The organism is Pseudoalteromonas luteoviolacea DSM 6061, assembly GCF_001625655.1.
Lineage (GTDB): Bacteria > Pseudomonadota > Gammaproteobacteria > Enterobacterales > Alteromonadaceae > Pseudoalteromonas > Pseudoalteromonas luteoviolacea.
In genome coordinates this window covers 115,343-166,906 of the sequence record NZ_AUYB01000104.1, presented here as the reverse complement: position 1 = coordinate 166,906, position 51,564 = coordinate 115,343, and the positions used below count along the sequence as shown (strand labels likewise).

The following is a 51,564-nucleotide window of genomic DNA, read 5'->3' as shown; positions in this document are numbered from 1 at the left end:
ACTAAATTGGGTGGAGTTACAAATACACCTCATGACGTTTGAGGTTTCTTACATCATCAACGAATCAGCAATTAACATACGCCAACGCCACATGTCACTTCGCGGCGAGTCAATATAACTATATTTGGTCTTACTTTTTAAGCCTAGCAGAACTGGTTGTTGAACACAGTTTGCAGCGCTTCTCATTTGGTATTGCTGATAAAAGACAATATGGTGTGTTGTTGAAATCTGAGTCTATCTCTGTTTATTGAGTCGTCTGCTGGTGTCATCGCACAAACTAATAAAAAAGGGAGTTGAGAACGTACTCTTTGGACTATGCACTATTCCAATTTGATAGTGTACTTTGAGGGTAGCGGCCTTTGGTCAAATTTAAAGACCGCAAATGCAGTTCAACACGGACTGTATTAAATGCTCCAGTTCTATGACGTTCTTAAGAAGCGATATACGACTCTTAAAAATCCTGCTGGCATCAGCCTTGAAATGCTGCGAGATAGGAAGTATGCAAATGTGAGAGGACTTTTACTGAGTCCAAGTTTGAATATGTGCTTCATGAGCTTTATTTCACTCTTGGCGTAAGTTGTTCCTCTCCTACGCTCCAGCATACCATTACCAGTCCTTGCCTTAACTAGTACCTTATCTAAATTGGCAATTTCCTCACCACTGGCAAGAACTCTTAACCAAAGATAGTAGTCTTCCATATACATAAGGTGCTTGTAGCCACCTGAAGCAATGATTTTATGCTTTCTGAAAACACTTGCCATATGATTGATAGGGTTGAGCCGCACACTATGTGCAAGAATATTTGCGGTTGGTACACGTCTCAACTTTCCACTTTCACTTGGCGTTTTGTCAAATTCCTCAATATATGAGCTAGAAACAGCAACGCCAGGATTATCGTTCATAAAAGTAATTTGATCATGAAACCTTGATTTAAGATTTATATCATCAGTATCCACTCTAACGACTAGATCGTAACTACAATGACTCAACCCTTTATTTAAGGCCTCACCTAGTCCAACATTCTGCTCTAGAACAACATCTTTAATTGGCAACAGCTTACGCCACTTTTCAAGAACTGCGTATAATGCATCAGTCAAAGGACCGTCGTGCACTACAACTATCTCTGAAGCTTGCAAACTTTGATCGAAAATACTCTTCAAACAATCATCTAGGAATTCTGGCTGCTCTTTAAAGTAAAGAGAGCATAATACGGAAAAGTCTATATGCTTCAAGACTAAACCCCTTTTCCGAACAATACTGTTTTCACAGTTAAAAGTAGTATTTTCAGATCCATAGCAAACTTTTGGTGCTTGATATAAAAAATATCGTATTTGTGCTTCCACACGGCATCTTGAACAGATGCACCATAAGGGTACTTAACCTGAGCTAATCCTGTGATACCAGGCTTAACTGCATGTCTAAAACGATAGTAAGGAATTTCTTTCTCAAGATCGGATATGAAATGCTCTCGCTCAGGACGAGGCCCAACCATTGACATCTCATTTTTCAAAACATTAAGCAGTTGAGGCAGTTCATCTATTCGAGTTTTACGAATTATTTTTCCAACTTTGGTCACTCGACTATCGTTAGAGCATGCCCATTGCGCACCATTTTTTTCTGCATCGTTCCTCATTGAACGGAACTTTATGACATTAAATTCTTTATTGTACAAGCCAGTTCGGCGTTGTTTGTAAAAGACAGGACCTGGCGATTCTAACTTGATAAGCACCGCTGTGATGATTCCTACAGGAATAGCAACCCAAGAAAGTAAGAATACAAACAGTAAATCGACCACACGCTTTATAAATGCATTTGTCTTGTTTGATAGGATAGAGAAAGCTTTTTGGTACAAGAAGTAACCGCTATGCAACAATTCAACCTCTGTATAACCAAGCTTTCTATCTAGAAAGCTTACTAAAGGTTCAACTCTGGCGCCTAGCTCGGTTGCAGTAATGAGAAATATTTTCTCTTCTTGAGACATATGTTCGCTCTTAAAGTGGCACAACTTTAAGTTTTTGAAGTTTCGAACTGAAAAATCATTTACATGCACTTCAATATTCTGGTGGCGGCTCATTACCTTTTCAATTACATCAACGTAATGTTCAGGGCAATAGATGTATAAAGTATCTAGTCCTTCTGCTCCAGATTCAGTTCTAGCATGACTTTTATCATATTGATTTGATGCATTTGCGTCTAACAGACTATCCCCAGTACCAGCCTGATTTCTATCGACAAGAATGATATCGGCTTCAGGAAGTCCCTTGCATTCAACTTTTTGATTAAAGCTCTGCGACATAATGTGTTTTACTTCTCTCTGATTGGACCTATTAAAAATTAGTCCGCAATAATACCTTAATTGAACTGTCATGAAAACATTAAAAATGTCAAAATACGTAGCCAATTGTTTAAACACGCTACAGTTTGTAATTCCCGCTGAATCTTTAATTAAAATATACATATTTTTCAAATAGATAGACACCTTGTACATAATTCAGACACATTATACTGCAATGTATTTGGAGAACTTATATAGGCGAAAAGTATTACTTTAAAATATTGAAAAATGTTTAAGTGGATGTAAATGAACTATCTAAAAACAACAAAGTGTGAAAATATAAAAAATATAATATAAGAACAAGCTGTAAACACACAAACCAATAAATTAACAAGCAATCAGTTATTAACAAAAAATCAAGGATTATTATAATACTTGTTTATCGGAAACCTCCTTTTCCTTAGCTTTCTTCATAGCCACCCTAAGAATATAAATAATCAGAAAAACCACCGTTAATATCAAGAATAAAGAGAAGTTTCTAAATAAAGAGCTTCTCCCCATATAAGCCACATTACTAATAATAATAATACTTATCATTAGTAAGTAACGATAATTACTGACATTTAATTGGAAAAATGACATTACCTTACCAATAAAAATGCACAGAATGATACTGACAATAACACCGGACTGAAATAATTCGGCAGCAAAGTTTCCACCTATTCCCATCCCTTGGCTAAAGTACTCATCACCCAATACATTGTAACTAATCACATCTCCAAGAAGCCCTAACTCATTCAGCCTTTCCATGTTTTGAGAGCGATACAGCAAAGACTCCGGCGAGAGAGGTGCAAAGACACTAAATTGGCTTGTAAACTTATCTAAATTCTCCATGGTAAATGGCAAAATATAGAAGCTATTGCTTTGGGAGATAAAGAAGTAAGAAAGCAAGTTATTATCGGAAAGCTCAAAGTGCCAGCCTTGACGATAAAACTGTACGAAAAGCAATAAGGAAATCATCAATACAAATGCAAAGAATAAGGTGGTTATCTTAGGGGCTTTATTTGAATAACAGTTATAATATATAAAGTATATAACTGAAGAATAAAGTACAAATGAGCTCCTAACCCCAAGTAACAAAAATGCAATTGCGAACAAAAAGAATAAAATGAAATATATTTTAACTCTAGGCCAAGCTGCATTTGCAGAAACCAAAATTGCGAAAGAGATCACAAAGAGATATCGAGATACATCCACCCAAAATGGTGCGCTAACGCCCTCTGAGTAGTAGGCATAGTAACCAAATTCGCTGATGAACTTGAACTCCATATAGAACTTGATCATTGTACCAGGAAGGAACAGCAAAAAGCACACCCTCCCCATATCAAATGAAAATTGATCAAAGCTTAAAGTGTCCTTTTTAACATCTTGCAGCCTTGAATAAAAAGCTTGGTAAGAGGCGTTAATTAAACTTAAAACAAAAGCATAAAACATAAAAGACTTACTAACTAAGTAGTCATCAATTATATAAACACCAGCAACAGTATGTGCGTAGTTAATATTGGAAAATCCAAAGTAACGACCGCCAAGAATAAAAATAAAGAAACATCCCAAGAAAATAAAGTATAAGCCAGCAGTGCCGCCCAATTTAAGCGCGGTGCAAACACTTCTAATGTACGTAACAGTAAGAACAAAGAAAGTGACTAGGATGTCGACTGAATAACCAATTGAGAATGCAAAGAACATCGCAATGGTTGAAAGCAAAATTACAGCATCTAAAAAAATACTTCTAATATGCAACATAACGAGCCTTGACAAGAATTTCAGAAAGCTTCGTAACAATAAAAGCCGAAATCAAATAGGATGATGTAGCTTCCACATTTAACAGATTTAGTGAGCCCAACATCAACACAAGCAGAACAATTGACACCTGTGCAGCTATACTGTTTTCCTTTGCCATACCTTTGGGTATCAGAATCAACTCACCAAATGTTAAAGAAACGGTTGTTAGTATCACAGCTATAGCAATTAAAAGCAGTTCACGCTCTATCTCAATTCCAAAATAATTACCAATATAAGTATTGAAAAGTGATATAAAGCTCGCCATCACTACTCCGGTGAAAATGGACAAGGCAATATAGAAATAACGCTCTTTATCAGCACAGCCATTTGAAATACGTGATAATAAAATACCTATTAATATCGTTGGAACCATAATTGCGAAGGCAAAGACTTTCAATGTGACATCGATTTGTGCAAAGTTCACTGGTGCAAGGAAGATTCCGCAAGCAACTAAAAACAGCTTATCACTCAACAATGAAGCCGCTTTACTGCCAAAATAATGCTTAGATTTCTCCGTAACACCAACGGCCTGCGTTAGATTAAAGCCAATAATAGGACCCACTTGCTTTTGCAAAATGCAGTATTGCAAAAAATTGCAGACAACAAACACAAGCACATAAATAACAACAAAAGTTGTTAACTCTATAGCTTCGATAAATAAAGTACACAACAGGGCCAGTGACACAAACCGAAAAGCACCTATCATCGTCAGGAAGTGCGACTTGCTCAGTACTATAAACGCATGAGATAAAGCACAGATTTCAAAAACAACGATGCCATAAAGTAAAAACAATACGGGAAGGTTTTCAGCTTCCCAAAAAGTTACTGCATACAAAACGAAAATGGGCGATACGACCATCACTAGGAGTAGCTTTCCACTAAATACATCTCGGCATCGTTGAGCTAACTCTTCCTTTTTAGATGTAAGAATATGCGTTTCAAAGCCAAATCTAACCAAAATAATAAAAAAGGCGACGACACTAAGACCTAGGGAGAATACACCATATGTTTCTATGCCAAATGTTGCTATAAAAGTAGGCACCAATATTAGGACCAGCAGCGAATCTAGCCCCCGATTTATTAGCAGCGACAAAAAATCTAGAACAAGCTTCAAATCTCTAACTCTTTTACTATATTTTCTAAATATTTAATGTCCAAGCAATTGGCAAAACAGTTTTTGGCATTTTGACTCATTGCTTGTTTGGCCGAGTTACTTGCTAACATAAATCGCTCTATAGTCGCTGCAACATTTTCTTTTAAAACTAAACCACAGTTAAACTTATCAACATAACTGCCCATATTGGTTTCTTTTGAAATAAGTACCGGTAGTCCCTCAGCTAAAGACTCGGAAATAACCAATGGCATCGCTTCTGAGCTAGAAAACAGAACCAAAGCATCGTAGTGACTCGCTAATGATCTTCGATTCACAGGATCAAGCAGACCTTTAAAAAACACTGATTTAGACAAGTTTAACTCATCAATACGAGCGAGTAGCTGTATGATAGAAGGGTCTTGTTCTACCATCTCTTCGAACGAGAGATCTTTATTCTCGCCATAACCATAAATATCTAGCTCAGCATGCAATCCACGAGCCTTCAACTCAGCAAGCCCCTCGAGCATTCTGTCAATGCCCTTATAATAAAAATCAACTTTACCAAGAAAGACCAACTTATTTCCGTTTGGCGAATAATCAACGTCTTGAGGTACAAAGTTTATAAGATTAGGGATGTACTTTACTTTGTCTGAACCTTTGATAATCGAATGACTAAACTCTGATTCGTTACTGAAAATAAACTTATCACTAATTTTGAGCATAGCGCTAATTAACGGTTTATAAATCAGTTTCTTCAATGAGGGCTTGTTGAAAGCATTTTCGGTTAAAGAGCCATGCGATTGAATAAATAACGTTGCACCACTTATTTTTACTAGCATAGCTATAAATGGGTACAGCGGGTGATAAATTGAGTGTATTATGACCACATCAAACTTGTTTTTTCTCAATAGCTTAAATAGTTCGATTAACCCTTTATATTGAGTTTGACTACTCTTCGACGCGGTACCTCTGAAGTACAATAATTGAGAGTCATAGTGTAAGCTTTCAAGCGCATCTACGAGCTGGTTGACCATTGAATTTAGGCCACCTACTTTGTAGTTGGGTTTTACATCCGCAATATTAAGTACTTTTCTCATTTCTTTGATGCTAAGTATTCGTATAATTTACTGCAGCCATTTATATTTCTGGCTTCGACAAAAGAAGTGCCAAACAAAGACTTCTCTAACTCTGAACTGTGGCGTGATTTAGAAAAAACAGATGTCAAATAGGCCTCAAACTCTTCATATGACGCGATCTCTGGACCAGTGACAACATCATCATAGTTGTAGTTAAAGCCACGGCTTTCTTGATACTCTTTTTTGTCATAAGGAAAGAAAACTGTTTCATCCCCTACCATGAGGTAGTCAAACATTATCGAAGAGTAGTCTGTTATCAATGCATCAAAATGCTTAAAATAGAAAGAGATCTCTTCTACCGTTGCACTATCGAGCAAGCTGATTGCATCACTTTCTAAAAACTGCTCATAGCCTTTATCTAAGTGGTGAGGGCGGATAAAAATCTTTGCGTTATGCGCCTTTAAAAAGTTGACTAGTTTGTCAAAATCGAAGTCGCTCAAAGGGAAATAGTCTGTTTTACCACCGTCTCTATACGTCGGCGCATATAGAATATTGAAGGTGCCATTTACTCTTTCTTCCACAAGCTGGTTTGTCTCTCTATCAATAGACTTGTCAAACATCTCATTGACTAAGCAGCCAGTATAAATATGCCGTGAGCTAGGCACATTGAAGCTACTTGAATACACTTCTGATAATTTTGGCACTTGTACTGCTAAGTATTTGTTAAAATGGCAGTAATAATATTTATAAATGGCTTTTTTAAATTTGCTTTGGAACTTGTCATTTATAGCGATACTTTTTAGTGGAACACCATGCCATAAATTAACTAGGTTTCGACCAAAAACAGAGAAAGGAATAAAACAAAAACTCTTTGTTGAAAACAACCAATGTTTTGCCGAGTAAATCAACTTAAGGTCTTGCCACTCACTAAAAGAGATAAAGTATTGCCCGTATTTTTCATTTAGCGTTTTTCTCTTATTTTCATCTGCAATAATAAAAAAAACTCTCTCGTTTTTTTTAGCTTGTATCAAGTACTCAAAGAAAATTCTTGAATTAAAGTTGTAGGAATTATTATTGTAAGAAGAGATGATAATCACGTTACCATCTTTTTTCTTAAATAAGTATAGAATGCTTAAAAGTAGGCGCTTTACAAACACTAATGTGAACATCTTCTAACTTCCGTAAAACTCTTCAAAACTAAGCTATTTTTTTGTTTCTTCTTGTGGCCGCAAACAACAGGGCCCCTAATGAAGATACAATAAAGCCAAAGAATGTCCCAAGAATAACAATAAGCGCTCTGCTTGGCTCTGCTTTTTCTTCAGGTAAATATGCTGGATCTACAACCTTAAAAATATACTCTTTACGGACATTTGCGAACATTTTAGTTTTCGTATGTTCTTGCACTAGACTGTGTAAAATTACTCGCATATCAGAAACTTCTGTTTCCTCTAGCTGCGCCATAAGGTAGCTGATACTGACTTCAGCTTCTTGCAAATCACGGTGCTTCATAATTGCATTGATCTCGTGCACAATTGCATCAGCCCACTTTTGAGCGATCAACGGAGAAGGATGCTTTACTGAGACTTTAATCAATGAAGAGTCTTTTTGTCGCGCAACATCAAATATTTTTAAGAATTCTTTATGCGCTTCGTTTAATGATGGCTTAGGACCATACGGAAATTTAGCCTCACGCACCCATTGGTTATTTTCGCTATCAAAGAGCTCAGGGTCATAATTAATTGTATTGTCAGATGGGTTCCAAGACTTAGCAGCAATCAAGTCAGGTAAAATTTCATACTTATCTATGAACTCTTTTAGGAAGGTACGAGACTTCATTACATCAATTGCCATGCTCACTTTATCTGCGGCATCATTATTGGGCATAGAAATACCAGCTAATGATGCAAGTCCGCCCAGTTGACCCGCCAATGCACCAATTCCATCAGCGCCTTTAGTTGCCGCAGGGGAAATCAAAGTTTCTGAGCGATAAATATTTGGTAAACTTAGAGCTATTAATACAGATGCAATTGCAAATAAAACCGTTCCTGCTAAGACGATGAGCTTCCTTTTCCATATTATTGCAAATAGATCTACAAGTCCTAGATCTGCATTTTGGTCGTTGTTCATATTTCTATTTTCACTATCTACACGCACTGTTCAAAGCTCTTATTAACTGATTTTGATTACTGAGAAGGAGATCAAGATTTACTGATAGTAATGATCAATGTTGTCCAGTATCTTCAGCTCGTTTTTTCTATAAAAAACGATACTGCCGACCGAAAACTCTTCATTGATACAATTTAAGATTGGCTCAATACCCTCTTCTATCGACATCACATTGTTATTAGCAATGTTAAGGCCATCCCTAATTTTAGTTTCAATAGCACCAGGACAAAGAGTATTTACCTTAAAGCCATCTTTCACTAGGCCTTCAGAGAGTCTGAGTACCCCAGCCTTACTCGCACAGTAGGAAGTCCAATCAGCATAACTATTAAAGCCAGCTGTCGAAGAAATATTAATAATGTGGGTAGACTTGTTAGTAAGAAGAGCGGCGCGAGAGACCAAGTACGTACCAATCAAGTTTACATTAATATCTCTAATCCATAGCTCAGGATCGCTATCTAATATTCTCGATGAGTACAAAGTACCGGCAAGGTTAATGACAATGTCGAATTGCTTATCTTCAAAGTATAGCTCTACACTTTGCTTTGAAGACACGTCTAACTCGTCTCTCAGAGGTAAATAGACTTCATAATTAGAACAAAGGCTATTATAAATAGCCTTTGCAAGATCACCATTACCACCCGTTAATAAAACTTTTTTTTTATTTTGGCTCTGGGATTGGATGGTCATCGCTCTTCCTTACAAGTTCAAGGTATTCTTCATAAATTTTCTTTTTCAAATTTGTAGAACTTACACCCTTCCCATACGGTAAATAATAAACCTCTACACCTAACTCTTTGAGATAATCGTATTTACCATACCAGTCATCACCAATAACAAACTTATCTATATTCAGCTTCTTAACGGTGTCTGTATGTTCTAACGTATGTTGTGGCACAACAAGGTCTGGATATTTTAGGCCTTCTACAATTGCAATGCGCTCTTCAAAAGGAACCGCAGGTGGCCTTTTGTATGTGCATACCAATTCATCAGTACTTACACCTACTATTAGCTTGTCTCCCAACCCACGACCATACTTAATCATTTTTAAATGATTACTGTGGAACAGGTCAAAAGTACCCGAAACATAAACAACACTCATTATACTACCTTTAAAATATCTGGTAATTACAACCCAAAGGTTATAAATAAATTCTACTTCTAAATTCTTGCAATCGCAGCAACACCAACACCTAACTGGTAGAATATTTGTGTGGCTGTGCTCCACAGTGTTAAGTTATCCGTATGAGACGCATCCATAGGCACGACAATGGTGTCCCCCGCCTCTAGCTCAATTCGGTTATTCATTGCAAACCAGCTTGTTTGGTTCGGTATGAATACGGCACCATTGGCTTTAATTACATATACTTTTTCTTCATCCGCGCGGTCTTTCATACCGCCGCTTAAAGTAATATATTCCTCAATTGACACTCCCTCTTTAAACAAGTGAGATGAGCTGTAGTTCACCTCTCCTATTATAGAGATAGAATCTTGTTTGCCAGGAACATATAAAACATCGCCGTCTTGGAGTCTCAACGCCTCCTGGCTTGTAATAATACTTGGTAAATCAATAACTAACCTTCCAAGAGCGGTGACACTCGCAAGATCTTTTAACAGCTTATCTGTCTCTTCATAAGTTAATGAAGTATTGGTACCAATTGACTTATTAAAGCTCTTTGACGCAATGTCTTTACGTAGTTCTTCTGATAGTTTTCGTAGTTGCTTTTGCTCTTGCTTTTTTATAGCTTCGCGCGTGAAGATAGCAGCCTTGGGCTCAGCAAATTGAGTGATTCCACCGGCTCTGATTAATACCTGATCTAAAGTCTCTCCACGTTTGATGGTGTAAGTACCAGGAAACTTCACTTCTCCTTGAAGAGTCACTTTATAACTATCCTGCCAATTTGGTTGCATAAGCACATTCAAAATGTCTCGACTTTGCAACGCTAACTGGTCATTTTGCGAGCTAAGGTTAATATCCTTCGCCTTTATGTGACGAACCACTCCTCCCTCTAGCAATCTAGTTACTTCTGCATACTCAACAAATGCAGACTCAAGTAAACCGCCTGCAGCTATAATTGCGCTTTGTACAGTTGTGTTTGTCGCTAGCGGATATGTTCCAGGGAAACGTACTTGCCCGTCAATTTCAAAAACAGCTTTGGTATTACCTACAGTAGACTGAAATTCTAGTTTTGCAATAATTGGAGCCAGTAAAGTGTCACGACCAAAAACAGTCTTTGCTTTCTTGGAGTCAGCTTCAAACAGCACCTTCTCATTGAATTGCTTTCGTTCGTAAAGATGCCAAAGCTTTACTTTTTCCTGTAGTTCTTGTTCTTCAATCGTCAGAGCTAAATTCTTAAGCGCCTTCTCTTCTTTTTCAAGTTCATTAAAGCGGCTGAATACATATACTTTATCATTCTTTTGAAGCGAAATAGGTTTACCATTCAACGCATCAAAAATTGAAAACTGTAGCACTTCAATTTGACTAACATTGGGAGTTTCACGAACAATGATTGCATACCCTAAATCTGCTTGAGGGAGTAAATCACTTTTCACATTCTTTACTAATTTGTCGAAAGTTAACCCACTTTCCCACTCATAAAAACCGGGTCTGGCTACGGCGCCGATTAGAGTAACTGAATCAACCACTTCGCTATTAACACTCTTCACCTTCAGCGCGTCCCCACCCTGAGGGATATATGAGACATCATCGTTACTAAAGTCAACTGAGATAACTGACTGCTTAGCGTTATTAACAACACGTTTAATTTCTACTTGCTGAAGAAACGCAGTTTCTTTAAAACCACCAAACATAGTGATGAGGGAGTCAGCGGTCTCACCCTCTTTTAATTCAAAAATAGCAGGCCTTTTAACTAGTCCGCTCACAGTCACTTGAGGACCTACAGAAGGAATAAATACGACATCGCCTGATTGTAATGTCACATCACCGGTGCTATCACCTCTGAGTAAAAGATCATATAAATCAAGTTTTGAAACGACCTTCCCCTTCCTTTTTACAGTTATATTTCTCAATGATGCGATTTCTGATAGGCCACCACTTGCAAATAATGCATGTGTCACATTCGACAGTGGAGAAAGCGCGTAGCTGCCGGGTTTGTGGGCTTCACCTACCACTAAAACACGCAGACTTCTCAATTCTGCTATCGAAACAAAAACTTTTAGACCTATTGATTCAGTGGTTACTTTATGATCAATTAATTCTTTTAGCTCTTTGTATGTCAGCCCTGCAACATGAATTGGTGAAAAATTAGGAATGCTTAAACGGCCTTCTCTATCGACGTATATTTCATGAATAGCGGTTTCTTTACCGTATAAACTAATCGCTATCTTGTCGCCACCGGCAATTACATAATCATTAGGCACCGCAATTTGTTCATTCGGTATAAAGCTCGTAGGTTCTCCGGCGAACAACTCATAACCAAATGGTTTTAATTCTTCTTTAATTGGTTTTAGCGGCTCTTCTACTTCGATAGGTAACAGCGGGTTAATTCGTTCTTCTATACTAGAAATAGGGGTTGCAGTATTTTCAGCGCCAACAGTGGGAATAATGGATGAAAGGTCGACACCATACTGTTTAGCTAATGCCTCTTGTTGTGCTTTAGGTAACTTTTTAAACTGTTCTATTTGCTCAGGTGTAGGTGTAAAGGCATTCGCAAAAGCACTAACCCCTAACAAAACGATTGCTAAAACACGCTTAAAAGACATCAAATTAGTTTCCCGCTAGTCTGTAACCAAAAAAAGATTGCATATTCTACACGAGATCTAGGATGTTGAAAAAGGGCTCAACGCCCTTTTTTTGTCATATCTTTGTTATAAACTGCTGCTATGTGTTAAAAACTGTAAACCAAAGTCAGAGATGTTTCGGTATCTGTGTTTTCTTTACCAGCGTCAACATCAGAGTTATGGGTAATATTGTAACCAACTTTCATTTGCAAAGAGCCATTTATCTTCGTCAATAGTGCGGTTTCTGATACTGTTTTTGTGTTAGTATCACCGTATTCTACTGATACGACTTGAGTGAATTTGGCGTTGTCAGATATTTGCCATTCGTAATCAAGTTTACCTACACCTATGACTTCACTTTCCGTCTCGCCAGCAAGCGGGTTGCCATCTTTATCAACCTCTTGGCTACTATCTTGATACTCAAAACGCTTCACACCTGGACCGATTTCAAAATCCAAGTACATGTTACTTTCGCTGAGTAATCTCAAACCGTAACCAATCGAAAGTACCGTTTCACTGCGGTATGCACCAAAGTAATCCGACGCATATGCCCCATAGATAAATAAATGGCTATGATCTTCGACTAGTTTATAGTTACCTTGTATCGACAAAGAGTATTTTTCATTCGTGCGCTCTTTAGTCTTCTCTCCATCATCATTCTCGATTTCATCTTCTTTAAAAATGCCATCGACCTTGTATTCGTTACGCCAATTCTCAAGGTTGTGCTTAGCTTTAATCTCACCTTTAAGCGTTGTTGTTTCCGTGTTGCCGCTTGTGACAATTGCACCTACTTCACTAGTGATGTCCCACACTTTAACTTCTTTTGAAGGTTTTTCAGAACTTGCCTCAACCGTTGCAGTATAAGAGGACATCGCTGTTAAAACACAGAGAGAAATCAGTTTCATTTTCATTATAAAAGTAACCTTTATATTCAATCTTTTTGTAAATGCACATCCATTTGCGGATATGGAATATTGATACCAGCGTCATCTAACGCTAGCTTAATGTTTTCCAACAAATCAAAGTAAGTTGGCCAATAGTCACTGGTATTAACCCAAGGTCGAACTGCAAAATTAACACTCGAGTCTGCCAATGCTAAAACTGCAATTGTACATGCTGGGTCTTTTAAAACCCGCGACTCTTTATCAATAACCTCTTGAAGCACGCTTTTCACTTGTTTAAGGTCAGAGTCGTAACCAACTCCAATGACAAAGTCTATTCTACGCGTTTTCTCGCGTGAATAGTTTACTATCGCGCCTGACATGATGGAAGAATTGGGTATTATAACCACTTTATTGTCTGGGGTTAAAAGCTCTGTAGAAAAAATTTCTATTCTCTGTACGCTTCCTGATTGACCTGCAGCGTCAATAAAGTCACCAGACTTAAATGGTCTAAGTATTATGATTAAAACGCCTGAGGCGAAATTAGAGAGCGAACCTTGTAGTGCTAAACCAACCGCTAGACCAGCAGCACCAAGAATTGCAATGAATGAGGTCGTCTCCACACCAACCTGTGATAGCGCCATTAAAAGGGTTGCTACAAAAACAATACTGTAGACAATATTGGATACGAAGGTGCCCACTGCTTTATCTACTTTTCGTTTACTGATCGCTTTTTCCGTCAGAGCCGCAGAAAATTTAGCAACTCTGATCCCGATAAAGAATATAACCAGCGCGATGACGCCTTGAATTAGGTAGTGTGACAATATATCCGAGTTGTTATTGATCCAATCCATAAACACTTCCATAAACTCTCCTATGATTTGAGTACAAGCTGTTAAGTTTGAGTATAAAGTATGAATTTTAGCTGTATGGACGAAAATTTCTTCAAATCTATCAAAAACGATAAAAAAATAAAAAAAGGCTTTGCAATAAACGAAAAGTTCTGTAATATGCGCGCCACACCACAAAGGTGTTACACGAAAATTGTGGCGGCTGTAGCTCAGTTGGTAGAGCCCTGGATTGTGATTCCGGTTGTCGTGGGTTCGAGCCCCATCAGTCGCCCCATCTCCCCCTACTTTTTATTTTAAATCTCATTTTTCTTATAAATTTCAAAATATTAGAAATTGCATTAAACAAGTATTCCGATTCTTTCCTCACTGCCTAACGCGTCCAACTCGGGAAAGCTATGTTCTAATGTCCAGATTAACCTCTCTATAAAAGCATCCACGCCAATTTAAAGCTCTAATTTTCCCAGCTCTTAGTAACAGCGATAACAAGTCCGCCCTCTTAGAGCGCCAGATGTGCAGATTAAAGTGAGAAAAGGGTTCCGAAGTAAAATACAAACAGGACCAACAACTTTTAGGCGTGCGCCTGTTTAATAGATAAAAAAATGCCACCTTAAAGGTGGCATTACACACGGGATTATTTCTACTTTGAAATAGAAATTCTTTTTACTTCCAGCTTCTCATTTTGTGACCTTTCAAAGCATAGAAGAGAATAAATATATAACTTGGTATCATTAGGCTATATGCTCCTTGAGCACCTAAGCCTGCAACATTACCAAGTCCAATTAATAATGGACCTAAAGCTCCACCTGCAATACCCATAATCAATAGACCAGAAGCCGTACCGGTCAATCGACCCAGTCCATCAAGTGCTAGAGGCCAAATTGCTGGCCACACCATTGCGTTGGCAAAGCCTAATAATGCGATACACAATAACGGATCTGGCAGCTGAGGTCCACCAAAAGGCACTAACAATAAGTTAGAAATTGCAAAAGATGCATTATCGCCCATGACCACAGCTAAAACAGTGATAATACCGGCAATACCAGACATCACAAGCGCACTTTGCTGAGACATAAAACGAGGAATTAATACAATCCCAATTGCATAACCTAGCAACATACAACCCATTGTATATGAAGTCATTATTGAGTAGTCAGCAATGCCTAAATGCAAAGCATATGAACCAATAGTATCTGCCGCAATAACTTCTACTGCAACGTACAAAGCGATACCAATAACACCTAAAACTAAGTGCGGGTGCTGAAGCGCTTCTCTTAATTCACCTTTGGATGTTTCACCTTCTTCCTCGAATACAAGATCAGGCAATGGTGAGAACTTCGCGAATAAAGCAAATAAAAATATTAAACCAGCAATCGCTAGGTAAGGTGCAATCAAGCTATTTGCCATTGCATCTTTTTGTTCTTGTGACAGGCTCTCTCCACCTTGCACTACACCACTAACAACAACCGCAGCAAATACGATAGGAACAATTACGCCAGCTGATTTATTTAATAAGCCCATAATACAGACTCGAACTGCCGCTGACTTCTCAGATCCCATTTTCACAACATATGGATTAACGGCTGTTTGCAGTACAGTTTGCCCTACACCAATTAGTAACTGAGCAAGTAAAAAGATTTCAATTGCCTGCATTTTCGCAGCGGGAATATATAGCAAAGCAGATAGCGCCATAATCACACAACCAACGGCCATGCCATTTTTATAACCGACACGCTTAATCACCATTGCTGAAGGAATACCAGCAATCGTTACTGCTATGTAAAATGAGGAAATAATAAATGACGCTTGCAGGGGAGAAAGCTCAAGCATCTGTTGTAAAAAAGGCGTAATGGCCCCATTTAGCCATGTAATACAACCCAGTATAAAAAACATAGAGCCAGCCAGTGTCATAGGCAACCAGACACTCTGCTTCGCTTTTTCATTCATATCCACTGTTGCTTCCATAATACTCTTCTTGTTTGCAATTAAAGCTTAATACAATTTTTGTTCGTGACCTATCAGACCACAAACTCTCAAATTTTATTATTTTCTGCCGACGAGCGCGGCTTTCTAGGTCTCTGCCAAAGTAAAGACACTGTCATAATGCTACTTAAACTTAAAATGACAGCGCTGACATTTAACTTTACGTTAAAATCTACTTTATTACTAGTTAGAAATTATACTAAATAGTATTCAAAAAAGGGGCAAACGCCCCTTTAATTGTTTAAAGCAATGTAAATGCCTACTCTAATCCAGTGATACGACTATATTTTTTACCATCTAGACTAGTTCGTAGTCGTACTGCTTTCGGTTCTGTGACTGACATCGGACCTGTGTATTGCTGCCACGAGTTACCTCTGTCTAAGCTTACTTCAATAGTTAAGAAGCGGAATGCACTATTTGCCAACAACTGACCATTTTCTATAACAGCACCAGGTACTGGCAAGTTAATATTCACATCCGATTTAACCAACCGTGTAAGCTCCTTCAAAGCGAGCGTTGCTGAAAATTCCTGCCAGTCAGCCGCAAGCTCTTTTTCATCTCGTACACTGCCTTCCCATTTAGCTTTATGCCAAGCTCGCTCTGCAACAGTCAGAACCCGAGGAAACATCATCGCCATTACTTGTTCTTCAGTACGAATTGTTTCAGTCCACACTTGGCCTTGCATGCCTAGGATGTTTTCCGGTTTTTCGAGCTCAGGCAGCGGACGACCAACTAGCGCCTCTAAATTATCGATAGACTCGCCATTTCGAGTAAAGTCAGCGTTTGCATACACATTGTCAGGCATATACCCAAATGCCTTTTTAGTATCGGTATAACGCGCGGCCCAATAATAACCTCGTTCTTCCGGATGTGCTTCATAGGGGTGATCAAAATAAAGGTGTGTACCGTGAGACAGTATCACTTGGTATCCATCATTCGCTAATCGGTGTGCCCTATCAGCTACTCCCCACTCCCAAATGTTATCCCACACATTTGCTGTAAAAACTTGATTTGGAAATTCATCACGCTTAAATGGGTTCACTCTATCGTACATTAAACCATCTTCCCAGGCGCCAGGTGCAATACCACGTTTAGCGAATATTTTAGCAACGCGCTGAGTAAAATACGGCTTCAGATCTGCAGGTCCCGCAATCCCATTATTGGCGTCTTTGAACAATGTTTGACATGCTGGTGATTTGGCCCAAGAGCCTGCGCCTACTTCATCACCACCAAAATGCAAATTCGTTAAGCGCGTGCCTGCTTCTCGATACATGCCTTGTAGTTCATATGTCACCTTCTCAATAAATGCATATGTTGAGTCCATACAAACATTTAGAGAGTTGTCGGTATAGTTTTGCACGGTTAAATATTCTGATTTATCGTCTAGATCGCTTAATAAGTAAGCTTTAGCTTCTGCCTCTTTACCTTGCTCTTTTAGCTTGTAATAACGGGCTTCCATCGCTTTGATTGCAGCACGAGCATGGCCCGGCCCCTCTATTTCAGGGATAATATCGATATGCCTAGCTTTTGCAAACTTTAGTAATTCAACAAAGTCTTCTCTAGATAAGTAGCCATTACCAGAGCCTGATTTGAACGGACCTGTTCCCAATTGAGTTAATAGACAGTCGCGCTCCTGTAAATCAAAACAACGATAACCACCAACTTCTGATAGCTCTGGAAGGCCAGGGATCTCCACTCGCCAACCTTCGTCGTCTGAAAAATGCCAGTGGAACTTATTAAGCTTATAGCGAGCCATTTGTTCAACAAGTTTAAATAGCGCCTCTTTACCATGATAATTACGCGCATTGTCGTAATGCATGCCTCGCCAACCGTAACGTGGCGTATCTTCAATTTCTACATTGGGCACTTTGATTACATTACTTTGCGCTACCGGAAATAGAGCTAACAGGCTTTGAATACCGTAAAAAACACCTGCGTTATCAACACCAATAATCTCTATTTTTTCGTCGTCAACCTCGAGTTTATAACTTCCTGAGGCTGCCTGATTACGACCATAATCACCCGCTTCAACTTTCAGATATATAGTTGGTGTTTTGCCTGCTTTTATATGATCTGGCTGTGCATCAAGTGACAATCCATAAGCCTTTAAATCTTCGCCGAATACGGCTACTTCTGACTTAAGCCTCCCTGCAAAACGAATTTGCCACGTGTTATCAATCTCAGCAACGCCGCGATTAAAGTCAACAGTATATGGCTTTGGAATAATTCGTTTGATGGCCGCTTCTTTGTCAACTTTGACATTATTTTGGTTGTGTTCATATCTCCATTGAGCATTTGCCAAAGGCGAATAATCAAGCGGATCATTGTGGCGTTTCAATTGATTCTCGCGCGTAAATGGTGCGACAAAGCGTGTCATATCTTCAGTATTTGTATTTGCAAAAATTACCGGCGATTGTCCGTTTGAAACAATAAAAGCGCGTGGCATAAAGTCGGTGTATGCAGCTATCCAAGCAGCCGCCTCAAATTCTACTTTAAGGGATTCATTTGGTGCTAAGCCCGCAAAACTTTTCGTTGGAATCAGCCTATGTAAGTCACCGTTAATATGCTCAATCTTCAAGCCAGCCGCTTGATTTGTTTTGATTTTACGTACGGAGTGGATATAAATTTGCCAATCATTCTTCCCCTTTGGAAGGGCAATATTTGAATTATTTTCGAGAGAAATAGAGCCAATAAAACTGCCAGCACCGCCATGGAAATTATTTTCAACTGCAAATGTGAGTTGCGTATTTTGCGCAAAGGCATCTAGCTGTGGTTGGGAAAACGCTGCATTTGCACCAAACGATGTTGCTATCAACGTTGTTGCAAACACTTGCGTCAGCATGTTTTTTCTAAAATTCATATCAGCTCCTAAAGACTATTGCCCTGAAGTCACATTTTAGCAAAAGCTTGTTTGTGCTGCTTTGCACACGTAATTGTTCTATTAAATGGTATAGCGTATTCGCTACCAAACATGCTTTTGCAGGCGTTCAGAGAGTAGTACTAACCAACTTATTGTTAGTTTTTCATCATATCGAAGAAAAAATGACAGCGCTATCAAATTTTAAAAAAGCCCGTTTATTCCACAAAAAAACCTGCTCAAGCAATGCTCAAAGCAGGTTTTTGAATTGGATTTATCAAAGTTTTACCAAATTTTGACCCTGTCCTCAGGTTTGATATACATACCGTCGCCCTCTTTCACTTCAAAAGCTTCATAGAACTGCGGCATATTCGATAAAATCCCAATCACTCGGTATTGACTCGGTGAATGAGAGTCCGTCATTAAGCGGTTTCTCAGCTCTTCATCACGGTACTCTCTTCGCCAAATTTGGCTCCACCCCATAAAAAACCTCTGCTCCCCTGTATATCCATCAATGACAGGTGCAGCTTGCCCATTTAATGACAATTGATAAGCTTTGAAGGCCACCGTCAACCCGCCGAGATCACCAATATTTTCGCCCAAGGTCAGCTGACCGTTTACATTGGCATCATCAAATGGCTTGAAGTCATTGAATTGCTCGATAAGCTTTTGGCCACGTGTCTCGAATTGAGTAAGATCATTTTCAGTCCACCAGTTACGAAGGTTGCCATCACCATCATATTTTGCTCCTTGATCATCAAACCCGTGACCAAGCTCGTGCCCAATAACAGCACCAATCGCGCCATAGTTTACTGCGTCATCTGCATCTAGATTAAAGAATGGTGGCTGAAGAATAGCTGCAGGAAACACGATCTCATTGTTTACTGGGTTGTAATAAGCATTAACAGTCTGTGGCGTCATGTACCACTTAGAGCGATCAACTGGCTTACCTACCTCACTAATCATATCTTGGTAAGCCCATTGATTGTAACGAACATAGTTACCCACTAAGTCATCAGCACTAATCTCTAAACTCGAATAGTCACGCCATTTATCAGGGTAACCGATTTTAGGCGTAAACTTACTAAGCTTTTCTTTTGCTGCTACCTTGGTATCGGGACTCATCCAAACTAGATCATCAATAGATTGCTCAAAGCCGGAAATAAGGTTGTCAACCATGGTAGTCATGCGCGCTTTAGCTTCAGGTGGGAAGTACTGCTTAACATAAATCTTCCCGAGCAATTCACCAAGGACATCGTTACTGGCATCAACTGCCTGTTTCCAAATAGGCGCTTGCTCTTCAACACCGCGTAATGTCTTACCATAAAAACCGAAGCGTAAATCTACCAGTTTACGCTCGAGCAGTTCAGCATAGTTGTTTGTAAAATGAAAGGTTAAGTAATCTTGCCAGACACTCACATCACTCTGTTTAATAATGTTGGAAAGCGCGATAAAGTAACTTGGCTGAGAAACAATAACTTCATCCAAGTCAGCGCCAAGCGTACTTAAATAAGCCTCAATATCAAAATCAGTAAGTTGTTTATTGAACTCCGCTACATTGAGCTTATTGTAAGTCTTGGAAGCATCTCGACTATCTACACGGCTCCACTGCACTTGAGCGATTTGGGTTTCTAAGGCTATAACAGCTTGAGCTGCTTTTTCTGCCTGCTTTTCGTCATAACCGAACTCAAACAACATATTCGTGATATAGGTTTGATATTCTGAGCGAATATTCACAAATTTTTCGGTATCTTTGAGGTAGAAATCTCTATCAGGTAAGCCTAAGCCAGATTGGTATAGGTACAGAGCATTCACGCTTGAATTTTTAGCGTCGTTGTTCACGTACCAAGCCATAGGCGTTGTTCCACCTTGCATTATCAATTGCGCCATCAACTTAGGAAGCTGTGATTTGTTTTCTAATGCACGGATCGGTGCTAGATAGTTATCTAGTGCCGCGACACCTAACTCTTCACGAGCTAGTTCATCAGTATAGCTCTTATAAAATGCACCTAATTTGTATTCATCACTGCCAAGTTCAGCTTTATTGTTACCAGCCGCATCTTCTAAGATAATACGCAGTGCTTTTTGTGATTCATCATAGAGTTCACTAAAAGAGCCATAATTGGATTTGTCCGCGGGGATCTCAGTTCTCTCAAACCATTTGCCATTTACATGATAGTAAAAATCATCCTGAGGGCGTATTGAGTGGTCAATGTTTTCAAGTTCAATACCTGAACTAAGGGTTTGTTGTTGAACCGTTGATTTTGGTGCTTCTGTTTGTGGCTGCTCGCTACAGCCAACCAGGCCAAGCGCTAGGGCAACACCAAAAGCTGCGATGGATTTGCGCATACTAATGACTCCATTATTGATATACACAAATCATACCTTGCTAAATCAGGTTTTTACACATAGCTGTGAAAACAATTGTAAGCGCTTATGAAAATGTCGCCAACGCTTCAATGATAGCAACATTAGCCTTTGGAAAATCAAGGCTTGTCAGACCTTGGTAATCAACCCATTGGCTAGGCTGTCCCTCAAGGCCTGTTGGTTCACCTTCAAATTGGTCAACAACATGTACATGTAAGCAGACTTGCTTATCACCATAATCGTGCTCGATGGTCGTCAGGTGCTTTGACCCTCGCACCTCAATACCTATTTCTTCAGACAATTCCCGCTCTAATGCTTGCTCAACACTTTCTTGCGACTCGACTTTACCACCAGGAAACTCCCATAAGCCCCCCTGATGCTGCGTTTCGCTTCGTTTACATACAAAATATTGGCCTCGCTTAAAAATGACTCCAACGGCCACATTCACGACTTTTTTAGTCATGTTAATTCCTCAAAAAAAAAGCGACACAAGGCCGCTTTAGTAGTGTTATTCAAACTGCTTAGCTAAGTTTGCCGCAACATTGCTTATACTTTTTACCAGAACCACATGGGCACGGCTCATTGCGACCTACTTTCGGCTCTGCACGCGCAGCGACTGCTGCTCCTTGTGGTGCTTCACCGCCAACCTTTTCTGCTTCTTCATGCTGGTATTGTTTAGGTACTTGCTCGCTGCGACGATGTTGCTCTTCTACTTTTTCAACATCTTCCTCTGCACGCACCTGCACCTTACTTAGTACACCAACAACGTCCACTTTTAGTGTCTCAAGCATATTAGAGAAAAGCTCAAATGATTCACGCTTGTACTCTTGCTTAGGGTTCTTTTGCGCATACCCACGTAAATGAATACCTTGACGTAAATGGTCCATCGCAGCCAAGTGATCTTTCCAGTGTTGATCCAAACTTTGTAACATGACCGCTTTCTCGAAGTGACGCAGTACTTCAGCACCAACCAATTCTTCTTTTTGCTTGTATGCTAATTCAGCTTCTTCGACAATTCGCTCTCGCAAAGACTCTTCATACAGTTTACTGTCTTCTTCAAGCCACTTTGCAATTGGCATCTCTATCAATAGATCCGCCTTCAAGCGTTCTTCTAGACCAGGAATATCCCACATTTCAGCCAAGCTCTGTGGCGGAATAAAGCGATCAATAATGCCATTTACAACATCGCTGCGAATCGCATTAACTGTTTCTGAAATATCACCCTCTTCCAGTAGTTCATTTCGCTGTTCATAAACAACGCGGCGCTGATCATTTGCAACATCATCGTATTCAAGCAGTTGCTTACGAATATCAAAGTTACGAGCTTCAACTTTACGTTGAGCATTTTCAATCGCACGGTTTACCCATGGATGCTCTATCGCTTCACCACGCTGCATGCCCAGTTTGCGCATCATCGTTGTCATACGCTCACCAGCAAAGATGCGCATTAATGCATCATCCATAGACAAATAGAAGCGGCTTGAACCGGCATCACCTTGACGACCAGAACGGCCACGAAGTTGGTTATCGATACGGCGAGATTCATGTCTCTCAGTACCAATGATATGTAATCCACCAGCCTCTAGCACTTTATCATGTAGCTCTTTCCACTTGGCTTTTGCTTCTTCGACTTGTGCGTCTGTTGGGTTCTCAATTTTGGCTATATCATTTTGCCAGTTACCACCAAGCACGATATCGGTACCACGACCCGCCATGTTTGTCGCAATAGTCACATGGCCTGGTAGACCCGCATCAGCAATGATGTCAGCTTCTTGGGCATGGAATTTCGCATTTAGAACATTGTGCTCGATTTTTTCTTTACGCAAGAAATGTGATAAATATTCAGAGCTCTCGATTGAGATTGTACCAACAAGCACCGGCTGTCCACGTTTCTGACAATCTCTGATGTCCTCTAGAATCGCTTCAAACTTTTCTTCTTGAGTTAGATAAACTAAATCAGCACGGTCATCACGGATCATCGGTTTATTGGTAGGGATAACAACTGTATCCAAGCCATAGATTGATTGAAATTCGAATGCTTCTGTGTCCGCCGTACCAGTCATACCCGATAACTTGTCGTATAAACGGAAGTAATTTTGGAAAGTAATTGAGGCCAAAGTTTGGTTTTCATTTTGAATACGTACACCTTCTTTTGCTTCAACCGCTTGGTGCAAACCTTCTGACCAGCGACGGCCCTCCATCGTACGACCAGTGTGCTCATCAACAATGATCACCTCATTGTCCTTAACAACATAGTCTACATCTTTTTGATACAGCTTATGCGCTCTTAAAGCGGCATAAACATGACTCAATAGCGTGATGTTACCCGCTGAATAAAGCGAATCGTCTTCTTCGATTAGGCCATGCTTAATTAAAAGTTCTTCAACATTAACTTGACCACGCTCAGTCAGGTGCGCCTGTTTAGACTTCTCGTCGATAGTATAATCACCATCGCCCTCAACACCCTCTTCGTCTTCTTTCTCTTGTTGAACTAGCTCAGGTACAATTTTATTTATTTGCGCATACAATTCAGAGCTATCTTCCGCTGGCCCTGAAATAATTAATGGTGTTCTCGCTTCATCAATTAAAATTGAATCGACCTCATCCACGACGGCATAGTGAAGTGGGCGCTGTACACGCTCTTCAATGCTAAACGCCATATTGTCGCGCAAATAGTCAAATCCAAATTCATTGTTAGTACCGTAAGTAATGTCTGCCCCATACGCTTCTTTCTTCTGCGCAGGCATCATACCCGGAATATTACAGCCAACAGTCAACCCTAAGAATTCAAACAATGGGCGGTTATTCTCTGCATCACGCTTAGCAAGGTAATCGTTCACCGTAATTACGTGAACCCCTTTACCCGTCAAACCATTTAGATATGCAGGTAATGTAGCTGTGAGTGTTTTACCTTCACCTGTACGCATCTCAGAAATACGCCCTTGGTGAAGTACCATGCCACCTATCATTTGGACGTCAAAGTGACGCATTTCAAAGACACGTTTTGATGCTTCTCGAACAGTAGCGAATGCTTCAGGAAGTAATTCGTCTAAGCTAGTTCCCTGCTCAAATCTTTGTCTAAACTCTGCTGTTTTTGCTTTTAATTGTTCATCAGATAGCTTGCTATACTGCTCTTCTAAAGCATTAACTAAAGCGACCGTCTTGCGTAAATTTTTGATCATCCGGTCGTTACGGCTACCAAAAATTTTGGTAAAAATTTTAGTTATCATGTTTAAACCATTTCAATCTTATATTTGTAAGCCCGTGCATTCGCGTATTCCCAAAAGGCTTACTAGTCCTGTTGGCGACAAAGTCGAATTTGTGCAGTGTGCCGAGTTAAATTTATACCCTATCATACCAGACTATGCGCATCTGCAAACCACCAAAGCGAAAACTGTTCCTATTTAATAATTTATGGAGCAGCATATGGTTTGAAAACACGCGAGTATTCCAGCGTTCTTCCTGAATTATAGCGACGGGATATGACGATAATATTCGGTAATGAGCTTAATATGGGGGTTACAGCTTCAGAGTTCAAGTGTATAGCGTTCAGACAACAACGTTCTTCTACAGATTGTACTTTGTAAGGGACTATTTATCTTAATATGGCCGTTATATAATGAAGTAACCGCAGGCATCACAATACTCTTCGTCGGAAGAGTGAAAAGCTAAATTAGTGATGCTGTATGTATCGTATAGAAGAGCAGGCCATGGCAAAAAATAGATTCAACCCTAAGCCTCTGTCGGAGCTGGCACCGAAGTGGTCTGATAAACTTACTAACTACGTCGAAAAATCTCAGGATATCAATGCACTGCAAAGCCCATTAGAAGAAGCTCTGGGGCCAATATTAAGTAAAAAATGTCGCGTTGCCAATTATGCGCAGGGCACGTTGTTTATAGAAGCTGCATCAGCTACGCTTGCAACGAGGTTGGGTTACTTAAAAATGGAAATACTCTCGGCTTTTAGGCAGTCTGGTCTTCATGATTGTGGTCAAATTAAAATAACCTCCAACCCTGAAGCTCAGCAAAGATTGCAAAAAGAGCTCAAACAAACGCCACAGAAAACACCAGAAAAACCGGGGTTAAGCCAAGAAACGGCCAATCAATTGTCCCAGCTTGCCGAGGCTGCCCCCCCAGGGTTAAAAGAAAAGCTCCTAAAACTTGCCAGCCACCGCAGAGAAAAGAAATAGCTAAGCAAAGATTAACTAAGGCAAAAAAAATGACGCTACCGCGTCATTTTTTTTAAACTGCTGAAAGTTGCTGTCCTGCTTCCAATCCAGGGGCTGGCATTGTAACAGGTTCATCAAATGTCACCCATTCCCACGCACTTTCATTTGCCATCACTTCTCTTAGTAGCTTGTTATTCAAGCCGTGACCTGACTTGTAACAAGTAACTTTACCCAGAATGTTATGACCAGTCATAAACAAGTCGCCTACACAATCTAAAATCTTGTGTTTAACAAACTCATCTTTGTATCTCAAACCATTTGGATTAAGCACTTTAAAATCATCTAGTACGACAGCATTGTCCATGCTACCACCCAAAGCAAGATTATTAGCATGCATATATTCGATGTCTTTCATGAAGCCGAATGTACGTGCTCTACTTATTTCTTGGGTAAAACTTTGGGCCGTGATATCTAAGCCAATACGCTGTCGGCTAGCATTGATAGCTGGGTGGTCAAAAGCGATCTCGAAATCAATATGAAAACCATCATACGGTTCAATCTCAGCCCACTTATCACCTTCCTCAACACGTACCGTTTCTTTGATACGGATAAAGCGTTTAGCGACATTAAGCTCGGCAATACCACCTTTTTGAAGTAAGTATATGAATGGTAATGCACTACCATCCATAATAGGCACTTCAGAGCTATCAAGCTCGACAATTAAATTGTCTATACCTAAAGCTGCCACAGCAGCAATTAAGTGCTCTGTAGTCGATAAGCGAACACCATCTTTATTGGTCAAACAAGTACATAATTGCGTATCACCCACAGCTTCAGGGGTTGTCTCAAAATCGACAACAGGGTCTAGATCTACGCGACGAAATACAACACCTGTATTTGCGCTCGCAGGTCGGAGAGTGATCGTGACCTTTTCACCTTTGTGCAAACCTACACCTGTGGCTTTAACAACTTCTGCAATTGTACGTTGTTTAATCATATATTCGCCCACTTTAAGTTAGATAGACGGCGGAGTGTATCACAAAATGAGCACCCTGCCAATTGTCTATTTTTTAATCTGGTTTTAAACTACTTCTTAGTCTGACTGCTTTCTTAAAAATGCAGGGATATCGAAGTAATCACCTTTCTCTTTTTCACCAGTTTCTTTTTCAGGTGACTCTGAATCTTTGGGCGATTTAACGCCCTGCATGCCAGCAACACCAGCACCAGAATCTTTACCTGTTGACGTTTCTACAGGCTTGTTACCAGCTCCACCGAAGCTAGGGATGGTATCTTCACTGATGTGGCTAGGACCATGCGTGCCTGTGCTGGCCTGACCTGAGAAACCTTGCAACCCTGTATCAACAATACCGAACTGAGGCTTACGTTCACCACCGAGTCCCGTTGCAACAACCGTTACTCGCAGCTCGTCACTCATTTCAGGGTCAATCACTGCACCTACAACTACCGTTGCATTCTCAGAAGCTAACGCCTTCACATGATTACCAACAACTTCAAATTCTTCAATGGTGATATCCATGCCAGCAGTAATGTTAACTAAAATGCCTTTCGCACCAGTTAGATCAACATCTTCTAATAGCGGGCTTGAGATTGCCGCTTCAGCCGCTTCTTGTGCACGATCAGGTCCTGAAGCAGCAGCCGTCCCCATCATTGCCGTGCCCATTGCTGACATCACAGTTCTTACATCAGCAAAGTCCACGTTAATCAAACCTGAACGAGTAATCAGTTCTGCGATACCTTGTACAGCACCGTAAAGTACATCATTGGCTTTCGCAAACGCGTCTAATAATGTAGTACCTTTGCCAAGAACCTTCAGTAACTTGTTGTTAGGAATTGTAATAAGTGAGTCTACAATTTCCGACAATTCACCAATGCCATGATCGGCAGCCGCCATACGCTTTTTACCCTCAAGGTCAAAAGGACGAGTTACAACGGCAACAGTCAAAATACCTAATTCTTTAGCTACTCTAGCAACAACTGGTGCAGCACCGGTACCTGTACCGCCACCCATGCCTGCGGCAATGAACACCATATCCGCGCCTTCAAGGCTAGCTTTTATCGTTTCAACATCTTCTTCCGCGGCTTTCTTGCCAACTTCAGGGTTTGCCCCCGCTCCCAAACCTTGGGTTATTTGCGTGCCCAACTGAACTGTTACATCTGCTGACGACTTTCTTAGCGCCTGCGCATCTGTGTTAGCAACAATAAAGCGCACACCTTCTATTTCTTGTTTTACCATGTGCTCAACGGCGTTGCCACCGCCGCCGCCAACACCAATTACTTTAATTACGGCCTCTTCGCCGTGTTGTTCCATAATATCAAACATCTTCACTCTCCGACTTGAGCTTTAAAACTCACCTTGGAACCATTTAGTTACTCGGCTCCACCAACCATCTTCGGCATCAACTTTCGCCTTTTGTGCATTTTTGGCTTGCAGCGTTCGGCCGTATTGTAACAAACCTACCGCCGTTGCATATGCCGGATCATCAACATAATCAGTTAATCCTGTGATCCCAACAGGTTTTCCTATCCTTACCGGCATCTGAAAGATGTCTTCTGCCACCTCCAGTGCCCCTTTCATTTTGGCGCTGCCCCCTGTCAAAACAACACCAGCCGCTATCTGATCTTCAAAACCAGAGCGACGAATTTCTTCTTGAACCAGCTCAAATAACTCTCTAAATCGCGGCTCTACAACCTCCGATAAAGTATGCCTAGACATAATTCTTGATGGGCGACCACCTACACTTGGCACTTCGATTGTTTCTTCAGCACTGGCCATTTGGCTACTTGCAAACGCGTATTGTACCTTCAAAGACTCAGCATGTGAGATAGGTGTTCTAAATATTTTTGCAATATCTCCGGTAACTTGATTACCAGCAACTGGAATTACTGCCGTATGACGCAAGGCTCCATTTACATAAATAGCGATGTCCATGGTACCACCACCTAGATCAACGACAGCCACACCTAGCTCTTTTTCATCTTCAGTCAATACTGAATAGCACGACGCCAGAGCCGTAAATGTTAATTGGTCAACATCTAACCCGCAGCGCTCAACACACTTTTCAATATTTTTCGCCATGTCATTCGAGCACGTAATGATATGTGCTTTGGCTTCCATTCTCACACCGCTCATACCTAGTGGGTTCTTAATCCCCTCTTGCATGTCGATACTATATTCTTGTGGTAGTGAGTGCAGCATCTTACGTTCAGCAGAAATAGGCACCGACCGCGCAATATGAATCACATTGGCAATATCGTCATCCGTAACTTCTGCATTATTAATTGCAACAACACCACTTTCATTTTGGCATTGAATGTGTTTTCCAGAGATCCCTAAGTAGACCGAACTAATGCGACAGTCCGCCATGAGTTCGGCTTCATCAATTGCACGTTTAATCGAGTCAGATACCAAGTTAAGGTCGTTTACGCCGCCTTTATCCATGCCATGTGCAACTTGGTTGCCAACGCCAACAATACTTAATTGATTATCTGGTGTGATCTCACCCACAGTGGCAACAACCTTGGCAGTTCCCACATCTAGCCCTATCACTAAGTTTCTTTCTGCTGACTTGGTCATGCTTTACTCTTTTCTATATTCTCTTGAATCTGAGGGTATCTCCAACTTACCGCCAGTCCCGTATCATATCGCAAATCGATCACATCGAGCAGAGCGCCTTCAGGGCGTTGTAACAATGGATATACATCGATGAACCTTTGCACTCTTTTTGCTTTTTCTTCTCGACCTAAATTAAGCTTAATGCCATTTTTCAACCATAGCTGCCAAGCAAATCGCTCTGACAGGGCCAAGCTTGTTAATTCAAACGAGTTTACAGCTAACATTTCTTTCAACTGTAAAAATGTCTCCCATGCTTCTTTTTCGCTCCCTTCTGGACCATAAAGCTGGGGTAACCCTTCAGGCAGCTTGTCGCTACTTGCTTGAAAAATAAATCCGCTTTCATTTAACAACGAGTCACTGTTCCAAAACGCCACAGGAGTGTGCTCTGTGACATAAATCTGAATTGTATCTGGCCATTGCTTGCGTACCGATACAGAAGCTACCCAAGGCAATGCTTTTACCGATGCCTGAACTGCTTTCACATCAAGCTTAAAAAAGCTTTTCAGATCGGTTTCACTAATGGCCGAAATTATATCTTGCTCACTGGTATAAAACGGCTCACCTAGCACTGTTAAAGTTTTAATTTGCGCATCTCTGTGCTCGACTAACCAGTCACTGACCCAAAAAAAGCTACGTGACAAAATCAATAAGACACATATGAAAAAGCCCACACCAAGTATTACGGACCAGTTCCAGGTCCTTAAATTTAAGATGGCTTTCTGCAGATTTTGGCGCATCTTAAACCGTTTGCTCCAAAATACGAATAACTAACTGGTCAAATGTCATGCCTTCAACTTGTGCAGCCTTTGGTACCAGTGACGTCTCTGTCATACCTGGGACTGTATTTACCTCTAACAGATAGAACTGACCATTTGCATCTTGCATCGCATCCACTCTGCCCCAGCCTGTCGCACCAACCAACTCAAAAGCATGACTTGCCATAACCTGTAACTGCTCTGTAAAAGCAAGGCTTATATCTGCTGGGCAAATATACTCGGTTGTACTTTCTTTATACTTAGCCTCATAGTCGTAAAAACCACGAGGAGTACGCATCTCAATAACTGGTAATGCTTTTCCATCGAGCACTGCGACCGTAAATTCACGACCTTCAATCCACTGCTCCACCAAAACTTGGCTATCAAATTTAAAAGCATTATTGAGCGCTTCGGTTAGCGCTATGTCATCATCTGCTCTGGCCATCCCGACACTGGAGCCCTCATGGCTTGGCTTCACCATAACAGAACCCAGTTCCTTAATAATGGCTTGCGCATCAAAACCACTTTGCTTGTCTACTACCGCATATTTAGCAGTGCTTAACTTAGCCGACTGAAATAAGTGCTTGCAACGAATTTTATCCATTGCTAATGCACTGCCTAATACGCCACTGCCTGTATACGGTATCCCCATAAACTCTAGTGCGCCCTGAACAGTGCCATCTTCTCCCCCCCTGCCATGCAAAGCGATAAATACTCGCTCAACTTTCAGAGACTTTAATTCCCATATGTTGCGCTGAGCAGGATCAAAAGCAATAGCATCCACACCTTCTCGTTTTAAAGCATCAAGCACCGCAGTCCCCGATGCTAAAGACACTTCTCGCTCAGCTGAGCTACCACCCAGTAAAACAGCTACTTTACCAAATTTGCTCATAAACTTTCTGACCTTAGTTTTTCTAGAGATAGCTCTGTTGCAGCCAATTTTTTAACTATTTGACCAATGTTGCCCGCGCCCTGTGTAATCACTAAATCGTTGTCTTTGACCACATCAGCAAGGACGCTAAACAACTCGCTATGCTCGGCAATATGAATAGGCTCAACACCTCTCTGCCTTAAACTACGACATAAAGCTTTACTATCTGCTCCGACGATAGGGCTTTCACCCGCACTGTAAACATCCAGCAAAATCAATTGATCGACTTCAGCTAAAACCTTTACAAACTCTTCGTATAAATCTCGAGTACGAGTGTATCTATGTGGTTGGTAAAGCATCACTAAACGCTTGTCAGGCCAACCAGCACGTGCAGCTTGTATCGTCACTGCCACTTCCGAAGGATGATGACCATAGTCATCAACCAACATCACACACCGCTCATCATGAGTGAAAGTGCCATAATGTTGGAAGCGACGCCCAATACCTGCAAACTCTTGTAAAGCATTTTGAATCGCAATGGTTTCTATATCATGATCTTTAGCAATTGCTATCGCTGCCGTGGCATTCAGCGCATTGTGCTTACCCGGCATATTCAGCTGGATATCAATACTCGAGCCCGACTTATGCACTACAGTAAAACGACAACTGCCCACATCTTGGATATAGTTGGTCATACGGTAGTCGGCATCTTCACTTTCACCATAGGTAATCGTAGGCCTTGCGAAACGGGGTAAAAGTTCACGCACAACAGGGGAGTCTATGCAAACCACAGCTAAGCCATAAAATGGTAAGTTGTGAATGAATTCAATGTAGGTATCTTTAAGCTTTTCGAAGTCACCACCATAAGTATCCATATGGTCAGCTTCAATATTTGTAATTACAGAAGCCATCGGCTGCAAGTGCAAGAAAGATGCATCACTCTCATCAGCTTCCGCAATTAATACGTCACTTGTACCCACCTTTGCATTACTGCCCGCACTATTAAGCAAGCCACCAATAATAAATGTTGGGTCGAGCTTTGCCTCAGCGAAAATACTCGCAACTAAGCTTGTGGTGGTCGTTTTTCCGTGGGTACCTGCAACTGCAATACCATGCCTAAAACGCATCAACTCCGCTAACATCTCAGCTCTTCTCACAACTGGCGTACGCGCTTGCTTGGCTGCAACAATTTCTGGGTTTGTCAGATCAATCGCACTGGATACAACCACCACATCAGCATCTTTAACATTGTTTGCATCATGGCCAATAAATATCTCAGCACCAACTTTCAATAACCTTTGCGTCATCGCGTTTTGAGCAATGTCAGAACCTGTGATTCGGTAGCCCTCATAGGCCAAAACTTCAGCAATACCGCCCATACCGGCACCACCAATCCCAATAAAGTGAATGGTGTTAATTCGTCTCATAGCTCGGCGATACTTATTTTCTTTCACAATTTTCTCTTTGACTCGTAAGTTCTTTAATTATTTCAACTACAGTGCTCGTCGCTGACAATTGAGCACATAATTTTGCTTTTTGCGACTTTGCTTCAATAAGTGTTGGGTCACATAAATAGGGCTCTAACAACGTCACCATATTTTGTTTATTTAATTTCGATTGGGGCATGATTAGCGCAGCCCCCTCATCGACCAAAACAGTTGCGTTTAACGTTTGATGATCATCAACCGCGTGAGGCAAAGGCACAAATACGGCCATTTTTCCCGCAGCCGCAACTTCACTCACTGTAAGTGCTCCAGCACGACAAATTATAATATCAGCCCATTCATAGGCTTGGTCCATATTTTCGATAAATTCATCAACTTTATATGCGAACTGACAATCACGGTAAGCTGTCGCGACAGATTGCGCATTTCCTTTCCCACTTTGGTGCCAAATAGATAATTCTCTATGGCCAAGCTCTCGCAACGTATCAAAAATACTCGGCAAATTCTCATTGAGTACTTTTGCCCCCAAAGAACCGCCGACAACAAGACAATTCACACTTTGCTCGATAGGCTTGGGCCTAATTTGAGTCACAGAGTTACGAATAGGATTCCCCACCACATCACACTTGGTTTCCGGAAATGCCCCTTTAAACGCACACAAAACACGGTTAGCTAGCTTTGCCAACAATTTATTGCTCATGCCAGCTACTGCATTTTGTTCATGAATTACGAGTGGCACTCCTGACAATTTGGCTGCAACACCAACTGGCCCAGTTACATACCCACCCATCGTTAAAACAACGTCAGGTTTATGCTTGGATAAAATTTTTTTGGCTGCAAATACAGCTTTCAAAATCATCATCGGAGCTTGAAACAATCTTTTTAGCCCGTTGCCTCTGAGGCCTTTTACCGTAATAAAATCAATGTCAAAGCCATGTTTGGGTACTACCTGCGCTTCCATTCTATCGGCAGTGCCAACCCAAGAAACTTCCCAACCAGCATCTTTTAATTGCTGGGCTACAGCGATCCCTGGGAAAATATGACCGCCCGTACCACCAGCCGCAACCAGTATTTTCTTTGTCATCGTTTACTGCCTCTTGATGTTGCTTGCCTGGTCGACATTTTTGTTTCGAAATCTATTCTTTGCAGCAACCCGGCTGCTATCGTCATAACCAGTAAACTGGAACCACCATAAGATACAAAGGGTAAAGTAAGCCCTTTAGTTGGTAACATACCTGCACTGGCGCCCACATTCACCAAAGTTTGAAACGCAAACCAAATACCAATACCAAGCGCTAGATAACCTTCATACTCTTTGTTGGATTTCAAGGCCTGCTGGCCTATTACCAATGCCCTAAACACTAAAGTACCTAGCATTAACAGCACACATATTACACCTATTAAGCCAAGCTCTTCTGCAATCACAGAAAAAATAAAGTCATTGTGTGCTTCGGGTAGGTATTGCAATTTTTGTACACTATTACCCAGCCCTTGACCAAACCAACCACCTTGGCCATAGGCCATCAGTGACTGGACTAATTGATAACTTTTACCAAATGGATCTTTCCAAGGTTCTAGAAAACCCACGACCCTCGCCATACGATATGGTTCGAAAATAATTAGCATGATGACTAAAAACACACCGGTCAGCATCAATGCAAAAAACTGCCAAAGTTTCGCGCCAGCAAGAAATAACAACCCAACCGTTGTGACAAAAATCACCACAACAGTACCCAAGTCGGGCTGCATCAATATTAGAAAAGCGTACACAGCAAAGACCACAATGGGTTTTGCAAATCCTTTAATATTCTCTTGCACTTCCTCACGCTTACGAACTAAATAGCCTGCGATATAGCTGATAAAAAATAGTTTTGCCACCTCCGCAGCCTGTATACCAACCGGGCCTACGGGGATCCAGCGTTTAGCACCGTTAACTTCTCGGCCAATCACCAGTACAACAACCAGCATAACCATACCAAAAAGTAACAAATAAGGATTAAAACGCTTCCACCACATCATTGAGACTGAGGTACTTAACCAAAACAAAAACATTGCCATAAACAAAAACATGCCATGCCTGACAATAATATGATAAGGGTTATCATAGAGGCGCTCAGCAACAGGCATTGAAGCACTTGTTACCATCACAAAACCGACTCCAATTATGCACAGCATTGCGTACAGCAAAGGCAAATCGAATAGAGAGTCGGAACTTTTAGATTGGAATACACCTTTTAAATTAAGCGTAGCTATCATTAGAGTTCCCCTACCAATTTAGAAAACTCTTCACCCCTAACCATGTAATTAGGGTACATATCAATACTCGCACACGCAGGTGCCAGTAACACAATATCACCCGCTTTGGCTTGCTTACTTGCCTCAGATACAGCTTCCTGTAACGTCGCTACCTTCATGCTGTTGTCATGCAAAGGAGTGAATAAATCAGCATCTTTCCCGAAGCATAAAACTGCCCGACAATGCATCCTAAGTGGTGCATTTAGTGGTGCAGTATCTGCGCCTTTTGCATCCCCACCTAATATTAAAATAATTTTCTCACACTCATCAGATAAGCTTTCCAAGGCCGTAACCGTTGCGCCTACATTGGTTGCCTTTGAATCATTGAAGTATCTTATGCCACTAATTTCAGCAACCAGTTGGCAGCGGTGAGCCAGCCCATTAAACTGACCAAACCCCTTTTCAAATGCTTGTTTGTCAATATCAAAAGGACGCAGTATCGCCATTACTGACAGGGCGTTAAACTGGTTGTGTTTACCTGGAATAGATAAGCAATTTGCAGGTAAAAAAGCTTCTCCTAGTACACTGAAGAACTCCTGACCTGAGGAGGTTTCAATACAGTAATCAGCGTTGCTTAAACCTACACTCACAACATTCTTGTGTTTCTGATAAGTTTGCTCGTCATCACGGTTGTAGACCAGTAAATCGGTCTGTTGGTGAATACGTCTTTTAGCCGCGCAATAAGCATCAAAGTCAGGATACCTGTCCATATGATCTTCAGTAATATTAAGGATCATTGCGCTGATGCACTGTAAACTTTGGGTTGTTTCCAACTGGAAACTAGACAGCTCCAGAATGATAAGATCAAGCTCTTGATCCAACAAATCAAGCACCGAGGTGCCAATATTTCCACCTAAACCAACTTTAAGGCCAGCTGCTTTACACACCTCGGTAGCCAAACTCACTACGGTAGATTTGCCATTAGAGCCAGTTACGGCAACAACAGGCTTGTCATTCAGGCGAGCAAATAGTTCTACATCACCAATGACCTCTGTACCGTCAGCAATCGCTTGAGCCACATATCTATCGTACAGCGGGATCCCTGGGCTGATGACAATTAGGTCAGTTCTGGTTAAAGCAGCTTCAGCAAGCGGTCCAAATACTGCTTCGCATTCAGGCACATTATGGGCGAGCCAATCAGCACCAGGTGGCACTGCACGCGTATCGACCACCTTTGGTGTAATACCATGCTGTACCATAAAACGCACAATCCCAAGCCCGGTTACACCCAGGCCTAGGATCGTAATATGTTGCTGCTTGAGCTTATCTAAATAGTTCATTTATCTAATCTTAAGAGTCGCCAAACCGGCAAGTACTAAAATAAAAGATATAATCCAAAATCGTACAATTACACGCGGCTCAGGCCACCCTTTTAACTCATAGTGATGATGAATAGGTGCCATTCTGAATATTCGTTGGCCACGTAATTTATAAGAGCCAACTTGTAGAATAACTGACAGCGCTTCCATAACGAATACACCTCCCATAATCACCAGCACAAGCTCTTGTCTAACAAGAATTGCAATAATACCGAGTGCACCACCTAATGCTAACGAGCCCACATCCCCCATAAAAACTTGTGCAGGATATGTATTGAACCACAAGAACCCTAGACCAGCACCAACGATAGCTGTACATACCACAACCAGTTCACTGGCCAATGGTATATGAGGAATGTGGAGGTAATTTGAGAAATTCACATTACCCGTTAAGTACGCAATAATCGCAAGAGCGGCAGCAACCAAAATTGTAGGTACTATCGCCAAGCCATCTAGGCCGTCAGTTAAATTCACTGCATTTGAAGTGCCCACGATGACAAAATAACTCATCACTAAGTAGAACAATCCAAGCTGAGGTAAAACATCTTTGAAAAACGGTACCACCAGCGAAGTTTCAGCCTCTGAATTCGCGGTGTAATACAAAAAGGCCGCCACTGAGATAGCAATTACTGACTGCCAAAAGTACTTCCATCTAGCAATCAATCCCTTACTATCTTTCCTGATCACCTTTCGGTAATCATCAACAAATCCAACAACACCAAGCGAGCCAATAACAAATAAGGTTACCCACACATATTTATTGCTTAAGTCTCCCCACATTAAAGAGCTGGTAAAAATTGCAGCTAAAATTAGTAGTCCACCCATGGTAGGCGTACCAGATTTTGATAAGTGGGATTCTGGTCCATCATCTCTTACGGTTTGCCCTATTTGCATACGCTGTAGCGCACGGATTAACTTAGGTCCAAAATACAGAGAGATCAGTAATGCTGTTAAAATCCCCAAAATAGCTCGTACAGTCAAGTACGAGAAGATATTGAAACCACTGTAGTATTGCGTTAAATACTCGGCTAACCAAACTAACATTATAGGTCCCCATCTACAGAATTTTTGTGGGCAGCTATTAGATCTGAAACCAATAGCTCCATTCGTGCACTTCGGGATCCTTTCACTAATACTGTACACTTTTGTGATTCATTACGAATAAACTCAAAGAGCGCTTCGAGCATGTGTTCACGTGTCGAAAAATGACGATTAGGTTTCTCAAAAACCTCACTGGCATAGCGGCTTAACACACCCAAAGAAAACAGCGCATCAATACCTAAGTGGCGCGCATATTCACCGACTTCTTGGTGGTAAGCTCTAGCATCTTCGCCAAGCTCCGCCATATCGCCAAGTGCCAGGATCCTCCTACCAGGCATCTCTTTGAGTAGCTCAATTGCAGCTTTCACTGAACGTACATTGGCATTGTAAGTATCATCAACAACTCGTAAGTCTTGCGACACATCAATGACATTCACCCGCCCTTTAACAGCGTCCATATCCTGCAATGCTGTGGCAATGTCTTCGAGCGAAGCGCCAAGAGGCATTGTCACAGAAGCAGCAATCACCGCATTCATTACATTATGCTTACCTGGCAGGGCTAGCTTTACAGAAATAGAGGCAGTTTTGGTGCACAACTTAAATGCAGCTCTTCCAGCATCGTCCAAGCTTATCTCTTCTGCCCAAACATCATGTTGCTGCTGCATTGAAAAACGCTTAATTGACTGAGTAGAAAGGTTATCCTCCCACATATCAGCAAAATCGCTGTCGTGATTGATGATCGCAACACCATCTGGTTTTAGACCACCAAATATTTCTCCTTTGGCCTGACCAATACCTTCAATTGAGCCAAACCCTTCCAAATGAGAGGGAGCCACATTACACACCACAGCCACATCGGGTTTCGTCAAGCCACTGGTATACGCTATTTCACCTATGTGGTTTGCACCTAGTTCAATAACCGCATATTCATCGTCTTCAGACAATCGTAGTAACGTCAATGGCACACCTATGTCGTTATTAAAATTGCCTTTAGTTGCCAGCACTTTGCCACGCCTTGAAAGGATAGCCGCAGACATTTCCTTCACGGTGGTTTTGCCAACACTTCCCGTAATCGCAACAGTTTTTGGCGCAACTTGTTGCATCACGCTCTGGCCTAACTTGCCAAGCGCAATACGGGTATCAGTGACGATAAACTGTGTAATATCGACGTCTACAGGACGAGACACAATGGCAGCAATTGCGCCTTTTTCTTTTGCCTCAGCCACAAACTTATGGCCATCAAAATTAGCACCTTGTAACGCTAAAAAAACTTCATCATTGGTTATTGTTCTTGTATCTGTATTTATATTGGATACAGACAAGTTTTGCCCACTAAAAGGGGCCTCAAGTACTTCTGCAAGCCAAGAAAAATCCATCTTGATCATGCACTTTCCCCCTCTAAAATTGCTTTAACTAAGCTTCTATCACAAAAGCTTAATTTCTGATTTCCGATAATTTGATAGTCTTCATGTCCTTTGCCAGCAATCAGTACGACACTATTTGCATCCGCATCTTCAATGGCGGCTTTAATGGCTAAAGCTCTATCAGGTTGCACAACAGCATACTCAGGATTACTGAGCCCAGCCTTAATATCATTAATAATTGTTAATGGTTCTTCACTTCGAGGGTTATCACTTGTAATAACAATCTTATCGGAAAATGCTTCTGCGGCTTTGCCCATGAGAGGACGTTTGCCTTTATCACGATCTCCCCCGCAGCCAAATACACAAATAACTCTGCCGGGGACATGCATTTGTAATGCTTGCAGTGCAAGCTCTAAAGCTTCTGGCGTATGAGCATAATCAACAATACAAGTAGGTTTATCTGAGTACATAAACGCTTGCATTCGGCCGTCAACAGGCGCTAACTGCGTGGCTGCGTCTCGCAAGTGTTCTAAGCTATATCCTTGTACTAATAAGCTAGCGAAAGCGGCAGACAGGTTGTAAAGGTTAAAAAGGCCAAACAACGGAGTTGAAACTGATACGTCTCCCCAAGAGGTTTTCAATTCGAAAGAAATACCATTTTTGTGAAATTCAACTTGATCGAAAAACACAAACTGTTCGCATTGGATATTATGAGGCAACTTACCAAACAAGACACATTCAGCTAACTCGAATTCATTTAACCATTGCTGTGCGTAGTCATCGTCGATGTTTAGTATTTTGTGTTTTGCTGAGCTCTCTGTAAACAAACGCTTCTTTGCACCCGCATAACTCTGCATATCACCGTGATAGTCAAGATGGTCTCGACTCAAATTGGTAAACACCGCAACATCAAAGTTCACCAACTCGGTACGACCTTGAACAATACCGTGAGAAGATACTTCCATTGCTACCTGTCGATACTGCCCTTGTAATTCAGAAAAAATACGTTGTAAGTCAACAGCTGAAGGCGTGGTATTGTTCAACGGTGTCAAAGCAGTCGGATTGCCATAACCCAACGTACCAATCACGGCACTAGCATTGCCACATAATGTTGCCAGATTAGCGATCATCGCCGTTGTGGTCGACTTCCCATTTGTACCTGTGACTCCAACTACAGCCATTCGTTGGCTCGGTTGCTCATAAAATTCAGCCGCAATCTCGGCTAATTTACTTTTCAACAATGGTACTTTAATTACTTCTACAGCAAAACTACCGATGTCAGCCTCACTGTCTGCAAGAATGCACACCGCACCATTCTCAATAGCGGATGCTATAAATTTATTTCCATCAAGCTGATGTCCACTGATCGCGATAAAACAATCGCCTTCACATACTTCGCGGCTATCTAAGCGCAGTGCTTGCACTTGGGGAGTAGCGACTTTAATGCCAAACTTTGCAAGTACGTCGGCCAGATCACGCATCATTCTTAGACTCCGATATATAGGCAACCCGCTCTTTGTCCGGAGCAACATTTAACATTCTCAGCGCATTTGAAACTATTTCTGCAAATACCGGCCCAGCGGTATCACCACCATAATATACGTCCCCGCCTGGTTCATTCACCATGACGACAACTGCAAGTCGAGGATCGCTAGCGGGTGCAACCCCTGCAAAATAACCCACATACTCATCACCATAGCCACCAGCTATTGCTTTTTTCGATGTTCCCGTCTTACCAGCAGCTCGATAACCATCTACTTTTATATTTGAGGACGTGCCACCTTTTTCAAATATTGACTCCATCATGGATACTACAGCTTTCACATCTTGCTCTTTGAACAATCTTTCACCTGGCTGAGGCGCCTCTTGTTTTAATATTGTCAAAGGTCTAGAAATTCCACCTGCTCCCAAAGTGGCATAAAGGCGCGCAACCTGTGCAGTGCTCACAGAAACCGCATATCCATATGATAATGTCGCAATCTCAAAATCGGACCAGCGTCTATTTGGGTAAAACAATCCTGAACTCTCACCAATCATGAGAGTGCCGGTGTCTTCACCAAAACCAACCTTTTGATACACGCCAACAAAGTAATCTTTTGGTAGCAATTGACTGATTTTGGCTACACCCATATTACTCGAAACCTTCAAAATATCTCTGAGCTTCATTTCGCCATGATTTCGCGTATCTTTGACAAGGCTTCCTCCAAGTCTCATCCATCCTGGAAAAGTATTGATTGTATCTTCTGGCTTGATAACACCATGGTCGAGACCAGCGAGTATCGCTAGTGGCTTTAACGTCGACCCAGGTTCAAATAAATCGGTAATCGCGCGATTTCTGCGTTTATATGGCGCAGCATTGCTCATGTCATTGGGGTTGAAACTTGGACTATTTACCATTGCCAATATTTCACCTGTATGCACGTCCACAACCATTGCTGAGCCGGATGTTGCTTGATAGGTCAATACTGCCGACTTCAGCGCTCGATAAGCGATTGTTTGAATTCTCAAATCGATACTAAGGTGAATATCTTCTGGGGCTACGCGTTCTTCTTCAGATAAAACTTGAACTTCGCGGCCCTGCGCATCTTTACGAATTGTTCTAAGCCCTTCGGTTCCTGTCAGTGCCTTATCAAAGCGCTTTTCAATCCCCTCAATACCGATCCCATCGATATTGGTGACTCCTAATATATGGGCTGCAATTTCACCACTTGGATAAAACCTTTTCGATTCATCCAAAAGGTGAATACCGGGTAGACGCATTTGTTTAATATATTTTGCTACTGCAGGAGTAACCTGACGTTTTAAATAGACAAATCGCCTTTTTGCGTTTCCACGTAGCTTTTTATTGACCTGCTCAGAAGGTAGCTGAAGCACATCAGAAAGCTCCCGCCAACGAGCTTGTTCTTTATAAAGTGCCTGCTTTCGTTCAGCAAGCAACACTTCATTGTCAGCCAATGCAACGTGATCCTCACCGCTTTTTCTTGCCAGTCGCAACACTCGAGACTTAAGCGCTTTGTCTAATGCCAATGGATCAGCATAAACACTTACTACTGGTACGCTAACTGCTAACTCTTTGCCATTTCTATCAAAAATCATCCCTCGCTGAACATGCAGCTTTTCCATTCGAACCGTACGTTTGGCATTTTCTGCTCGTGCTTTGTCCGGCTCAATAACTTGCAAATAAGCAGCTCTGGCTATTAAAGCCACAAATACCGACACCAACAAAACGCACACTAAAATAAAGCGCCAAGCTATGAGGTTTTGTGAGGGCTTGCTTTTTGTCTTCATGGTAACTCTATCACCTGCTCTTCTTTGCTCGTAGGTCGCTGCATCTTCAGCTGCGCTTTAGCAATTTCTTCTATTCTCGCATGCTGAGAGTAAAACTCCTCTTCAACGAGCAAGTAACGCCATTCAAGATCTAATTCATCTCTTTGTTGCAGTAACTTATCTTGCAGTATCAGCTGTTGACGAGTTGAATGCGTTACCTGCACGACCACCAATGCTGATATAAACACACTTACAAGCAACAAAAACGTCAGCTTGTTCGCCAAGATTACTTGGCAAATTTCTAAAAATAGCTGAGGTTGACGTTGCGTTGATTTAGCCATTTAAAGCTTCTCAGCTATGCGTAAAACCGAACTACGTGATCGAGGATTGGCATCAATCTCTGCTTTGCTTGGCTTGATTGCTTTGCCTATCGCTCTCAGTGTCAGGTTTTTATTTAACTGTTCGTCGGTAAGTGGAAGACCACGAGGTACTGCTTCGCCTTTGCTTTGCTTTTTAATAAATTGCTTTACAATGCGGTCTTCTAGAGAGTGGAATGAAATTACCACTAATCGACCGCCTGGTTTCAGTACTTTAATTGCTGCAGATAAAGCTGTTTGAATTTCTTCTAACTCGCTGTTGATATAAATTCGAATAGCTTGAAACGTTCTAGTAGCAGGATGTTTATGTTTATCCTTTACAGGCACTGCTTCGTCAATAAGATCTGCAAGCTGTTTGGTCGTAGTGATCTCAGTCTCTACACGCGTTTCAATGATTTTATGGGCAATTCGTCTAGCAAACTTTTCTTCACCATACTTTTTAATAACATGAACCATGTCTTCTAATTCAGCCTCAGCTAACCACTGCGCTGCGCTGCGACCTGCTTGAGGGTTCATACGCATATCCAAAGGGCCATCTTTCATAAAGCTGAATCCGCGATCGGCATCATCAAGCTGGGGTGAAGAAACTCCAATATCCAGTAAGATACCGTCAACTTGACCAGTCAATCCAGCTGCTTCTGCTACAGTCGCAATATTGGAGAATCGATTGTGAGCGATTGAAAATCTGTCGTCTTGCGCAAATTTTTGTGCAGCTTGGATAGCCTGCGGATCTTGATCAATAGCCTGCAAACGACCTTGATCACCCAAGCGCTTCAGAATTTGTCCTGAGTGACCACCTCGACCAAAAGTGCCATCGATATAAATGCCATCCGGCTTTATCTCTAGTGCATCGAGTGTTTCATCCATTAACACTGAGATATGTTCTAATTCTGAACTCATAATTGTGAGCTACACCTGTACTCTATAAAGAAAAACCATCAAGATCTGAACTCTCTTCTACGTCACCGCTGCGCTCAATTTCTGTATCGAGACGCATCTGTTCGTTCCAACGAGCTTCATCCCAGATCTCAAACTTATTTAAAAGACCAACCAACATGAGCTTTTTCCCAAGGTTGGCGTAATTGCGCAAAGAAGGGGCCAGCAAAATGCGACCATTTTTGTCCAATTGGTACTCTGTCGCATGTCCTAATAACATACGTTGCCATCGCCTAACACGTGGATTTGTGTTCGACAACTTGTGTAAACGTGCCTCGATATCTTGCCACTCAGAGAGCGGATATACCCACAGGCAGGGTTCATTGATCGCAATGGTACATATCACAGTGCCCATATCTTCAGACAGCAGTGATTGGCGATACTTCATTGGTATCGAAAAGCGCCCTTTGTCGTCCAAGCTAATTAGGTTTGCACCGCGGAACATACCTAAACCACCTCAACGAGTGAGAAATGTACATTTTGATCCAATTTGATCCACTTTCACCCACATTCTACCACAGTTGACAAGTCTAGGGCTTGACAAGCCTTTTTGTCAAGCTAGATAAGGGGGTTAACACCTCCTTAAATCCAGAAAAAATGAGGGCTTCAAAGAAGTTTTTGAAATGTGTGGGAAAAAATGGGAAGACTTAAAAAGTCACAACCTATAAATAAAAAATTTGCGTTTGTGTGAAATTAAATGAACAAAAAATAAAGAATAAAATCTAATCAGATTTTGGTAAAAAGTCCCAAGTATCAAACTATCAATTATGCAAATTAACGCGAAGTTTGGTGATTCGTGAACACGCGGTTATGATGTACATGTATTTACAAATTGAGACTTAATTATTCTTTATTCGACAATAAAACAACGCTTTTCTAGGTTGATGCTGTTACTGTCTTTACCGGGTTTCACACTGATACTGGCGTTATTATTTGCACAACGCGCAGACATTTTGCACATCAAAGAGCAGGATGCGATATTTTATGCCAATCAGATTGCGACTCAGCAGCGTGTAGAAATTGCAGACACACAGCAATTGCTTGGCCACCTTGCAGCAAACAAAGCATTGCTAACAACCTCAAAACAACCATGCCCGCAATTGCTCCAACACGCAAAATTACTCAATCAAGAGTTCGCAAACTTTGGGTTAGCTACACCAAATGGTCGTGTGTTTTGCTCGCTTCACCCGCTCAAAGATCCGATTAGCATCGCAGATCGCGCATATTTCTTACAGGCTATAAGAACACGTGATTTCAGTATCGGAGAGTATCAACAAGACCGCAGCATACACTCAGCAACACTCAACTTTGCGCAGCCTGTCTATCAAGATGAACAACTCCAAATGATCATCTTTGCTGTGCGTCAGCTTACAAATTGGAGTGAATCTTTATCTCATTTACCGCTGCCAGTCGGTACTCGAGTCATGATCGCAGATCACTTCGCACAAATAGTTGCAGAATTCCCCTATTCAGACAAATCACTAGGCCGTGCAGTAAGTGAGGATTGGCCTGCTAACCTGTCTCCGCGAGCAACTATCTTGGAAGATGAGAGTAACCACCATCATGTTTACTTGCGCCTGCCACTACATCAACCTCAGTCAGAGCTTAGTATTTACTTTGACTTTCCGTTTGATGACGCTTTACATGAAGTAAATAGACAATTTGGATTGATACTGCTCGCATTCTTAATGGCAGTATGCTTTTTGATATGGCTTGGGCGCCAACAACTTAGAAGCACATTGCTGCTTCCGCTTCATGATTTTAGCGAAGCCATTGGCGCACTTGCACACGGTAAAGCACTCAAATTAGATCAAAAGAACATGCCCAAAGAATTGGCGGATTTAGCAGCTCACTTTGAAACCATGGCTGGCATTCGAATCGATACTGAGCAAGAATTAAATCGCAAGCATGCTGAGTTAAATACCTTAATCAATGCTTTGCCGGATGACTTTTTACGCTTGGACAAACAGGCAAATATTTTGGACCAACATGGTCTCCGTGTCACAGGCAGACGCACTTTAAACGATATCTTTCCAACACATATCAATATTCGAATTAAGGCGGCGTTAGTTTTGCTTCAAGAGAAACCAACCACCGTATTTGAATATGCTGTAAAGGAAAAGAATCAAAGCAAGGTATATGAGATCCGCATTCACAAAATTGCTCAAATCGATGAAGCCATTTTGATCATGCGAGATATAAGTAAGAAAAAGCAACAAGAAGAAGCACTTAACCTCGCTGCATTGACATACAATAATAGTAGTGAATGCATGGTGATCACTGATGCACAGGGTTATATCCTAGACACTAACCCTGCTTTCACTAAAGTAACTGGCTATGCACAACATGAAGTGATTGGTAAAACCACCTCAATATTGAGTTCTGGTAAATACGACCCAAGTTTTTACGAACAACTTTGGCGCTCTTTGCTGTCTACTGGTAAATGGCAGGGCGAGATCATTAATAAGCGTAAAAATGGCGAGCTATACACTGAGTGGCTCACTATCGATACAGTATACGATGAGCATGGTGAAGCCTATCGCCGAGTGGGTATTTTTGCAGATATTACCGATAAGAAGCGCAAAGATGAACAATTGTGGCGTCAAAGCCATTTTGATGAACTGACGGATTTACCAAATAGGACAAGTTTGAAAAAACAGCTCAATACATTATTTGGGCTAACAAATCATAACTTTGCTGTGCTGCTCTTGGACATAGATCATTTCAAGGATATCAATGACACTTTAGGCCACTATTACGGCGACCTTTTACTTGCGCAAATTGCACAAAGGTTAAAGAAGGCCACAGAATCCGTTGCTCGCCTGACCCGGATTGGTGGTGATGAGTTTGTACTCGTTTATGATCACTGTACAGATCAAACTCAAGCGATCGAACTGGCAGAGAAAGTTCTATCCGTAATTAAAGCGCCGTTTACGCTTGCAGATGAAACTTGCTATGTGGCAGCTAGTATTGGCGTGGCATTAGCTCCCCATGATGGTAAAAACACAGAGCAATTGTTAAAAGCGGCAGATCAAGCCATGTACAAAGCCAAGCAACTTGGTCGAAACGGGTTCGCACTGTTTAGCTCTGATTTACGAGAACAAGCAGAACAACGTATATTATTACTCAAAGATATGCGCCAAGCGCTATGTGCAAATCAATTTGTCATGTACTTCCAGCCCATTGTGACAATGCAAACTATGGAGATCACCAAAGCAGAAGCACTGATCCGTTGGCAGCACCCAACAAAAGGCATCGTCAGCCCTGCTGAGTTTATACCGTTGGCCGAAGAGACCCAATTGATCCACCAACTCGGAGAAATTGCATTCACTCAAGCGGTCGATGTACTCAAGCAAACCCAGCATTTTAAAAATAAACTGCAATTGAGTATCAATGTATCTCCTGTGCAATTTAGCGCGAAACATACCACATTACTGGCTTGGCAAGGTCAACTCGCTAAGCACCAGCTAACGCCCGATATGCTCGTACTGGAAATCACAGAAGGGCTTATGATGCAAGGAGAAGGGCGCAGCCAAAAAAGGCTTACAAAGCTCATTCAACAAGGCTTTGCCATCGCGCTAGATGACTTTGGAACAGGTTATTCATCATTAGCATACTTAAAGCAAATGGATACCGAATTTATCAAAATTGACAAACGCTTTGTCGATGGCATTGAACACAATGAAGAAGACCTAGTACTTTGCGAAACAATGATTTTAATGGCACATCAACTGGGCTTGAAAGTTATTGCTGAAGGCATCGAGACAGCGACACAACACGAGTTACTCAAACAGGCTGGGTGTGACTTTGGACAGGGTTATTTTTACAGCAAACCTCTGCCTGTTGAGATGTTTATCGATCATTTAAATACACGAAATAAACAGGCTTAAAATGAAAAAGCCATTCATCTGAATGGCTTTGATTGTTTGGATTGAACAGCTTCTATTTATTCGTCTACACCCAATGCCGCCATCATCTTATTCGCAATGTCAACATGGTGCTGTAGCGTAGAAAATTGCTTTGTTACACCTTCTGGACCAAACGCGTATACAGGGACAGGCGCAGCTGTATGAGTACCCGTTCCCCACACTACGTTTTGCTGCGTCGCTACGACACGTGCAATTTTACCGGTAAAGTCTTCTGTGCCGTATACGTAGAAGTCAGAAAAGTCTTCAAAGTGTGGCAAAGGATGTCCATCATCATTGATTTCGTGAGACTCATGAATTGTAGCAGCTTGCTCAAGCGTGACAGTGTAAGGTGTATGCTTGGTAATCGCGGTTTGCCATTGCTCAGCACTGCTGTTTGCGAAATTATAGTCTCCGTCAACGTCACCCATGATGTCATAGAACGTACCCTCTTGGTTGTATAGCGTATCAAGTAGGCTTAACGCTCCAAAATTGAACTTTGGTTTGTATAGTGAATCCCCCATACCATCACCCGGCAATGCAACTGCTTCTGGCGTGTTATGATCTGAGTAACTAAAGCCAAAGCTGCCAGTCTCATGGTCAGCTGTCACAACAACCAAAGTATCGTTGCGATCTTTAACCCATTCGTGAACTGCTTCAACGGCTTCATCAAATTTAAGCAACTCGTTTAACATCCAGCCGGCATCGTTTGCATGACCAGCCCAATCAATTTGACCACCCTCAATCATCAAGAAGAAGCCATCCTCATCTTTAGCAAGGATATCTAACGCTTTAACGGTCATTTCCTTAAGGGAAGGCTGTGTACAGCTGTTTTCTTGCTGGCACTTTCTGTAAGCAATACCATCGTCCATGCCCGAATTTGCGAATAAACCTAGTAACTTGTCACCTTCAACATTCATTAACTGGGTTTTATCGAATGCCAATGCATAGCCATACTGATCTTGTGCTTGAACAACGAGGTTGTCGCTGTCTTTGCGTTTAGACTTTTTATAAACACCACTTGGCATACCAAGTTCTTCAAGCTGCTTTTGTACAGCCTCATTTGTTGCAACGTCTTGAGGCAAGAAAACACGTGCGCCACCTGATAGCATGACATCTACATTGCCAGAAGAGATTAATTCTGCTGCTATTTTATCTTCATAAGAACGGTGTGGTTGGTGTGAAGCAAATGCCGCAGGTGTCGCATGTGTAATACGAGTATCCGAAACCAAACCTGTGGCTTTGCCCATCGCTTTGGCTTTTTCTAGGATAGTTGCAACTTTATTGCCCTGAGTGTCTAGACCAATCATCTCTGAGCCAGCAGAAATGCCTGTTGCCAGCTGCGTTGCAGAACACGCTGAGTCAGTTACTAAGCTACCAGATGGACCATGAGGAGCATTCAGTGATAGCCCCAAATGCCCTGCATTGGCAAATTTCGACAGCGCAGTTTGGTTATTTTTGTCTTTGTAAACCGAGTTTGGCGCACGCTGTGCGTATTCCTCAAGTAAACCAACTTGCTGAGGGCCCATGCCGTCACCAATCATTAAAATCACATTTTTAACTGAAGTAACAGGTGTAGGTGGTACTTCTTTTACCACTTCTTTAACTACTTCAACTTCTTTGATGACCTCTACTGTTTTTGTATCATCATCGTTACAACCGGAGAGCAAGGCCGCAGACACTGCGAGCGCAACAAATTTCATTTTCATGCGAATGTTCCTAAAACGTAATCAATTGTGAGCAGCCGCAAGTCTACGTACTGAAAATGACTTTTTTATTTCAGGAACATTTCATGGTGATTACATTTTTATTCTTACATTATTGTATTTAAATGGATTAAATTTCGTTTAATGACCTGTAATAGACAGATTTAGTGCGCATTTTTAGTTTACAGAAGAAAGTCTAAATAACAGTGTATTGACGGATATTTGGTGAGTATAGATAAATTGATTTGTGATTGAATTGCTGTAACCGCTCAGACTTTGACTGAGCGGTTACAAAAATATGTGAGTTGGCCTATAAGCCGGGTTCTGTCCCTCTTACGAGGTGATAATCATTCGTCTAGGCCTAAAATCGCTCTTAGGCTCAAGCAACCTACCCGGTTCCGATGTGGGCCACACCATAAGGAACCCTATTTGGTCTTGCTCCGGGTGGAGTTTACCTTGCGACCAACTGTTACCAGTGGCCCGGTGCGCTCTTACCGCACCCTTTCACCCTTACCAACCGAAGTTGGCGGTCTTCTCTCTGCTGCACTTGTCGTGGGCTTACACCCCCCAGCCGTTAGCTGGCACCCTGCCCTGTGGAGCCCGGACTTTCCTCCCCTTGATCATTTTCGTCACAAGCAGCGATTATCCGGCCAACTCGCGGCGCATTATACCTATTTCTGATCTAAAACACAGCGGATTTTTTGGCTATTCTTCTCTTTGCGCAATAATGGCTTTGTATAACGCGTTCTTTTTAAGCCCAAAGTACTCAGCAGCAACACCACATGCCTTCTTCAATGGCATTTCTGTTTCTAATAGCGAGATCAGCTTTTGAGCTTCAGGTGTGATAGCTGCTGTTTCTTTGCCTTTACCTGGTAACATAAGTACTAATTCACCACGTTGACGCTCAGGTTCATCAGTCAGGAAAGTAATCAACTCACTGACAGGGCCGCTAAAAAACGTCTCATAGGTTTTTGTCAGCTCTTTGGCGAAAACGACCTGTTGCTGCGCACCCAAAGCGTCTGATAAATCGTTCAAACTGGCCATAATACGGTGCGTACTTTCATATATGATACTGGTTATTCCAGACTCATGTGCAGAGGTGAAAAACTGCTGCCGAGCTTGGCTTTTTGCCGGTGTAAACCCTAAGAATTGAAATTTATCCGTTGGTAGCCCTGAACAACTAACCGCAGCAATGGCAGCACAAGCCCCCGGAACTGGCGTTACTTGAGCACCAAGTTCACGGCATAAGTTCACCACTGCATATCCAGGATCGCTAATAAGGGGAGTACCAGCATCTGACACCAAGGCAATATCTTTGCCTTCATTGAGCCAATCTAAGATCTGCTGCGCTTTTTGTTTTTCATTGTGATCATGCAACGCAAAGGTTTTTGCTTTAATATTAAAGTGACTGAGTAACTTTCCTGTATGGCGAGTATCTTCTGCGGCAATTAAATCCACTTCAGCCAAAGTTTTCAGCGCCCGTTCACTGATGTCTTCTAGATTACCAATGGGCGTCGCCACGATGTAAAGGGTGCCAATTTTGTTTAGGGTTTCGGCTTTTGTCATTGAGCTCTCCAAGATCAGTCAGTAAGATATTCACATATAAAGCAATGAGTGAAGGTATACGCGTGCAACTGAAAAAAATAAGTCTAATTATGGCCATATTGTCGGGGTTATCTGCTTGTGGCACAACCCCTAATAGCACTCAACAAACTGTCAGCACGCAAACTCAGGTTAATACAGCACCAGTTGTGCAAGATATGGACGCAGTGGCACTGTTAGCTCGAGCACTTGAAAAGGATGGCGCCACTCGTATTCAGTTGCTTTACAACGCGCGCGAAGCCGCCATAACAGAACAAAACTGGCAAGTGTTAGAACAGGCCTGTATTGAGCTAGAATCAAAAGCCAGTGTGGATCATGTTCAAAATAAGCTATACGTGGCGCTTGCTCGCAAAGAGTTAGGTAAATACGAAAGTGCGCATGAAATATTGCAGAGCGTTAATGAAAAGCTCAAGCTTTCAGAGCATAAGGCCTGGCATCAATATCTTAAGGGCAGCATTTTTGCGTCACAAAAGCTGCCTAAAAAAGCACTCGTTCACTATTTTCAAAGTGCAGATATCGCGCAACAAAATACACTGGCTATTGCAGGTCTAGATGCTGAAATTTGGGCAGCATTACAACAACTCTCTTCATACGCTCTAGAGCGCTTTGATCGCGGCTCTGTAATCCAACAAGGGTGGGTAAAGCTGGCCAAATACCACCAAGTATATCTCGGCTCGACGGTTCAATTACACCAGGCTATGAATAACTGGCAAAGACGTTATAAAAATCACCCAGGCAGCTTTATTATTCCCACCAAAGTGAAGTCAGATATCAATTTAGCCCCGTATGAAGCCACAAAGCTGGCAATCCTGCTGCCGCAATCTGGCAACAGTGAGCGATTGGGGGCTGCGTTAAAAAATGGTTTTCTCGCTGCAATGGATAGAAGTAAGATCTCTGAAATCCATTTTATAGATGAAATGGATAGCGCAGAGTTGATCGAAAGAAGTCTTCAAGAAATTCAAGCCGATTTTATTATTGGTCCATTGCTAAAGTCTAATGTTGTCAAAGTTAAGCGCAGTGGCTTTATCACAAGTTCTCCCGCAATTTTCCTCAACGAAGTTGATGCATCAGAAGCTGACCGAGTGCACTCTGAGCATTTCTACTTTGCGCTCAACCCTGAACATGAGGTAGAGCAAGCGATGGTGCACTTTTTAGCAAAAGGCTATCAAAAACCTATGCTACTGGCGCCAAATACCCCAGCAGGAAAACGATTAATAGCTCATTTTGAGCAACAGTGGCAAACATTCAGTGAAACAACTCCTGAGATTGGGTTTTATTCTAACACTGAGGACATGGTCAAAGTTATTACTGAACTTTTAGAAGTGGATAGTTCTAAGACGCGTATTAAAGAGGTACGCAATTTATTTAGAAGTGAAGTTGAAAGCGAGACCCGCTCAAGGAGAGATTTAGACGCAATTTATATCCTCGGTGATGCAATCGAAACGAGATTGCTCAAGCCCTATTTGGACGTGAATGTCAGCACATTCGCAGAGCGCATTCCACTTTATGCAAGTTCACGAAGTTATAGTAAACAAATCGACAAAACAGACAAAGGCGACCTTGAAGGCCTGTACTTCACCGAATTGCCATGGATGTTGCCAGATGCGGTAAACGAGCGCAATCTGCGTGATACTTACTCAAGACTATGGCCGGAGCAAGCCGATATTGAGCAGCGCTTATTTGCCATGGCGTACGATGCACTCAATCTTATTCCTGAGCTCAAACAGCTCAGTCGCATACCGGGCAAAGAGT

The 51,564-nt window shown here is 41.6% G+C and carries 38 protein-coding genes, 1 tRNA gene and 1 other RNA gene (1 of these 40 running past the window's edge); 4 read left to right on the top strand and 36 right to left on the bottom strand.

All coding sequences use genetic code 11. The features are described from left to right. Positions 1-419: 419 nt before the first annotated feature. The 12 genes from N475_RS14205 to N475_RS14150 form a co-directional block, all read right to left on the bottom strand. A complete protein-coding gene (locus N475_RS14205) occupies positions 420-1,232 on the bottom strand; it encodes a glycosyltransferase (RefSeq protein WP_081215819.1) in 813 nt (270 codons plus the stop codon). A gap of 2 nt (positions 1,233-1,234) precedes the next feature. Next, positions 1,235-2,296 (bottom strand): sugar transferase, encoded by a 1,062-nt coding sequence (locus N475_RS14200; RefSeq protein ID WP_081215826.1) that lies wholly within the window; start codon positions 2,294-2,296, stop codon positions 1,235-1,237. 405 nt (positions 2,297-2,701) lie between these two features. Beyond that, a complete protein-coding gene (gene wzy, locus N475_RS14195; RefSeq protein WP_063355503.1) occupies positions 2,702-4,078 on the bottom strand; it encodes an O-antigen polysaccharide polymerase Wzy in 1,377 nt (458 codons plus the stop codon). Continuing rightward, a complete protein-coding gene (locus tag N475_RS14190; protein WP_063365456.1) occupies positions 4,065-5,231 on the bottom strand; it encodes a polysaccharide biosynthesis protein in 1,167 nt (388 codons plus the stop codon). The genes wzy and N475_RS14190 overlap by 14 nt, the downstream gene beginning before the upstream one ends. Further along, positions 5,228-6,307, bottom strand: coding sequence for a glycosyltransferase family 4 protein (locus tag N475_RS14185; protein WP_063355505.1), 1,080 nt, complete (start codon positions 6,305-6,307; stop codon positions 5,228-5,230). The genes N475_RS14190 and N475_RS14185 overlap by 4 nt, the downstream gene beginning before the upstream one ends. Beyond that, entirely contained in the window at positions 6,304-7,455 is a 1,152-nt protein-coding gene (locus N475_RS14180; RefSeq protein WP_063355506.1) for a CDP-glycerol glycerophosphotransferase family protein, read from the bottom strand. Before N475_RS14180 ends, N475_RS14185 begins: the two co-directional genes overlap by 4 nt. 28 nt (positions 7,456-7,483) lie before the next feature. Then, on the bottom strand, positions 7,484-8,440 hold the full coding sequence (locus tag N475_RS14175; protein ID WP_081215820.1) for a Wzz/FepE/Etk N-terminal domain-containing protein: 957 nt from the start codon (positions 8,438-8,440) through the stop codon (positions 7,484-7,486). 51 nt (positions 8,441-8,491) lie between these two features. Further along, positions 8,492-9,139 (bottom strand): SDR family oxidoreductase, encoded by a 648-nt coding sequence (locus tag N475_RS14170; RefSeq protein ID WP_063355507.1) that lies wholly within the window; start codon positions 9,137-9,139, stop codon positions 8,492-8,494. After that, positions 9,111-9,551 carry an FAD synthase family protein gene (locus N475_RS14165; RefSeq protein ID WP_063355508.1) on the bottom strand — a complete coding sequence of 147 codons (441 nt, stop codon included), beginning with the start codon at positions 9,549-9,551 and terminating at the stop codon, positions 9,111-9,113. Before N475_RS14165 ends, N475_RS14170 begins: the two co-directional genes overlap by 29 nt. Positions 9,552-9,610: 59 nt before the next feature. Further along, the gene (locus tag N475_RS14160) at positions 9,611-12,172 is read right to left on the bottom strand and encodes an SLBB domain-containing protein (RefSeq protein ID WP_063355509.1); all 2,562 of its coding nucleotides are present in this window, start codon (positions 12,170-12,172) and stop codon (positions 9,611-9,613) included. Between the two features lie 125 nt (positions 12,173-12,297). Further along, entirely contained in the window at positions 12,298-13,101 is an 804-nt protein-coding gene (locus N475_RS14155) for a DUF481 domain-containing protein (RefSeq protein WP_063355510.1), read from the bottom strand. Between the two features lie 20 nt (positions 13,102-13,121). Continuing rightward, a complete protein-coding gene (locus N475_RS14150; RefSeq protein ID WP_063355511.1) occupies positions 13,122-13,937 on the bottom strand; it encodes a mechanosensitive ion channel family protein in 816 nt (271 codons plus the stop codon). A 183-nt stretch (positions 13,938-14,120) separates the two neighbouring features. On the opposite strand from N475_RS14150, the gene N475_RS14145 reads away from it, so the two are divergent. Further along, a tRNA-His gene (locus N475_RS14145) sits at positions 14,121-14,196 on the top strand. A 386-nt stretch (positions 14,197-14,582) separates the two neighbouring features. Here the strand turns inward: N475_RS14145 and nagP are convergent. The 5 genes from nagP to secA all read right to left on the bottom strand — a co-directional run bounded on the left by nagP (position 14,583) and on the right by secA (position 24,356). Further along, positions 14,583-15,884, bottom strand: a complete 1,302-nt coding sequence (gene nagP / locus N475_RS14140; protein WP_063355512.1) for an N-acetylglucosamine MFS transporter NagP — start codon at positions 15,882-15,884, stop codon at positions 14,583-14,585. Positions 15,885-16,161: 277 nt separating this feature from the next. Then, positions 16,162-18,762, bottom strand: a complete 2,601-nt coding sequence (locus N475_RS14135) for a family 20 glycosylhydrolase (RefSeq protein WP_081232434.1) — start codon at positions 18,760-18,762, stop codon at positions 16,162-16,164. Positions 18,763-19,044: 282 nt separating this feature from the next. Beyond that, entirely contained in the window at positions 19,045-21,108 is a 2,064-nt protein-coding gene (locus N475_RS14125; protein ID WP_063365454.1) for a M13 family metallopeptidase, read from the bottom strand. 85 nt (positions 21,109-21,193) lie between these two features. Further along, positions 21,194-21,589 (bottom strand): 8-oxo-dGTP diphosphatase MutT, encoded by a 396-nt coding sequence (gene mutT / locus N475_RS14120; RefSeq protein WP_063355515.1) that lies wholly within the window; start codon positions 21,587-21,589, stop codon positions 21,194-21,196. 58 nt (positions 21,590-21,647) lie between these two features. After that, positions 21,648-24,356 carry a preprotein translocase subunit SecA gene (secA, locus tag N475_RS14115; protein WP_063355516.1) on the bottom strand — a complete coding sequence of 903 codons (2,709 nt, stop codon included), beginning with the start codon at positions 24,354-24,356 and terminating at the stop codon, positions 21,648-21,650. A 480-nt stretch (positions 24,357-24,836) separates the two neighbouring features. Between secA and N475_RS14105 the strand changes: the two genes are divergently transcribed. Then, positions 24,837-25,316 (top strand): DUF721 domain-containing protein, encoded by a 480-nt coding sequence (locus N475_RS14105; protein WP_063365458.1) that lies wholly within the window; start codon positions 24,837-24,839, stop codon positions 25,314-25,316. 52 nt (positions 25,317-25,368) lie between these two features. Here N475_RS14105 and lpxC read toward each other — a convergent pair whose 3' ends face one another. From lpxC to mraZ, 16 genes are all read right to left on the bottom strand, one after another. Then, entirely contained in the window at positions 25,369-26,292 is a 924-nt protein-coding gene (lpxC, locus tag N475_RS14100) for a UDP-3-O-acyl-N-acetylglucosamine deacetylase (protein ID WP_063355518.1), read from the bottom strand. 96 nt (positions 26,293-26,388) lie between these two features. After that, entirely contained in the window at positions 26,389-27,636 is a 1,248-nt protein-coding gene (ftsZ, locus tag N475_RS14095) for a cell division protein FtsZ (protein WP_063355519.1), read from the bottom strand. Between the two features lie 21 nt (positions 27,637-27,657). Next, entirely contained in the window at positions 27,658-28,890 is a 1,233-nt protein-coding gene (gene ftsA, locus N475_RS14090) for a cell division protein FtsA (RefSeq protein ID WP_063355520.1), read from the bottom strand. Then, positions 28,887-29,666, bottom strand: a complete 780-nt coding sequence (locus N475_RS14085) for a cell division protein FtsQ/DivIB (RefSeq protein ID WP_063355521.1) — start codon at positions 29,664-29,666, stop codon at positions 28,887-28,889. Before N475_RS14085 ends, ftsA begins: the two co-directional genes overlap by 4 nt. 1 nt (position 29,667) lies before the next feature. Then, positions 29,668-30,576 (bottom strand): D-alanine--D-alanine ligase, encoded by a 909-nt coding sequence (locus N475_RS14080; protein ID WP_063355522.1) that lies wholly within the window; start codon positions 30,574-30,576, stop codon positions 29,668-29,670. Further along, positions 30,573-31,982 carry a UDP-N-acetylmuramate--L-alanine ligase gene (murC, locus tag N475_RS14075; RefSeq protein WP_063365457.1) on the bottom strand — a complete coding sequence of 470 codons (1,410 nt, stop codon included), beginning with the start codon at positions 31,980-31,982 and terminating at the stop codon, positions 30,573-30,575. Before murC ends, N475_RS14080 begins: the two co-directional genes overlap by 4 nt. Before the next feature lie 13 nt (positions 31,983-31,995). Beyond that, entirely contained in the window at positions 31,996-33,084 is a 1,089-nt protein-coding gene (gene murG / locus N475_RS14070; protein ID WP_063355523.1) for an undecaprenyldiphospho-muramoylpentapeptide beta-N-acetylglucosaminyltransferase, read from the bottom strand. After that, positions 33,081-34,256, bottom strand: a complete 1,176-nt coding sequence (ftsW, locus tag N475_RS14065; protein ID WP_063355524.1) for a cell division protein FtsW — start codon at positions 34,254-34,256, stop codon at positions 33,081-33,083. The genes murG and ftsW overlap by 4 nt, the downstream gene beginning before the upstream one ends. After that, positions 34,256-35,575 carry a UDP-N-acetylmuramoyl-L-alanine--D-glutamate ligase gene (gene murD, locus N475_RS14060; RefSeq protein ID WP_063365453.1) on the bottom strand — a complete coding sequence of 440 codons (1,320 nt, stop codon included), beginning with the start codon at positions 35,573-35,575 and terminating at the stop codon, positions 34,256-34,258. The genes ftsW and murD overlap by 1 nt, the downstream gene beginning before the upstream one ends. Further along, the gene (gene mraY, locus N475_RS14055) at positions 35,576-36,658 is read right to left on the bottom strand and encodes a phospho-N-acetylmuramoyl-pentapeptide-transferase (protein ID WP_063365452.1); all 1,083 of its coding nucleotides are present in this window, start codon (positions 36,656-36,658) and stop codon (positions 35,576-35,578) included. Further along, positions 36,658-38,040, bottom strand: coding sequence for a UDP-N-acetylmuramoyl-tripeptide--D-alanyl-D-alanine ligase (locus tag N475_RS14050; protein WP_063355527.1), 1,383 nt, complete (start codon positions 38,038-38,040; stop codon positions 36,658-36,660). The genes mraY and N475_RS14050 overlap by 1 nt, the downstream gene beginning before the upstream one ends. Then, positions 38,037-39,500 carry a UDP-N-acetylmuramoyl-L-alanyl-D-glutamate--2,6-diaminopimelate ligase gene (gene murE, locus N475_RS14045; RefSeq protein WP_063355636.1) on the bottom strand — a complete coding sequence of 488 codons (1,464 nt, stop codon included), beginning with the start codon at positions 39,498-39,500 and terminating at the stop codon, positions 38,037-38,039. The genes N475_RS14050 and murE overlap by 4 nt, the downstream gene beginning before the upstream one ends. Next, positions 39,493-41,307 carry a peptidoglycan D,D-transpeptidase FtsI family protein gene (locus N475_RS14040; protein WP_063355528.1) on the bottom strand — a complete coding sequence of 605 codons (1,815 nt, stop codon included), beginning with the start codon at positions 41,305-41,307 and terminating at the stop codon, positions 39,493-39,495. Before N475_RS14040 ends, murE begins: the two co-directional genes overlap by 8 nt. Then, positions 41,304-41,627 carry a cell division protein FtsL gene (ftsL, locus tag N475_RS14035; protein ID WP_063355529.1) on the bottom strand — a complete coding sequence of 108 codons (324 nt, stop codon included), beginning with the start codon at positions 41,625-41,627 and terminating at the stop codon, positions 41,304-41,306. Before ftsL ends, N475_RS14040 begins: the two co-directional genes overlap by 4 nt. Further along, positions 41,628-42,563, bottom strand: coding sequence for a 16S rRNA (cytosine(1402)-N(4))-methyltransferase RsmH (gene rsmH / locus N475_RS14030; protein ID WP_063355530.1), 936 nt, complete (start codon positions 42,561-42,563; stop codon positions 41,628-41,630). It abuts the gene before it with no gap. 22 nt (positions 42,564-42,585) lie between these two features. Continuing rightward, positions 42,586-43,044, bottom strand: a complete 459-nt coding sequence (gene mraZ, locus N475_RS14025) for a division/cell wall cluster transcriptional repressor MraZ (protein ID WP_063355531.1) — start codon at positions 43,042-43,044, stop codon at positions 42,586-42,588. Positions 43,045-43,483: 439 nt separating this feature from the next. Here mraZ and N475_RS14020 point away from each other — a divergent pair, with 439 nt between their 5' ends. Then, the gene (locus N475_RS14020) at positions 43,484-46,489 is read left to right on the top strand and encodes a bifunctional diguanylate cyclase/phosphodiesterase (RefSeq protein WP_063355532.1); all 3,006 of its coding nucleotides are present in this window, start codon (positions 43,484-43,486) and stop codon (positions 46,487-46,489) included. Between the two features lie 56 nt (positions 46,490-46,545). Here N475_RS14020 and N475_RS14015 read toward each other — a convergent pair whose 3' ends face one another. The 3 genes from N475_RS14015 to rsmI form a co-directional block, all read right to left on the bottom strand. Then, entirely contained in the window at positions 46,546-48,213 is a 1,668-nt protein-coding gene (locus tag N475_RS14015; protein WP_063355533.1) for an alkaline phosphatase, read from the bottom strand. Positions 48,214-48,507: 294 nt separating this feature from the next. Beyond that, positions 48,508-48,868, bottom strand: an RNA gene (gene rnpB, locus N475_RS14010) — RNase P RNA component class A. A gap of 47 nt (positions 48,869-48,915) precedes the next feature. Further along, positions 48,916-49,776: a 16S rRNA (cytidine(1402)-2'-O)-methyltransferase gene (gene rsmI / locus N475_RS14005; RefSeq protein ID WP_063355534.1), complete on the bottom strand. Its 861-nt coding sequence runs from the start codon at positions 49,774-49,776 to the stop codon at positions 48,916-48,918. A 62-nt stretch (positions 49,777-49,838) separates the two neighbouring features. On the opposite strand from rsmI, the gene N475_RS14000 reads away from it, so the two are divergent. After that, positions 49,839-51,564, top strand: partial view of a penicillin-binding protein activator gene (locus tag N475_RS14000; RefSeq protein ID WP_063355637.1) — the 5' portion only. It continues 149 nt past the right edge of the window; the window shows 1,726 of its 1,875 coding nt (coding positions 1-1,726); it begins with the start codon at positions 49,839-49,841; its stop codon lies beyond the right edge, outside the window.

Coding starts and splice junctions, on each gene's coding strand:
- N475_RS14200 (WP_081215826.1), bottom strand. CDS start 2,296: ATGTCGCAGAGCTTTAATCAAAAAGTTGAATGCAAGGGACTTCCTGAA.
- wzy (WP_063355503.1), bottom strand. CDS start 4,078: ATGTTGCATATTAGAAGTATTTTTTTAGATGCTGTAATTTTGCTTTCA.
- N475_RS14185 (WP_063355505.1), bottom strand. CDS start 6,307: ATGAGAAAAGTACTTAATATTGCGGATGTAAAACCCAACTACAAAGTA.
- N475_RS14180 (WP_063355506.1), bottom strand. CDS start 7,455: ATGTTCACATTAGTGTTTGTAAAGCGCCTACTTTTAAGCATTCTATAC.
- N475_RS14170 (WP_063355507.1), bottom strand. CDS start 9,139: ATGACCATCCAATCCCAGAGCCAAAATAAAAAAAAAGTTTTATTAACG.
- N475_RS14165 (WP_063355508.1), bottom strand. CDS start 9,551: ATGAGTGTTGTTTATGTTTCGGGTACTTTTGACCTGTTCCACAGTAAT.
- N475_RS14160 (WP_063355509.1), bottom strand. CDS start 12,172: ATGTCTTTTAAGCGTGTTTTAGCAATCGTTTTGTTAGGGGTTAGTGCT.
- N475_RS14155 (WP_063355510.1), bottom strand. CDS start 13,101: ATGAAAATGAAACTGATTTCTCTCTGTGTTTTAACAGCGATGTCCTCT.
- N475_RS14150 (WP_063355511.1), bottom strand. CDS start 13,937: ATGGAAGTGTTTATGGATTGGATCAATAACAACTCGGATATATTGTCA.
- nagP (WP_063355512.1), bottom strand. CDS start 15,884: ATGGAAGCAACAGTGGATATGAATGAAAAAGCGAAGCAGAGTGTCTGG.
- N475_RS14135 (WP_081232434.1), bottom strand. CDS start 18,762: ATGAATTTTAGAAAAAACATGCTGACGCAAGTGTTTGCAACAACGTTG.
- N475_RS14125 (WP_063365454.1), bottom strand. CDS start 21,108: ATGCGCAAATCCATCGCAGCTTTTGGTGTTGCCCTAGCGCTTGGCCTG.
- mutT (WP_063355515.1), bottom strand. CDS start 21,589: ATGACTAAAAAAGTCGTGAATGTGGCCGTTGGAGTCATTTTTAAGCGA.
- secA (WP_063355516.1), bottom strand. CDS start 24,356: ATGATAACTAAAATTTTTACCAAAATTTTTGGTAGCCGTAACGACCGG.
- N475_RS14105 (WP_063365458.1), top strand. CDS start 24,837: ATGGCAAAAAATAGATTCAACCCTAAGCCTCTGTCGGAGCTGGCACCG.
- lpxC (WP_063355518.1), bottom strand. CDS start 26,292: ATGATTAAACAACGTACAATTGCAGAAGTTGTTAAAGCCACAGGTGTA.
- ftsZ (WP_063355519.1), bottom strand. CDS start 27,636: ATGTTTGATATTATGGAACAACACGGCGAAGAGGCCGTAATTAAAGTA.
- ftsA (WP_063355520.1), bottom strand. CDS start 28,890: ATGACCAAGTCAGCAGAAAGAAACTTAGTGATAGGGCTAGATGTGGGA.
- N475_RS14085 (WP_063355521.1), bottom strand. CDS start 29,666: ATGCGCCAAAATCTGCAGAAAGCCATCTTAAATTTAAGGACCTGGAAC.
- N475_RS14080 (WP_063355522.1), bottom strand. CDS start 30,576: ATGAGCAAATTTGGTAAAGTAGCTGTTTTACTGGGTGGTAGCTCAGCT.
- murC (WP_063365457.1), bottom strand. CDS start 31,982: ATGAGACGAATTAACACCATTCACTTTATTGGGATTGGTGGTGCCGGT.
- murG (WP_063355523.1), bottom strand. CDS start 33,084: ATGACAAAGAAAATACTGGTTGCGGCTGGTGGTACGGGCGGTCATATT.
- ftsW (WP_063355524.1), bottom strand. CDS start 34,256: ATGATAGCTACGCTTAATTTAAAAGGTGTATTCCAATCTAAAAGTTCC.
- murD (WP_063365453.1), bottom strand. CDS start 35,575: ATGAACTATTTAGATAAGCTCAAGCAGCAACATATTACGATCCTAGGC.
- mraY (WP_063365452.1), bottom strand. CDS start 36,658: ATGTTAGTTTGGTTAGCCGAGTATTTAACGCAATACTACAGTGGTTTC.
- N475_RS14050 (WP_063355527.1), bottom strand. CDS start 38,040: ATGATCAAGATGGATTTTTCTTGGCTTGCAGAAGTACTTGAGGCCCCT.
- murE (WP_063355636.1), bottom strand. CDS start 39,500: ATGCGTGATCTGGCCGACGTACTTGCAAAGTTTGGCATTAAAGTCGCT.
- N475_RS14040 (WP_063355528.1), bottom strand. CDS start 41,307: ATGAAGACAAAAAGCAAGCCCTCACAAAACCTCATAGCTTGGCGCTTT.
- ftsL (WP_063355529.1), bottom strand. CDS start 41,627: ATGGCTAAATCAACGCAACGTCAACCTCAGCTATTTTTAGAAATTTGC.
- rsmH (WP_063355530.1), bottom strand. CDS start 42,563: ATGAGTTCAGAATTAGAACATATCTCAGTGTTAATGGATGAAACACTC.
- mraZ (WP_063355531.1), bottom strand. CDS start 43,044: ATGTTCCGCGGTGCAAACCTAATTAGCTTGGACGACAAAGGGCGCTTT.
- N475_RS14020 (WP_063355532.1), top strand. CDS start 43,484: ATGCTGTTACTGTCTTTACCGGGTTTCACACTGATACTGGCGTTATTA.
- N475_RS14015 (WP_063355533.1), bottom strand. CDS start 48,213: ATGAAAATGAAATTTGTTGCGCTCGCAGTGTCTGCGGCCTTGCTCTCC.
- rsmI (WP_063355534.1), bottom strand. CDS start 49,776: ATGACAAAAGCCGAAACCCTAAACAAAATTGGCACCCTTTACATCGTG.